Annotated in this window: 57 protein-coding genes (1 of these 57 running past the window's edge); 19 read left to right on the top strand and 38 right to left on the bottom strand. The window is 61.9% G+C overall.

Annotated elements, in window-relative coordinates:
* Positions 1-28: 28 nt before the first annotated feature.
* A complete protein-coding gene (locus RAK1035_RS20640; protein ID WP_008281428.1) occupies positions 29-160 on the bottom strand; it encodes a hypothetical protein in 132 nt (43 codons plus the stop codon).
* A gap of 547 nt (positions 161-707) precedes the next feature.
* Here RAK1035_RS20640 and RAK1035_RS06980 point away from each other — a divergent pair.
* On the top strand, positions 708-1,448 hold the full coding sequence (locus RAK1035_RS06980) for an AbiU2 domain-containing protein (protein WP_008281427.1): 741 nt from the start codon (positions 708-710) through the stop codon (positions 1,446-1,448).
* Here RAK1035_RS06980 and parE read toward each other — a convergent pair whose 3' ends face one another.
* From parE to RAK1035_RS06955, 5 genes are all read right to left on the bottom strand, one after another.
* Positions 1,449-3,404 carry a DNA topoisomerase IV subunit B gene (gene parE / locus RAK1035_RS06975; protein WP_008281426.1) on the bottom strand — a complete coding sequence of 652 codons (1,956 nt, stop codon included), beginning with the start codon at positions 3,402-3,404 and terminating at the stop codon, positions 1,449-1,451. It abuts the gene before it with no gap.
* A 75-nt stretch (positions 3,405-3,479) separates the two neighbouring features.
* Positions 3,480-3,860, bottom strand: a complete 381-nt coding sequence (locus RAK1035_RS06970; RefSeq protein ID WP_008281425.1) for a type II toxin-antitoxin system death-on-curing family toxin — start codon at positions 3,858-3,860, stop codon at positions 3,480-3,482.
* Positions 3,857-4,105: a hypothetical protein gene (locus RAK1035_RS06965; protein ID WP_008281424.1), complete on the bottom strand. Its 249-nt coding sequence runs from the start codon at positions 4,103-4,105 to the stop codon at positions 3,857-3,859. The genes RAK1035_RS06970 and RAK1035_RS06965 overlap by 4 nt, the downstream gene beginning before the upstream one ends.
* Positions 4,106-4,151: 46 nt before the next feature.
* Entirely contained in the window at positions 4,152-5,084 is a 933-nt protein-coding gene (locus RAK1035_RS06960) for a glucokinase (RefSeq protein WP_008281423.1), read from the bottom strand.
* Positions 5,077-5,847 (bottom strand): aldolase/citrate lyase family protein, encoded by a 771-nt coding sequence (locus tag RAK1035_RS06955; protein ID WP_008281422.1) that lies wholly within the window; start codon positions 5,845-5,847, stop codon positions 5,077-5,079. Before RAK1035_RS06955 ends, RAK1035_RS06960 begins: the two co-directional genes overlap by 8 nt.
* Positions 5,848-5,954: 107 nt before the next feature.
* Between RAK1035_RS06955 and RAK1035_RS06950 the strand changes: the two genes are divergently transcribed.
* On the top strand, positions 5,955-6,854 hold the full coding sequence (locus RAK1035_RS06950) for a DMT family transporter (protein ID WP_008281421.1): 900 nt from the start codon (positions 5,955-5,957) through the stop codon (positions 6,852-6,854).
* A gap of 3 nt (positions 6,855-6,857) precedes the next feature.
* Here the strand turns inward: RAK1035_RS06950 and RAK1035_RS06945 are convergent, their stop codons facing one another.
* The 3 genes from RAK1035_RS06945 to RAK1035_RS06935 form a co-directional block, all read right to left on the bottom strand.
* Positions 6,858-7,568 (bottom strand): GNAT family N-acetyltransferase, encoded by a 711-nt coding sequence (locus RAK1035_RS06945; protein ID WP_151978025.1) that lies wholly within the window; start codon positions 7,566-7,568, stop codon positions 6,858-6,860.
* 153 nt (positions 7,569-7,721) lie between these two features.
* Positions 7,722-7,973, bottom strand: coding sequence for a hypothetical protein (locus tag RAK1035_RS06940; protein ID WP_008281419.1), 252 nt, complete (start codon positions 7,971-7,973; stop codon positions 7,722-7,724).
* Positions 7,974-8,242: 269 nt separating this feature from the next.
* Positions 8,243-9,238 (bottom strand): asparaginase, encoded by a 996-nt coding sequence (locus RAK1035_RS06935; RefSeq protein WP_008281418.1) that lies wholly within the window; start codon positions 9,236-9,238, stop codon positions 8,243-8,245.
* 214 nt (positions 9,239-9,452) lie between these two features.
* On the opposite strand from RAK1035_RS06935, the gene RAK1035_RS06930 reads away from it, so the two are divergent.
* The gene (locus RAK1035_RS06930; RefSeq protein ID WP_008281417.1) at positions 9,453-9,956 is read left to right on the top strand and encodes a hypothetical protein; all 504 of its coding nucleotides are present in this window, start codon (positions 9,453-9,455) and stop codon (positions 9,954-9,956) included.
* Positions 9,957-10,036: 80 nt separating this feature from the next.
* Here RAK1035_RS06930 and RAK1035_RS06925 read toward each other — a convergent pair whose 3' ends face one another.
* From RAK1035_RS06925 to RAK1035_RS06860, 14 genes are all read right to left on the bottom strand, one after another.
* Positions 10,037-10,333 carry an SCP2 sterol-binding domain-containing protein gene (locus RAK1035_RS06925; protein ID WP_008281416.1) on the bottom strand — a complete coding sequence of 99 codons (297 nt, stop codon included), beginning with the start codon at positions 10,331-10,333 and terminating at the stop codon, positions 10,037-10,039.
* 84 nt (positions 10,334-10,417) lie between these two features.
* Positions 10,418-10,861 (bottom strand): molybdenum cofactor biosynthesis protein MoaE, encoded by a 444-nt coding sequence (locus RAK1035_RS06920; protein ID WP_008281415.1) that lies wholly within the window; start codon positions 10,859-10,861, stop codon positions 10,418-10,420.
* Positions 10,862-10,864: 3 nt separating this feature from the next.
* Complete coding sequence (gene moaD, locus RAK1035_RS06915) at positions 10,865-11,113, bottom strand: molybdopterin converting factor subunit 1 (protein ID WP_008281414.1); 249 nt, start codon at positions 11,111-11,113, stop codon at positions 10,865-10,867.
* Positions 11,110-11,775 carry a CDP-diacylglycerol--glycerol-3-phosphate 3-phosphatidyltransferase gene (pgsA, locus tag RAK1035_RS06910; protein ID WP_008281413.1) on the bottom strand — a complete coding sequence of 222 codons (666 nt, stop codon included), beginning with the start codon at positions 11,773-11,775 and terminating at the stop codon, positions 11,110-11,112. Before pgsA ends, moaD begins: the two co-directional genes overlap by 4 nt.
* Positions 11,776-11,824: 49 nt before the next feature.
* Entirely contained in the window at positions 11,825-12,586 is a 762-nt protein-coding gene (locus RAK1035_RS06905; protein ID WP_008281412.1) for an enoyl-CoA hydratase/isomerase family protein, read from the bottom strand.
* Positions 12,583-13,887 (bottom strand): phenylacetate--CoA ligase family protein, encoded by a 1,305-nt coding sequence (locus tag RAK1035_RS06900; RefSeq protein ID WP_008281411.1) that lies wholly within the window; start codon positions 13,885-13,887, stop codon positions 12,583-12,585. The genes RAK1035_RS06905 and RAK1035_RS06900 overlap by 4 nt, the downstream gene beginning before the upstream one ends.
* The gene (locus RAK1035_RS06895; protein ID WP_008281410.1) at positions 13,884-14,540 is read right to left on the bottom strand and encodes a TetR/AcrR family transcriptional regulator; all 657 of its coding nucleotides are present in this window, start codon (positions 14,538-14,540) and stop codon (positions 13,884-13,886) included. The genes RAK1035_RS06900 and RAK1035_RS06895 overlap by 4 nt, the downstream gene beginning before the upstream one ends.
* A gap of 75 nt (positions 14,541-14,615) precedes the next feature.
* A complete protein-coding gene (gene uvrC / locus RAK1035_RS06890) occupies positions 14,616-16,484 on the bottom strand; it encodes an excinuclease ABC subunit UvrC (protein ID WP_008281409.1) in 1,869 nt (622 codons plus the stop codon).
* 296 nt (positions 16,485-16,780) lie between these two features.
* Positions 16,781-17,560, bottom strand: coding sequence for an SDR family oxidoreductase (locus tag RAK1035_RS06885; protein ID WP_008281408.1), 780 nt, complete (start codon positions 17,558-17,560; stop codon positions 16,781-16,783).
* Between the two features lie 13 nt (positions 17,561-17,573).
* A complete protein-coding gene (locus RAK1035_RS06880; RefSeq protein WP_008281407.1) occupies positions 17,574-18,539 on the bottom strand; it encodes a calcium/sodium antiporter in 966 nt (321 codons plus the stop codon).
* On the bottom strand, positions 18,536-18,727 hold the full coding sequence (locus tag RAK1035_RS20490) for a hypothetical protein (RefSeq protein ID WP_008281406.1): 192 nt from the start codon (positions 18,725-18,727) through the stop codon (positions 18,536-18,538). The genes RAK1035_RS06880 and RAK1035_RS20490 overlap by 4 nt, the downstream gene beginning before the upstream one ends.
* Entirely contained in the window at positions 18,708-19,505 is a 798-nt protein-coding gene (locus tag RAK1035_RS06870) for a S49 family peptidase (RefSeq protein ID WP_037297873.1), read from the bottom strand. Before RAK1035_RS06870 ends, RAK1035_RS20490 begins: the two co-directional genes overlap by 20 nt.
* A gap of 109 nt (positions 19,506-19,614) precedes the next feature.
* Positions 19,615-20,376: an ABC transporter permease gene (locus RAK1035_RS06865; RefSeq protein ID WP_008281404.1), complete on the bottom strand. Its 762-nt coding sequence runs from the start codon at positions 20,374-20,376 to the stop codon at positions 19,615-19,617.
* The gene (locus RAK1035_RS06860; RefSeq protein WP_008281403.1) at positions 20,373-21,302 is read right to left on the bottom strand and encodes an ABC transporter ATP-binding protein; all 930 of its coding nucleotides are present in this window, start codon (positions 21,300-21,302) and stop codon (positions 20,373-20,375) included. Before RAK1035_RS06860 ends, RAK1035_RS06865 begins: the two co-directional genes overlap by 4 nt.
* 200 nt (positions 21,303-21,502) lie before the next feature.
* Between RAK1035_RS06860 and RAK1035_RS06855 the strand changes: the two genes are divergently transcribed.
* Positions 21,503-22,219, top strand: a complete 717-nt coding sequence (locus RAK1035_RS06855) for an SGNH/GDSL hydrolase family protein (protein ID WP_008281402.1) — start codon at positions 21,503-21,505, stop codon at positions 22,217-22,219.
* A gap of 6 nt (positions 22,220-22,225) precedes the next feature.
* On the opposite strand, the gene RAK1035_RS06850 is transcribed toward RAK1035_RS06855, so the two are convergent.
* Positions 22,226-22,729 carry a CoxG family protein gene (locus RAK1035_RS06850; protein WP_008281401.1) on the bottom strand — a complete coding sequence of 168 codons (504 nt, stop codon included), beginning with the start codon at positions 22,727-22,729 and terminating at the stop codon, positions 22,226-22,228.
* Positions 22,730-22,876: 147 nt separating this feature from the next.
* Here RAK1035_RS06850 and RAK1035_RS06845 point away from each other — a divergent pair, with 147 nt between their 5' ends.
* Genes RAK1035_RS06845 through RAK1035_RS06825 form a run of 5 tightly spaced genes read left to right on the top strand, consistent with a single transcriptional unit; the run spans position 22,877 to position 27,272 of the window.
* Complete coding sequence (locus RAK1035_RS06845) at positions 22,877-23,962, top strand: CaiB/BaiF CoA transferase family protein (RefSeq protein ID WP_008281400.1); 1,086 nt, start codon at positions 22,877-22,879, stop codon at positions 23,960-23,962.
* A 22-nt stretch (positions 23,963-23,984) separates the two neighbouring features.
* Entirely contained in the window at positions 23,985-24,437 is a 453-nt protein-coding gene (locus RAK1035_RS06840; RefSeq protein ID WP_008281399.1) for a YaiI/YqxD family protein, read from the top strand.
* 10 nt (positions 24,438-24,447) lie between these two features.
* A complete protein-coding gene (locus RAK1035_RS06835) occupies positions 24,448-25,419 on the top strand; it encodes a DMT family transporter (RefSeq protein ID WP_008281398.1) in 972 nt (323 codons plus the stop codon).
* Positions 25,420-25,434: 15 nt separating this feature from the next.
* Positions 25,435-26,352, top strand: a complete 918-nt coding sequence (locus tag RAK1035_RS06830) for an ornithine cyclodeaminase family protein (RefSeq protein WP_008281397.1) — start codon at positions 25,435-25,437, stop codon at positions 26,350-26,352.
* The gene (locus RAK1035_RS06825) at positions 26,349-27,272 is read left to right on the top strand and encodes an alpha/beta fold hydrolase (protein ID WP_008281396.1); all 924 of its coding nucleotides are present in this window, start codon (positions 26,349-26,351) and stop codon (positions 27,270-27,272) included. Before RAK1035_RS06830 ends, RAK1035_RS06825 begins: the two co-directional genes overlap by 4 nt.
* On the opposite strand, the gene RAK1035_RS06820 is transcribed toward RAK1035_RS06825, so the two are convergent.
* Both RAK1035_RS06820 and RAK1035_RS06815 read right to left on the bottom strand, forming a co-directional pair.
* Positions 27,269-28,501 carry an MFS transporter gene (locus tag RAK1035_RS06820; protein ID WP_008281395.1) on the bottom strand — a complete coding sequence of 411 codons (1,233 nt, stop codon included), beginning with the start codon at positions 28,499-28,501 and terminating at the stop codon, positions 27,269-27,271. The genes RAK1035_RS06825 and RAK1035_RS06820 overlap by 4 nt on opposite strands.
* 87 nt (positions 28,502-28,588) lie before the next feature.
* On the bottom strand, positions 28,589-29,377 hold the full coding sequence (locus RAK1035_RS06815; RefSeq protein WP_008281394.1) for an alpha/beta hydrolase: 789 nt from the start codon (positions 29,375-29,377) through the stop codon (positions 28,589-28,591).
* 89 nt (positions 29,378-29,466) lie between these two features.
* Between RAK1035_RS06815 and RAK1035_RS06810 the strand changes: the two genes are divergently transcribed.
* Positions 29,467-30,939: an NAD-dependent succinate-semialdehyde dehydrogenase gene (locus RAK1035_RS06810; RefSeq protein ID WP_008281393.1), complete on the top strand. Its 1,473-nt coding sequence runs from the start codon at positions 29,467-29,469 to the stop codon at positions 30,937-30,939.
* 73 nt (positions 30,940-31,012) lie between these two features.
* Positions 31,013-32,254, top strand: coding sequence for an META domain-containing protein (locus RAK1035_RS06805; RefSeq protein WP_008281392.1), 1,242 nt, complete (start codon positions 31,013-31,015; stop codon positions 32,252-32,254).
* Between the two features lie 52 nt (positions 32,255-32,306).
* On the opposite strand, the gene RAK1035_RS06800 is transcribed toward RAK1035_RS06805, so the two are convergent.
* The 6 genes from RAK1035_RS06800 to RAK1035_RS06775 form a co-directional block, all read right to left on the bottom strand.
* Positions 32,307-32,774, bottom strand: a complete 468-nt coding sequence (locus RAK1035_RS06800; RefSeq protein ID WP_008281391.1) for an Hsp20 family protein — start codon at positions 32,772-32,774, stop codon at positions 32,307-32,309.
* A 138-nt stretch (positions 32,775-32,912) separates the two neighbouring features.
* Entirely contained in the window at positions 32,913-33,734 is an 822-nt protein-coding gene (locus RAK1035_RS06795; RefSeq protein WP_008281390.1) for a trypsin-like serine peptidase, read from the bottom strand.
* Positions 33,731-34,534, bottom strand: coding sequence for a trypsin-like serine peptidase (locus RAK1035_RS06790; RefSeq protein WP_008281389.1), 804 nt, complete (start codon positions 34,532-34,534; stop codon positions 33,731-33,733). Before RAK1035_RS06790 ends, RAK1035_RS06795 begins: the two co-directional genes overlap by 4 nt.
* 65 nt (positions 34,535-34,599) lie before the next feature.
* Positions 34,600-35,922 (bottom strand): glycolate oxidase subunit GlcF, encoded by a 1,323-nt coding sequence (gene glcF / locus RAK1035_RS06785; protein WP_008281388.1) that lies wholly within the window; start codon positions 35,920-35,922, stop codon positions 34,600-34,602.
* Between the two features lie 21 nt (positions 35,923-35,943).
* Positions 35,944-37,089: a glycolate oxidase subunit GlcE gene (gene glcE, locus RAK1035_RS06780; protein ID WP_008281387.1), complete on the bottom strand. Its 1,146-nt coding sequence runs from the start codon at positions 37,087-37,089 to the stop codon at positions 35,944-35,946.
* Between the two features lie 60 nt (positions 37,090-37,149).
* The gene (locus RAK1035_RS06775) at positions 37,150-38,583 is read right to left on the bottom strand and encodes an FAD-linked oxidase C-terminal domain-containing protein (RefSeq protein ID WP_008281386.1); all 1,434 of its coding nucleotides are present in this window, start codon (positions 38,581-38,583) and stop codon (positions 37,150-37,152) included.
* A gap of 81 nt (positions 38,584-38,664) precedes the next feature.
* Between RAK1035_RS06775 and RAK1035_RS06770 the strand changes: the two genes are divergently transcribed.
* A complete protein-coding gene (locus tag RAK1035_RS06770) occupies positions 38,665-39,384 on the top strand; it encodes a DUF599 domain-containing protein (protein WP_008281385.1) in 720 nt (239 codons plus the stop codon).
* A 35-nt stretch (positions 39,385-39,419) separates the two neighbouring features.
* A complete protein-coding gene (locus RAK1035_RS06765; protein WP_008281384.1) occupies positions 39,420-39,773 on the top strand; it encodes a hypothetical protein in 354 nt (117 codons plus the stop codon).
* Positions 39,774-39,782: 9 nt separating this feature from the next.
* Here RAK1035_RS06765 and RAK1035_RS06760 read toward each other — a convergent pair whose 3' ends face one another.
* Genes RAK1035_RS06760 through RAK1035_RS06745 form a run of 4 tightly spaced genes read right to left on the bottom strand, consistent with a single transcriptional unit; the run spans position 39,783 to position 46,474 of the window.
* The gene (locus RAK1035_RS06760) at positions 39,783-41,831 is read right to left on the bottom strand and encodes a membrane protein (RefSeq protein WP_008281383.1); all 2,049 of its coding nucleotides are present in this window, start codon (positions 41,829-41,831) and stop codon (positions 39,783-39,785) included.
* Positions 41,828-44,584 carry a DUF4159 domain-containing protein gene (locus tag RAK1035_RS06755; RefSeq protein ID WP_198133590.1) on the bottom strand — a complete coding sequence of 919 codons (2,757 nt, stop codon included), beginning with the start codon at positions 44,582-44,584 and terminating at the stop codon, positions 41,828-41,830. Before RAK1035_RS06755 ends, RAK1035_RS06760 begins: the two co-directional genes overlap by 4 nt.
* Positions 44,581-45,465, bottom strand: a complete 885-nt coding sequence (locus RAK1035_RS06750) for a DUF58 domain-containing protein (protein ID WP_008281381.1) — start codon at positions 45,463-45,465, stop codon at positions 44,581-44,583. Before RAK1035_RS06750 ends, RAK1035_RS06755 begins: the two co-directional genes overlap by 4 nt.
* A 1-nt stretch (position 45,466) precedes the next feature.
* Complete coding sequence (locus RAK1035_RS06745; RefSeq protein ID WP_008281380.1) at positions 45,467-46,474, bottom strand: AAA family ATPase; 1,008 nt, start codon at positions 46,472-46,474, stop codon at positions 45,467-45,469.
* Between the two features lie 69 nt (positions 46,475-46,543).
* Here RAK1035_RS06745 and RAK1035_RS06740 point away from each other — a divergent pair, with 69 nt between their 5' ends.
* Positions 46,544-47,125, top strand: coding sequence for a DUF1285 domain-containing protein (locus tag RAK1035_RS06740; protein ID WP_008281379.1), 582 nt, complete (start codon positions 46,544-46,546; stop codon positions 47,123-47,125).
* Here the strand turns inward: RAK1035_RS06740 and RAK1035_RS06735 are convergent.
* Together RAK1035_RS06735 and RAK1035_RS06730 are read right to left on the bottom strand one after the other, a co-directional pair.
* Complete coding sequence (locus tag RAK1035_RS06735) at positions 47,122-48,756, bottom strand: membrane protein (RefSeq protein WP_008281378.1); 1,635 nt, start codon at positions 48,754-48,756, stop codon at positions 47,122-47,124. The genes RAK1035_RS06740 and RAK1035_RS06735 overlap by 4 nt on opposite strands.
* Entirely contained in the window at positions 48,753-49,448 is a 696-nt protein-coding gene (locus tag RAK1035_RS06730) for a thiamine diphosphokinase (protein WP_008281377.1), read from the bottom strand. Before RAK1035_RS06730 ends, RAK1035_RS06735 begins: the two co-directional genes overlap by 4 nt.
* 148 nt (positions 49,449-49,596) lie before the next feature.
* Here RAK1035_RS06730 and RAK1035_RS06725 point away from each other — a divergent pair, with 148 nt between their 5' ends.
* The 5 genes from RAK1035_RS06725 to RAK1035_RS06705 form a co-directional block, all read left to right on the top strand.
* Positions 49,597-51,609 carry a hypothetical protein gene (locus RAK1035_RS06725; RefSeq protein WP_254683691.1) on the top strand — a complete coding sequence of 671 codons (2,013 nt, stop codon included), beginning with the start codon at positions 49,597-49,599 and terminating at the stop codon, positions 51,607-51,609.
* 138 nt (positions 51,610-51,747) lie between these two features.
* Positions 51,748-53,118 carry a hypothetical protein gene (locus RAK1035_RS06720; RefSeq protein ID WP_008281375.1) on the top strand — a complete coding sequence of 457 codons (1,371 nt, stop codon included), beginning with the start codon at positions 51,748-51,750 and terminating at the stop codon, positions 53,116-53,118.
* Between the two features lie 94 nt (positions 53,119-53,212).
* Entirely contained in the window at positions 53,213-54,511 is a 1,299-nt protein-coding gene (locus RAK1035_RS06715) for an ABC transporter substrate-binding protein (RefSeq protein ID WP_008281374.1), read from the top strand.
* Between the two features lie 27 nt (positions 54,512-54,538).
* Entirely contained in the window at positions 54,539-55,150 is a 612-nt protein-coding gene (locus RAK1035_RS06710; protein ID WP_008281373.1) for a hypothetical protein, read from the top strand.
* Positions 55,151-55,174: 24 nt separating this feature from the next.
* Positions 55,175-55,528: the start of a branched-chain amino acid ABC transporter permease gene (locus RAK1035_RS06705; RefSeq protein ID WP_008281372.1), read on the top strand. It continues 573 nt past the right edge of the window; 354 of the gene's 927 nt are visible here — the first part of the coding sequence; its start codon is at positions 55,175-55,177; its stop codon lies off the right edge, out of view.

Below are 55,528 nucleotides of genomic sequence, written 5' to 3'. Positions count from 1 at the left end.
GCCGATTGCGCGGCTGTCGACCCAGCGTTTACTTGACCGCTTTGCCTGCGATCACGGTGGCGTTCTTGCCACTGTTGGAATTCGCGGTGGCAAGAACCTTGGGCTTTTCCTTCTTGGGTTTCTTGGCCTCACGGTTGCTCTGGCTTTTTCCTTTGGACATGGGATCGTCTCCTGACGGATCCCGGTCAGGCGGGGTGCCGGGCCGGGTCGTGCTCAGGGGATCAGGGGGCCTGACAGGGTCAGGGCGATGAGCCCTCGGGCGCAGCAGGCACGGCGCGGGGCCGGTGCTGCAAAGTGCAAGATAAGCGGGCAGAGGCGCGGCGACAAGGGGGGCTGGGGGCTATCCCCCTCCCCCGTCATCCCCGCGCAGGCGGACTCCTCGCCCCCTTTTCCCGTCATCCCCGCGAAAGCGGGGATCTCATGCGGCCTGTCGCGCCTTGTCCTCGGGAGAGACAGCCGCGCGGTCGACGGGCCGCGGTCTGGCGAGGCAACGGTTGTGGCTGCCACTTTATCCCTGCCAAATCGGTGTGACCCCAAGACGGCGCGCAACACCTCAAAATCGCCAGGCCGGGGGGCGGCCCGGCGATCGCGCGGCACCTTCGGTGCTATTCGCGCGGGGAAATTGCAATACAACATGGATAAAGCCACAATTGCTTTGGAGCAGGCTCGGGACGAATAGCTTTTCACTTCATGAAAGAAGATTAGGAATGACAGCCCAAAGTGCAAAGGAAGTTGAACAAGCGCGAATAGATTCTTTAGGCCCGGATTTTGGCCCTTTGTTCCGTCATATTGAAACTGATCTCTACAGTCTTAGGACACTGTGGAGGATTTATGTTTCGTTCTTTGGAACGTCAAAAGAGCGCGTAGAGCTTTTGAATAAGACCAGCGGTTTGACCGCTTTTGTGCTCGAAAAAACCCTATTTGAAAGCGCGCTTATGGCATTGTGTCGCATGACGGACCCACCTAACGCCCGAGGTGGAAAGAATACCAACACAACGATTAGGCGCTTTTCGAGTTTTCTAACGGATCACGCTGCAAAAGAATCCCTTGAAAACCTCATCACAGACGCTGTCGAAGCGGTACGATTTGCCCGGAGTTGGCGCGACAAGAAAATTGCTCACTCAGACTACGATGTAAGAGTAAAGCAGGCTACGTTAGACCATGCTTCCCAGCGCAAAGTATCGGATGCAATTGATGCCATTGCTGCAGTTGTGCGATGGGTAGGGCATGAATGCTTGAATACTGACCTTGTAACCCACCCAATACACAGGCGCTCAAATGACGAGGTTCAGTTCATTAAGCACATTTTTCTCGGTCAACTTAAAGAGAATGAGTTGGAAGAGCAGCATAGATTTCTAACCAAGTCGGGAGAGTATGAGAAAGCAAAACAACTTTCAACGCTACCAGATTGGGTAACCTATCGACCACCTGAACGGATGGACGGGTAATCAAACATCCAACTCCTCCACGAACCGCGCATTCTCGGAAATATACTGGAACCGCAGTTCCGGCTTTTTCCCCATCAGGCGTTCCACGAGGTCGCCGGTCTGGCCCGGTTCGTCCTCGTCAATGGTCACGCGGATGAGTTTGCGCGAGCCGGGGTCCATCGTCGTCTCTTTGAGATCCTTGGCGTCCATCTCGCCCAGACCCTTGAAGCGGCTGACGTCGATCTTGCCTTTCCCGCCCAGCCCCTTTTCCAGCCACAGATCGCGCTCGGCTTCATCGAGGCAATAGACCCGTTTTGACCCTTGGGTCAGCCGGTAGAGCGGCGGGCAGGCCAGATAGAGGTGGCCCGCGTCGATCATCGGGCGCATTTGCGTGAAAAAGAACGTCATCAACAGCGCCGCGATATGCGCGCCATCGACATCAGCGTCGGTCATGATGATGATCTTGTCATAGCGCAGATCATCAAGATTGAACTTGCTGCCAAGGCTCACGCCCAAGGCCTGCGTCAGGTCGCTGATCTCTTGATTGCTGCCCAATTTGGACGAGGCCGCGCCCAGCACGTTCAGGATTTTGCCACGCAGCGGCAAAAGAGCTTGGGTCTTGCGATCCCGCGCCATCTTGGCCGAGCCCCCCGCGCTATCACCCTCGACGATGAACAGCTCCGTGCCGTCGCGGGTGCTGGAAGAGCAATCCACCAGCTTTCCGGGCAGGCGCAGCTTTTTGGTTGCGGTCTTGCGTTGGGTTTCCTTTTCCTGACGACGGCGCAGCCGTTCCTCGGCGCGCAGCACCAGAAAATCAAGAATAGCGCCTGCCGATTTGGTATCGGCCGCCAGCCAGTTGTCGAAATGGTCGCGCACAGCCCCCTCGACCATGCGCGCGGCATCGGTGGTGGCAAGACGGTCCTTGGTCTGGCCCACGAATTCCGGCTCTCGGATAAAGCAGGACACGAGCGCACAACCACCCGCGAGCAGGTCTTCGCGCGTGATCTGCGCGGCCTTGCGGTTATTGGACAACTCGCCATAGGCCTTGATCCCCTTGAGGATCGCCGCCCAGAACCCGGCCTCATGCGTGCCACCCTCGGGCGTGGGCACTGTGTTGCAATAGGATTGAATGAACCCGTCGCGCGCAGGCGTCCAGTTGATCGCCCATTCCACCTTGCCCGGAACGTTGTATTTGTCGCGGAAATCGACGGTGCCGGCAAAGGGACGCTCGGCATAGGTGGTGGCACCGCCCAAGGCCTCACCCAGATAATCGGCAAGGCCACCGGGGAATTTGAACGTGGCCTCTTGCGGGGTGTCGCCATCGCTGATCTCGGTTTTCCAGCGGATTTCGACACCGGAAAAGAGATAGGCCTTGGAGCGCGCCATCTTGAAGAGCCGCGCCGGTTTGAGCGTGAGAGAGCCGAAGATCTCTGGATCGGGATGGAACGTCACCGAAGTGCCGCGTCGGTTGGGGGCAGCACCAATCTTGGCCAGGGGCGCTTGTGGAGTGCCGCGCGAGAACTCCATCATGTAAAGCTCGCGGTTGCGCGCAACCTCGACCCGCAGATGATCCGACAGCGCATTGACCACCGACGAGCCAACGCCGTGCAGGCCACCGGACGTCTGATAGCTATCGCCTGAAAATTTACCGCCCGCGTTCAGCGTGCAAAAGATGATCTCGAGCGCCGATTTCTTGGGGTCCTTGGGGTGTGGATCAACCGGAATGCCGCGCCCGTTGTCGCGCACGCTGACATGCCCGTTGGCGTGTAATTCCACCTCGATCCATGTGGCGTGGCCTGCCACCGCCTCATCCATCGAGTTGTCGATGATCTCGGCCACCATGTGATGCAGGGCGCGATCGTCCTTGCCGCCGATATACATGCCGGGACGCAGGCGGACATGCTCCATATCCTCGAGCACCTGAATGGAGGAGGCGTCATAATCGGATTTCGGGGTGGGCGAGAGAAGATCGTTCATGCCACTGCTCTTTTATGTTTTTTGGGTTGGGCGACAGTATGGCAGAGCGGGCGCGGCGGGGGAAGTGGCTGCGGCCTATGCGCCAGCCTGCGCGCGCAACCAATCGGCCATTTCCCCGGCATCATCCAGGCGCTGCGCAAGACGGATGATCCGCTGGCCGACGTCTTCGGTGTCATGTGTCATTGTCACGCCATTCAGGCGGAGACAAACGATCATCACCCGATAAGCTGTGCGTTTGTTGGCATCGTTGAAGCAATGTCCCTGCGCAATTGCCTCTGCATAGGCAGCGGCAAGATCGAACACATCCTCTATCATACCATAAGCCAGCCGGTTACCGACGCGCGCCAAGGCCCCTGACAGCGATTTATCCAACGCCCTGCCGGGTAATTCGCCGGGATTCAAAACAAGATCATGGAGTGTCTCGACCTGCTCCACACTCAAGAGCAAGAAGCTCATTTGTCTTTGAGGTAGTCGAGCACGGGCTGTGCCTGTGCGTGCGTTGCCTCAACTGCGGCCATCACCTCGTCCATCGTCGCATAACGCGGCTCTTGTTGCAGCGTGGCCTCTTCGGGCACCAGATACCCGATGCATTTGGAGTTCTTCATGATTGCCACCGGCTTGCCACCTGCCGCGTCGAGCACCTTTTGCGGTTCGCGCAATTCGGTGATGGTGCAGATCTGATTGGTATGCAGGCGCTTCATGGGGTGATCCTTTGAATGTATATTCAAATATACACTCAAACGCCCATTATTTCAACCTCTGCCGCAAGTAGCGCGCGCAGCCAATGAGTGCGGCGGTATCCTCGGTGATCAGATGGATCGGCATGGCTTCCATAATGGGCCGATACGGGCCCTTGGCGACAAACACCTGACGAAACTCTGGCCTATTGAGCAGCGGCGCCATAGCGCGGGCCAGTCCGCCGATCAGGAACACGCCTCCTGTCGCCATATGGGTGAGTGCCAGATTGCCCATGACAGCGCCCAGAATTTCCAGAAACAAAGCGAGTGTCTCAGCGCATGCTCCCTGACCCTGTGATGCGCCGGTCAGGATGTCCGGGGCGGTAAGGGTCACGCCACTGCGCAGACGGTGCAGGCGCACAAGCCCAGAGCCAGACAAGAGCGCCTCATAGGGTTTATGCGCCACTTCTGCGCCCAAGGCCGCGATCACCGCGTTGGCCGCATCGCCCAGATGCGGCAAACCGGAATGGCCGGCCTCGGCGGGCGGCACCAAAAGGTCGGCACCAACCCGGTGCACCACCGCGATATTGCTGCCTGTGCCCAGGCCCAGCACCATGCGCGGGCCGTTAGGATCAGGATGCCCTGCAAACACAGGCATGATCCATGCGGGGTCAAGATCATCAAGCGCATAGCCCTGCGCCTGAAGGTCATTGATCAGATGCACCTCGGTTGCGCCTGTGGCATGGGCCATCTCGGCCCCGTCGATGAACCAATCGAGATTGGTCAGTTGCGCCGTGCCCGCCCGCACCGGCCCCGCCACACCGGCACAGATTGCGCGCGGGTGCGTGCCGTGCTCTGCAAGATACGTCGCCAAGATCGGCAAGAGCCCGGCAAACGCTGCGTTTTCAAAGCGCTGCACGCTGCCCGGTTTGAGCGCCGAGCCTGCTGTCAGCGCCACCCTTGTATGGCTTGCCCCGACATCGGCGACGAGGCTCTCACGCATCGCGCCAGCGCGCCACGGTCGCCCGTGCCGCCTGTGCCAGCATCACCACGTCGATGCCCACCGCCAGAAACTGCGCGCCCCAATCGGCATAGCGCTGCGCCGTGGCGTGATCGAGCGCGAGGATGCCTGCGGCCTTGGGTGAGGCGGCGATCCGGGCAAGTGCCCCGCGAATGACCTCTTGTACCTCAGGCGCGTGGCTATCGCCCACATACCCCATATCGACCGCCAGATCGGAGGGGCCGATAAAGACGCCGTCCACGCCCTCGACCGCCAGAATTTCCCCGAGCGCGTCTATACCGGCCATACTCTCGACCTGCACGATCAGACATATCTGGGCGTTGGCTGTGGGGATGTAATCCTTGATCCGAGAGAAATCTGACGCCCGCGCCAGCGCCGCGCCCGATCCGCGAATACCGTCTGGCGGATAGCGGGTGGCGCGCACAAGGTCGCGGGCCTGATCCGCGCTCTCGACCATGGGAATGATCAGGCTCTGCGCGCCTGCGTCAAGCACCTGCTTGATTGCCCATGCTTCACCCATCGGCAGTCGAACCACCGGCAGGCTTTGCCGCCCCGCCAGCATCGCCAGTTGCGCCGAGATAGAGCGTAAATCGTTGGGCGCATGTTCCCCGTCGATCACCAGCCAATCAAACCCGGCACTCGCCAGAACCTCTGTCGCGTAAGGATCGGCAAAACCAGCCCAGCATCCAATCAGACGCTCACCGCGCAACAGGGCGGATTTGAAACGGTTTTCGGGGGCGGGCATGGCGGCACTCCTCTGGCTGTCCGGCGCAGCATAGACCGCGCCCGCGCGCTTTGGCGAGAGCCAAGACGGGGTTTACTTTGCCCGACATTCCCCCCAGAGATTGCCCAATGAATACGCATCTCAAAGGTCTGATCATCACCGCGCTCGGCGTGCTGTTCGTCGTGCCGGATTCGCTCTTTGTGCGGCTGATCGACGGCGACGCCGCCAGCATCGCCTTTTGGCGTGGCATCACGGCGGGGTCCGTCATCCTGACGGGCGTGCTGCTGTTTCAAGGGTTTCGGGGCATCCGCGAGGTTGCGAAAACCGGCAAGCATGGTTTGCTCTATACCTTTCTGATTGCCATTACCGCCCCCGGCTTTGTCTTTGCCGTAAGCCTGACCAGCGTCGCCAATGTGGTCTTTATCCTTGCCTCCATGCCGGTCTTTGCTGCGATTTTCAGCCGGATTTTTCTGGGCGAGTCCATCAGCAAACGCATGGTATTGACCATGGCAGGGGTGTTTGCGGGGCTTGGCGTGATCGCTTGGGGCTCGGGCGAGACGCATGGCGCGCATTGGCATGGCGATCTGATCGCGCTTGGCGTGTCGGCCAGCTTTGCCGGGGCGATGACCACGGCGCGGCAGTTGCGCGCGGTGTCGATGATCCCGGCTATTCCGCTGGCCTTTCTCGGGGCGTCGCTCGCGATCTGGCCTGCGGCACAGCCCATGACCGTCTGGCACGCCAACTGGCCCCTTATTCTGGCACATGGGGCGTTTATCAGCGTCTCAACCTGCCTGCTCACGCTGGGCCCGCGCTATCTGGCCTCGGCAGAGGTGGCGCTGCTCATCCTGCTCGAATCCGTCTTGGCACCGCTTCTCGTCTGGGCGGTGATCGGCGAAGACCCGGGGCCTTGGGCCATCCTCGGGGGTGTTGTGGTGATTGGCGCGCTCTTTGCGTCAAACCTCTGGGCGCTGGCGCATAACCGGCGCTTGCGCAACAGGCCACAGCCCCGCACCGGCCCGCCGGTCTGATCCTCAGGTGTCGCGATAGATCACGAAACACTGCCACCCGTCATCGCGGTGGCCCCGGTCGTGATAGCCGGCCGCGCGCAGACATTTTGCCGATGCCACATTCTCGGGATGAACAAAGGCAACCAGACGATAAAGCCAGGCATGATCCGCAAATGCACGCCGTGTGGCGCGGTGCACCAGATCCCGCCCAAGACCGCGGCCCCAATAGTCACGGCCCAGCCAATAGCTGATTTCGGCGGTATCGCTGCTGCTGGCATCCGCGCCAAAGGCAAGCCGCATCTGCCCGATGGGCTGCGCATCAAGTGTGACGGCCAGAACATCGTGATGATCGCTCAGACCTGAGATGTCGATCAGGTCGCGTGCCAGCGCCTGTGTCAGGGTGCCGGGCCATGCCTCATACATGTGCTGCCAGACTTCGGGGTCGGACAAAAGCCGCATATAGGCCGGCACATCCGAGGGCTGCCAGCGCCGGAAATTCAAAAGGCCCGGCGTTTTGACCTTCCATGACAAGGGAGTGGCAGGCGTAGACCGCAAGCACGTGCTGTCTATGTCGGCGATAACCCAGCCAATTTGCAGCGGATCATAGGCAAGGGCGATGTCGCGCGCATCACACCACGCTTTTTGCTCGGGTGTCAGAACGCCGTCCCATCGGCTTTGCATCGACGGTGCAGGGGCCTGCCCCGTCAGGAATGGTTTTCTGGTCCGATCAGTCACGTCGCGCCCCCCAAGCCTGCGGCGAAAAATGGTCGTTTGGCCCGATATGGGGGTGAGCAGGCGTTGTTCAAGAGATGGGCCGAAGGATCACGGATCGGGGCGGAGATCCTCCTCCGCCCCGACGCTGGTGATGGCACAGGTCTAAGACCCGGATCAGCCGTCCGATGCGGGCAGCACACCGGCTTCGACGGCGGCGGCCACTTCCTCGGCGCTCAGTGCACCATCGGAATTGGCATCTGCCGTGGTAAAGGTCTCGGCGGTGGCGTCGGGTATCACCTGCTGAAACTCGGACATGGTCACATAGCCATCGCCATCCGCATCCATCGCGGAAAACTCGCCCGCGAATGCCATCACAGGCAGGCTCAGCGCGAGTGCAAAAGTCGCGGCACCGAATTCCTTGGTCATTTGGGTCGTCCTTTCTCTGGTTGAGGGGCGCAGAGGCGCTCCCATGGACAGAGCATGCGCAGGCTTGATCCACCTGTCGCGGGGGGCGCTGATTTCGCGCCAAAAAGCGCGGAAACCGGCCAGATGCCGGGGGTCCGATACGCGGACCTACGCCGGTGTCAGCCAGCGGGCGAGAGGCCGCGCATCGCCAGGGGTGAATTGAGCAGCCCGGCGCCGATATGGGCCGGGTTCAGGCATGAGAGGAGCGCCGCCGATACGCCCGAGTCGCGTCAGGCGAGGGCTGCCGCCGGGCGGATCATGCCCGTTTCGATGCCGCGCCAATTGACGATGGGCGCGTTGCGATATTTGCGCGCCGCAGGATGCTCTGGGTCGAGCACACCGAGACGCACGAGGATTGAGGCAATCGCGCATTCCGCACCGCGCGTACCCCCATCAACGATCTTGAGCGCGACACCCAGCTTGCGCCGGGGCAGAATCGCAATGAAAAACGCCTCCGCCCCTGTCTTGAGCGCCACAGGCTCGGAACAGGCGCGCATGAGTTCGGTGCAGGCCCGCCCCTCACCCGCCACCAGTTCAGGATGCGCAACCATGGCCTGCCAAAGCCGAACGGCGGCGCGCTCGGCCACATCGCCGCTGTCTGACGCGCCCGCAAACCACGCCATCGCGCGGGCCATGCCATGCAGCGAACTGGCGTGATTGGGGGCGGAACACCCATCAATGCCGAAATAGGGCGACGTTTCCCCCGTGGCCTCTTCGAACGCCTCGAGCACGGCCCTTTGCACCGGGTGACTGGGATCAATATAGTCGGCAGAGCCGCCCAGATGCCGGTTGAGCGTGAGAAAGCCCGCATGTTTTCCGGAACAGTTGTTATGCACCTGACAGGGCGAGGTGCCGGAACACAGCAGTGATTTATGCGCCGCCTTGTCCTGCGGGTCATGGGCACCGCAGCGCAGGTCATCATCACTCAGGCCCAGATCAGATAGCCAGCGATTGACGCGCTCGGTATGGATCGCCGCGCCATTATGAGAGGCGCAAGAGAGCGCCAGTTGCTCGGATGTCAGCCCATGCGCATCCGCCGCCCCGCTGGTGATCAGCGGCAAAGCTTGGAGCATCTTGCACGACGAACGCGGTAGGATCGTCTCGGACGGGTTGCCCCAAGCCTCGACAATCGCGCCCCCAGCGTCGCAAATCACCGCATGCCCCAGGTGCACGCTCTCAGGCGAGGGGCCGCGCCAGATTTCGGTGAAGGGGACAGCGTTGGTCATCGGTATACTCCGGCAGATCGGGGGACAGGCGGGATATGCGGAAATCCGCCAATTGCGTCTTTCACTTCTCGCGTGTTTCAGGCTAATATTGCAATGTCGAGACAGAACTGGTCGCATATAAAAATATTCCCGTAAAGGGTAGCTGGCGACCGAAGGATTTGAGGCTTAGGACAGCTTGGAGGCTGGACATATGATATCAAGATTTGCAGGCGGTATGGCCATCGCGGTGGCGATGCTGATCACACCCGCAGCACAGGCGCAAAGCACGAGCACCAATCAGGTGGCCACCAGCACGGCGTGGAGCGTGTTCGAGGACAGTGATCCGCGCGAATGCTGGGCGGTCTCTGCGCCCACGGAATCTGTCAACACCAAGGATGGGCGCGTGGTGGCAGTGCGGCGCGGCGATGTGCTGTTGATGACGTTCTTCCGCCCGGGTGCAGGCGTGCAGGGCCAGATCACCTTTACCGGTGGCTATCCGTTTGCCGGGGGGTCGACCGTAAACCTCAATATCGGCGGCACGCAATTCGAGCTGTTCACCGAAGGCGAATGGGCTTGGCCCGCAAGCACCGAGGATGACGCCCAAGTTCTCGCAGCGATGAAACGCGGCGCGGATGCGGTTCTGACCGCCCGCTCAGGGCGTGGCACAGTGACCAAGGATACGTTCTCTCTGCTGGGATATACTGCGGCAGTGGAAGAGGCCGAAAAACGCTGCAAGTAACCGCGTGCGTGTGCCTGTGGCGCTATGAATTCAATGCGGCGGGCCAGATCGGCACCGCCGCTTTTCGTGACAGCGTCGCGCTATCCCTGAGCCGTCAGGATCGCACTGACTTTGAGCGCGCGTTGCACATTGCCCTCAACCTTCAGCTTGCCTGACATATAAGCCATGACCGGGTTTTGTGCGCCGGACAGGATGTTGCGAAACACCTCGTCGCTGGCGCTTAGAACCACATCCGCCGCTTCATCCCCGGCGCGCGCGCCTGCCTCGCTGAGCATGACGCTGCCGTGGCCTGTAATCACAAGCTTGGCGAGGCCTCTGATATGGCCCTTGGCGCGGGGCGTGAGCGTGGTGATATAGTCGTCGATGATGGCACTCATGGGATGGTCTCTGTCGGGAATTGGGTTCGCGATAGATCACCCCGGAACAGGTCCGGGCGCAAGCAAAACCGCGCGTCACATGATTTACCAGCGCGTCAGCGCATCCTCGTCTGCATCTTTGGCGGCAACCCAATCGGCCCCTGCCTCGGTCACTTCCTTCTTCCAGAAGGGCGCCCGCGACTTTAGAAAATCCATCAGGAATTCCGCCGCGTGAAAGGCATCGGCGCGGTGCCGGGCGGCGGTGGCGACCATCATGATCACCGCATCCGCCTGCAGGGTGCCATAGCGGTGGATGACCAGAACATCCCCAAGACTCCAGCGTTCGCGCGCCTCTTCCGCGATCTTTTCCAGCGCCTTTTGCGTCATGCCGGGATAATGTTCGATCTGCATCGCCCGAAGGGACGCACCATCGAGATCGCGCACAATCCCGGTAAAGGTCACAACCGCGCCCATCCCGGACTGTCGCGCAACAAAGGCATTGGCCTCGGCACCAAGGTCAAACGCGGCCTCTTGTACCCGGATATCCATGGCTCAGCCCCCGGTCATCGGCGGAAAGAATGCCACCTCTCGGGCACCGGCCAGCGGCGCATCGAAATCGCTCAACTCTTGATCCACCGCCACGCGCAGCGCGCTCAGATCAGCAAACGCAGCCTCATACCGCTCTTCGCGCGCGCGCAGTTGGTTCACCAAGTCCATGACCGTGGCGGGTGTGGTATCAATCCGCTCCTTTGGAAGGCCGATCCGTTCCCGCACCCAAGCGAAATAGAGCACATCCATCATCTCTCATCCTTCAGATAGGGGATCGACTTGTTGAAATAGTCGAACCCCGTCAGCAGGGTTAACGCCGCCGCCAGCCACAAAAGCCAGATGCCCACGTGGCCGGCCCAAACCATGCCGGTGTATTTCCACGTCAACCCGTGCAAATCATCCTCGCGCCCCTCGAGGATGGACAAAACCAGATGATCATCCATGCCGAACACCGACATACCAAAATAGTGCTCGAACACACCTTGGGCAAACAGCACGGCAATCGCCACCATCTGCGCGGTGGTTTTCCACTTGGCCAATTGCGTGACCTTGAGGGTGCCTGCGGTGTCGCCCAGAAATTCGCGCAAGCCCGAGACAAACACCTCTCGAAACAGAATGACCGTGGCGGGCAGCACCAACCAGGGCGACATGCTTGAATAGCCGACGATCACCATCAGGGCGATGACCACCATCGCCTTATCGGCAATCGGGTCCAGCATCGTGCCCAGCTTGGTCACTTGCTTCCAGCTGCGCGCCAGATACCCATCGAACCAATCGGTGATCGCAGCGCTGACGAACAGAATCAGCGCGAACCAATCGGCATAAGGTCTTGTAAAATATAAGAACATGACCGCTACTGCCGGGGCTGCCAGCAGGCGGAGCGTGGTCAGGATATTGGGCAAGGTCCACGTCATGGCCTCTGTTCTATCCTGTCACAGGCGCGAGGGAAAGCGCCCTTGATTGCTAGAAATCACGCAGCCTCCGAGTGGTTTCCGGATCCATGAACCCAGCAATCGTGGCCTCGGTCTCGTGGTCCATGGCGCGGCGCAGGTCAGTCATCGCAGTGGCGTTCAGAACCCGCTTCATCGCACGCACAGCCAAGGGGGGCAGATCGGCCAACCGGCGGGCAGTTGCCTTGGCTTCGTCCATCAGTTCTGCGTCGGGCACGCATTTCCACGCCAGCCCCATCGCGTGCAGGTCCGCCGCCCCGTAACGGTCGCCAAAAAACAGCATCTCGCGCGCTTTGTTGAGCCCCACAAGCGCAGGCAACAGGCTACTGACCCCGCCGGTGACAAAGAGGTTCAGTGACACCTCTGGAAAGAACCCCCGCGCCGATGTGGCCCAAATCGGGAAGTCGCAATTGATCGCCCACTCAAAGCCGCCGCCCACCGCCCATCCATTGATTGCGCCCACCACGGGTTTGTGTCCCAGAACGATGGCATCGGTCGCACGCTGGATCGCCTTCACCAGATCACGCGCCTCTTCCTCGGAGGTGGGATGCACATGCTCGCGCCGGTCGTCGCCTGCGCAAAACGCCTTGCCCGCCCCAGTAAAAATGATCGCGCGGGTTTGTGCATCTGCATTCGCCCGCTCGAACGCCCGCGCCACATCATCGATCAGGGCGCGGTTCATGGCATTCAGACTGCCGGGCCGGTTCAGCGTGATACAGCGCACGCCCTCGTCCACGATCTCGCTCAAGACGGTTTCATAGGTCACATCGGTCATTGGTTGCCTCTCAGCACACGCTTTGTCTTGCCCTCGGTCAGGGGAAAGGTGCCATGCGGCACCACTGTCACCCGCGCCGTGGCGCCCAGCTTGGTCTTGATCGCGGTGGCAACCTCTTCGGCCAGCCCATCTGTCACAGGCTGCCCCTTGGCCCGTTCCACCGTGACCGGCAGGGCATCATAAGGCGGCGGGCTATCGAGAATGATCCGGTAGTCGCCAGAGAGCGCCGCAAACTCGTTGATGACTGCCGCAACCATCGTCGGAAAGAGATTGAGGCCGCGCACCACCACCATATCATCCGACCGCCCCACCACGCGAAAGCGGAACCCGCTGCGCCCGCAGGTGCAGGGATCGGTTGCATCCACGGTGATGATGTCGCCGCTGCGAAACCGCACGAGCGGCTGACAATCGCGCGCCAGATGGGTCAGCACCAATTCCCCGGTCTGCCCCGCCTCAAGCGGCAGCGACGCTCCCGTCTCAGGGTCTATCAGCTCGGGATAGAGCACATCGGCCGCCATGTAATGCAGGCGCGTGTCGTGTTCGCATTGCGCCGCGAAATTGCAGAACACATCCGAGACGCCGTAATTGGCATTGCGCGGCTCCATGCCCCAGACATCCCGCAGGCGTGCGCGAAACGCCGGATCATCCAGCCCCGCCTCGCCGCCAAAGAGTCCCAGACGCAGGCCCAGATCGCGCGGTTTCAATCCCGGAAACTTGTCTGCAATCACCCGTTCCAGCACTGACGGATAAGAGGGTGTGCAGGAAATCGCGGTGATCCCCACCTCCTGAATGGTGCGTACCAATAATTCTGTGGACCCAACGCCAAAGGGCACCACCATCGCGCCCGTCGCCTGCAAGGTCATGTGATCGGTCAGCCCGCCCATCCACATCTGATAGTTCAGGCAATGCACCACGGTATCGTCGGGCGTCAGGCCAGAGGCGGATTGACAGCGCCCGCCCACCGCCTCTGTCACCGCGCAATCGCGGGCTGAGAGGGCCAAATTCATCGCCTGCCCAGTGGTGCCAGAGGTGCGGTGCAACCGCACCGCCTCGCGCCGGGAGGCGGCCATATAGGTGCCGAACGGCTGATGTTCCGCCTGCGAAATCCGCAATTGCGCCTTATCCGACAGGGGCAATTCAGCCAGATCGCGCAGGTCAGCAGGGGGTGTGCGCCCCTGCCAAAGGTCACGGTAAAACTCCGACTGTGCCGCGACATAGGCGCTTTGAACCGCCCAAGCGGCGGCCTGATGCGCGCGCAGCCGGTCAGGGCTGGCAAATTCGGCTTGGTCAAGCAGGCTCATGGCTGCAATCCTCGTTCCCAGATGGTTGTGAGCGTGGCAATCACCGCCGCCCGGTCGGCAGACACATCGACCAGCCCCGCCTCGCCCGAGAGATAGAGGCTGGAAAAATACTGATCCGTCATGCCACCCAAGGCATAGGCCCGGCGGGTCAACTCGGCCTCGCTCAGTGTACCCCGCCCCTCGCGGGCGAGCCTGCGGCGGGTGGCGGCCACAACGGTGTCGATCCATTCCCGATTGAGCCGGTGAAACGCGGCACGCGCCGCTGGAAAGGCATCAAGATGATGGATGAGGCATTTCATCAGCCCGCGATTGGCCTCGAAAAGGCGGGCATAGGCCTCGGTCGCGGGGCGCATGCTGCGCTCGGGGCTGCTCTGGCTGGCGCGGATCATGCCCGCTTGCAGAAAGGCGGCAAAGCCTTGCAGCAGATCGTCGAGCAGATGCGCCTGATCGGGAAAGTAGAGGTAAAAGGTGCCATTGGCGACGCCCGCCTCTTTGCAGATGGCCCCGATGGTCAGATCCTGAAGCGCCGCACGTTCCAAAAGAGAGCATGCTGCGATACGCAGCGCCTGCGCAGTGCGGATACCCTTTGCCTCGCCCTCAACCTGCACAGCGAGAAACGCGGGATAGCTGGTGTGATCGGCGGGCACGGGCATGGGCGACTCAGAAATGAAACTGAATTCATGTTCAGTTTTTGAGCATGCTTTGTCAAGCTGACTGATGCACAGCGTTCAGCCGCGTTCGTGGAAAAAATCATAGAGCTTCTGAGCCATCGCGTCTGAGACCCCTTCGACCGCACGCAGATCGGCCAGATTGGCACGGCTCACGGCCTTGGCGCTGCCGAAATGGGCCAAAAGGGCGCGTTTGCGCGCAGCCCCGATGCCCGGCACCTCATCCAGTGGCGTGGCCCCCACCGCCTTGGCGCGTTTGGCGCGATGCGTGCCGATGGCAAAACGATGCGCCTCGTCGCGCAGACGCTGCACGAAATAGAGCACCGGATCGTTATGGCGCAGCGCCATGGGATGTTTGCCCACGCGGTGAAACTCTTCCTTGCCGGCATCCCTGTCCACGCCTTTGGCGACCCCGACCATCGGAATATCCTCAACCCCCATCTCGCGCATGATACTGGCCACGGCGCTGACTTGCCCCGCCCCACCGTCGATCAACAACAGGTCCGGCCAATGCCCTTGGCTGCGATCAGGGTCTTCTTTCAACAACCGCTTGAAGCGGCGGGTCAGCACCTCTTTCATCATCCCGAAGTCGTCGCCCGGCGTGATGTCATCGCCCCGGATATTGAACTTGCGATAGTGGTTTTTCATCATGCCCTCAGGGCCTGCGACAATCATCGCGCCCACGGCATCGGTGCCCTGAATATGGCTGTTGTCATAAACCTCGATCCGCTGCGGCGGGCCGGGCAGATCAAACGCCTCGGCCAAGCCGCGCAGCAATTTGCCCGTTGTGGCTGTCTCGGCCATTTTACGTGCAAGGCTTTCGCGGGCATTGCGCATCGCGGCGTCGACCAACTCGGCCTTTTCCCCCCGCAGGGGCACGTTCAGCGTCACCTTGCGCCCCAGCTTGTCGCTTAGCGCCTGCTGCATCAGATCGGCATTCTCGATCGGATGCGACAAGAGCAAGGCGCGCGGTGGTTCCTTGCTGTCATAGAACTGACCGATAAAGGCCTCGAGCGCCTCGGCCTCTTCAACATCCACACCGACACGGGGATAGAAATCCTGATTGCCCCAGTTCTGCCCGCCGCGAATAAAGAACACCTGCACGCAGGCTTGGCCCTGTTCCAGATGCAACGCGATCACATCGGCCTCGTCCACGGTGCGGGGGTTGATACCTTGGGCGGTCTGCACCTGCGTCATCGCCTTGATACGATCCCGCAGGGCAGCAGCACGCTCGTATTCCATCGCCTCGGCGGCCTCGGCCATCTGCACGGCCAGCTTTTCCTGAATCTCGGTCGAGCGGCCCGACAGATAACGCTCGGCATCGCTAACCTGCGTTGCATACTCTGCCCGATCAATCTTGCCCACACAGGGCGCGGTGCAGCGCTTGATCTGATATTGCAAGCAGGGGCGCGTCCGGCTCTCGAACATGGCATCCGTGCAATTGCGCAACTGAAACACGCGCTGCAACTGCGCCAGCGTTCGGTTGACAGCACCGGCACTGGCGAAAGGTCCGTAATAAGCCCCCTTTTCACGCTTGGCACCGCGATGTTTCTTGATCATCGGAAACTCATGCCCGGTGACTAGGATGTTGGGAAAGCTCTTGTCGTCGCGCAACAGCACGTTGTAGCGCGGCTTCAACTGTTTGATGAGGTTCTGCTCCAAAAGCAGCGCCTCGGTCTCGGTCGCGGTCGTGAGAAACATCATCGACGCGGTTTCTGAAATCATCCGCGCGATGCGCCCGGTATGGCCGGTGGGGCGGGCATAGTTCGCCACACGCGCGCGCAAATTGCGCGCTTTGCCCACATAAAGCACCCGCGCCTGCGCATCGAGCATCCGGTAGACCCCCGGCGACGCGTCTAGCGTGCGCAGATAGTCCCGGATGACATCATGGCCGGGTTTGGGTGGGGATTCGGGGGCGTTTTCGGTCATCGGCTCTCAGATATGATTCCCCCCGAGTGCTGCAATGATCCGACCCGGAGAGCAAGAGGGAAGCTGTCCACGGTTTCTGTGGATAACTCTGCGGATAGGTTTCCGGGAAGTGGAAATTTTCCTTGGATTCGGCTGGGTTCGTTAAGATGCCTAATTTTTAGGCAGTTTATCAACACATTGATATCTATCAACAAAAATATATGCCCTTGGCAAAATGTTGAAAACACTAACGATTTTGTAACGCTTGCGTGACGAACCCACGGCCAGTGCAAAACTTTTTTCGTCGGACGCGCGTTTTACTCCACACCCAGAACATCAGGGGTCTGCCAACCCAGGTGCTGGCCCCCATCCACACAGAGCAATTGGCCCGTCACACCCGGTGCATTCAGGAAGTAGACAAGCGCCGCTGTGATATCCTGCGGATTGGCGCCACGTTGCAAAATGGTCGCTTGGCGCTGGTTCTGGAAATGGCTGTCGCTCTGGCGATGCCCTTGCAATGTCGGCCCCGGTCCGATGGCATTGACGCGCACCCGTGGGGCCAGCGCCTGTGCCGCAGTCCGGGTCAGCGCCCAGAGACCCATCTTGGCAATCGTGTATGTCATGAACTCGGGCGTCAACTTGTGCACGCGCTGGTCAATCATATTGATCACCAGCCCCTGCGCCACCGGCTCGTCATAGTCGTCCATGGTCGGTGCGGGCACCTGCGCCGCCATCTGCTGCGTCAGCACGAAAGGCGCGCGCAGATTGCTTTCCATGTGGCGATCCCAGCTCAGGCGCGTGGCGGTCTGGATGTTGTCATAGTCAAAGATCGAGGCGTTGTTGATAAGCGTGGTCAGCGGCCCGCCCAGTGCTTGGGCAGCACGCGCCACCAGCGGTGTCACCTGCGCCTCGTCCAGCAGGTCCGCCTCTAGCGTCACCGCCTCTCGCCCCAACGCCCGAATTTCATCGGCCACGGATTCTGCTGCCTCGCGCGAGGTGGCGTAATGAACGGCCACATCATGCCCTTGCCGCGCCAGCTCCAACGCCATTGCCCGGCCCAGCCGTTTACCCGCGCCTGTCACCAAAGCCCGCGTCATGCCCTGCTACTCCTCAGATCAATATCACCGAGACATAGACCACATAAGCAGAGGTCAAGGCGATGCCCCACACACGCGTGATGTCGATCTTGAAGAACACGAAAGGAATGATCAGCAAGGACGTGCCCAGCATCACCCAGAGATCGAAATTGAGGAACTGAGGATCAACAGGAATTTCACCAACCAGCGCCGCAACACCGATGATGCCAAGCAGGTTGAACATGTTGGACCCGATGACATTGCCCAGCGCCACATCGGCCTGTTTGCGCAATGCCGCCATCACCGTGGTCGCGAGTTCCGGCAATGAGGTGCCGACCGCAACCAGCGTAAGGCCGATCACCGCCTCGCTGACGCCGTAGCGCTGCGCGAGAATTGAGGCATTGTCCACAAGGATATCCGCACCAAGCGGCAGCCCCACAAGGCCCAGCACAAGGAAAGTGATGATCTGCCACCACGGCATATTGGGGTCTGCGCCTTCCACATCCTCGATGCCATCCGCCTCGGACAGGGCCGTGATGGCCGCCTCGCGACGATGCGCCATCGTGTCGCGAAACGCATCCGCCAGCATAAGCGCCAAAGCCGCAAGCAGGATCAGACCCGAGATCCAGTCAAACGTGCCGCGAAAGGCCAACAGAATGAACAGGACCGAAGCGGCGAGCATCTGGAGATACGATTTGGAGCACCTGCAACTGCTGGTATGCAGTACCGCGAGAATAGCCGGAATACCCAACACCAAAAGGATGTTGGCGGTATTCGAGCCCACCACATTGCCCAGTGCCAGCCCCGGCTTGTCATCCAAAATCGCGTTGACCGAGATCAGCAGTTCCGGCGCAGAGGTGCCAAAGGCCACCACCGTGAGGCTGACGATCAGCGCCGGGATCCCCACACGCAAACTTAGGTTCACAGCCCCTTTGACCAAGGCATCCCCAGCCAGAAGCAGGATCACCAGCCCCAGCGCCGACAAGAGCCATGGCATCATTTCAATTTACCCTTTTCGCAGGAACAGGGCCCCTTGCCGATGCGGTAGCGCCCGCATTTCTGGCATTTGGCCTGACTGAGCCGCTTTTGCCCCGGAAAACGGAGACGGCCAAACATGGCGAGGACCCCCATCGCCACAAGAAAGAATATGACGACCTTGACCAACAAATCAGAGGCCGAACCGGGCAAGGCTGGCCCGTTCTTCGACGACGCTCAGCGCGTCTTCGGCGATAGCCGCCCCAAATCGCGGAAATATCCCGCGTTTGCGGCCATAGCGGGCAAGCTGCACCTTGTCGCCGTAAAGTTCCTTGAGCTTCGGCAGCAGATGCGCAATGCCATCCGCCAGCCCCAATTCGACGCTGAGCGACCCCAGCCAGAATTCACCGGTGAACAAATCCGGATCGTCGCGCAACCGCGCACCGCGCCGGGATTTCACATGGGTGATGAAGGCGGCATGAATGTCTTCCAGAATGCTCTTGAGGCGGGTCACATCCTCGGGCTTTTCGGGCATGAACGGGTCAAGCGTGCTCTTGGACTTGCCTGCCGTGTAAATGCGTCGCTCAATCCCCTGCCGCGCCAGAAACTCGTTTGCGCCAAAGCCCGCCGAGATCACCCCAATAGAGCCCAGCACCGAAGAGGCATCGACCCAGATGTCATCCGCCGCAACCGCCAGCCAATAGCCACCCGAGGCCGCCACATCCTCGACAAAGGCATGCACGGGGATTTTCTTTTCCTCCGCCAGCCGGCGGATACGGGCCGCGATAAGCGAGGATTGCACCGGCGATCCACCGGGAGAATTGATGACCAGCGCCACCGCCACCGGCTTGCCGCGCGCAAATGCTTTTTCGATCACCGGCCCGATGGCTTCGTCACTCAGGGCCGCGCGCGGACCCCCGCCGATCATCCCCGCAAGGCGGATGACCGCGACGGTGGGCCTGCGGTTGAGGAAGGGGATCATATGTCTCATGTCGCCCGATGTAGAGTGCGAGGGCATGACAAACAAGGCAGCCCGTGCATCTGATCGCCCTTCCCCGGCATTTCCCCTGTTCTCGCGCGAAAAAGATCACGCGACAGGGTCATGATTTGATGCGGTATCCGGTCTTGAAGATCATCCAAACCGCCGCAAGGCAGAGGCCAAAGAACACAGCGACCGCCAAAAGACTGTATCCGATCCCCACATCCGCCACCCCGAAAAACGCCCAGCGAAACCCTGAGATGAGGTAAACAACCGGGTTGAACAGCGTCACCACCTGCCACGCGGGCGGCAACATCGAGATGGAATAGAACGCCCCCCCAAGAAACACGAGCGGCGTGATCACCAACAGCGGGATCAATTGCAATTGCTGAAAATTCTCGGCCCAAATGCCGATGATGAAGCCAAAAAGGGCAAAGGACACACAGATCATCACCAAAAACAGCACCATGATCCAAGGATGCTGAATATCGAGATCAACAAACAGGCTGGCCGTGATCAGGATCACCGAGCCGATCATCAACGCCTTGGTCGCCGCCGCGCCAACGTAACCCAGCACGATTTCTAGGAAATTGACCGGAGCCGAGAGCAATTCAAAGATCGTGCCGATGAATTTCGGGAAATAGATCCCGAAAGAGGCGTTGGAAATTGCCTGCGTCATCACGCTGAGCATGATCAGGCCGGGCACGATAAAGGCGGCATAGCTCACACCCTCCACCTCTTGGATCCGCCCACCAATGGCGGCACCAAAGACCACAAAATAGAGCGTGGTCGAAATGACCGGCGACAGCAGACTCTCCAGGATGGTGCGGAAAAACCGCTTCATCTCGTAGATGTAAATGGCGCGAATAGCGTGCAGGTTCATGCTGCGTCCTCCCGCACAAGGCCCACGAAAATCTCTTCGAGACTGCTCTGGCGTGTTTCGATGTCTCGAACCGACAGCCCCTCGGCAGCCAAGGCCTGCAAAAGCCGGGTGATGCCGGTGCCCTCGCCGCGTGTGTCATAATGATAGATCAGCGCCTGACCGTCCGGGGCCTGTTCCAGATCATAGCCAGAGAGAGCCTCTGGCACTTGCTCAAGCGGCGACACCAGATCAATCCGCAAGGATTTGCGCCCCATCCGACGCATCAGCGCGGCCTTGTCCTCGATCAACAGGATTTCTCCCTTGTTGATGACCGCGATCCGGTCGGCCATGGCCTCGGCCTCTTCCAGATAATGCGTGGTCAGGATGATGGTCACGCCGCTTTCTTTCAACCCGCGCACCACCTCCCACATATCCCGGCGCAACTCCACATCGACGCCCGCCGTCGGCTCGTCGAGAAACAGAACACGCGGCTCGTGACAGAGCGCCTTGGCGATCAGAACCCGGCGCTTCATCCCACCCGAAAGCTCGCGAATCCGGTTGTTGCGCTTATCCCAAAGCGAGAGTTGCCGCAAAATACGCTCTATCAGCGCCTCATCCGGCGACCGCCCGAATAGCCCCCTTGAAAAGCGCACGGTGTTGATGACCTTTTCGAAAGGTTCCAACGCAATTTCCTGTGGCACAAGGCCGATCATCGCCCGCGCGGCACGATAGCCGGTCACAATGTCATGCCCCCCGACCGAAGCCCGCCCACCCGTCGGCGTGGTAATGCCGCAGAGTGTCGAAATCAGCGTCGTTTTACCTGCCCCATTGGGACCAAGCAGCGCAAGGATTTCGCCCTCTTCTATGCTGAGTGTCACCGCGTTGAGCGCGACAAAGCCGCCCTTATAGGTCTTGCTTAGACCCTCGACCGTTACGATAGCTGTCATAGATATTCCCCTTTGTGCGGAACCTAATCCATCGACACCCGAACGCAACGCGCATCCCGGCATAGGTCCCTGTGCGTCGATGCGCGGTGTCGCCGATCAAAGAACAGTCTGTTTTTGTGAGTTTGTTCATAGTTTGCCTGCATGATGCTAGAGTACCGACCACACGGGGTGGCGGGCCTGACGACGGCAAGGGGAACGGGATGATCAAGCATATATTCAGGCTTGTTCTGCTGGCGTGTACGCTGATGACGGGGGTCAGCCAAGCGCAGGCAGAACCGCGCATTCTGGTCATGGGTGATTCGCTTTTGGCGATGCACAAGCTGACCGGGCGCTCTGTTTCCTCGTCGGTGGAGCGGGAATTGGGCGTGCGCGTCACCGATATGTCGGTTGCCGGAGCACGGTTTCTTTACCGCCTGCCGATCACCGGCGCACTTGGCCTGAACATAACCAAGCAATATCGGCAGGGCGATTGGGATTGGGCCGTGCTGAATGGCGGCGGCAATGATCTCTGGCTTGGCTGCGGCTGCATGCGCTGTGGGGGCAAGCTCGATCGCCTGATTTCCCGGGATGGGCGACGCGGCGCGATCCCCGGCTTTGTCTCGCGCCTCCGTCAAAGCGGGGCGCAGGTGATCTATGTCGGCTATCTGCGCACGCCGGGCATCACATCACCCGTGGAACATTGCACCGATGAAGGGGCCGAGATGGATCGTCGCGTGGCGCTCTTGGCGGGGCTTGACCGGGGTGTGCATTTCCTGCCCCTTGCAGACATGGTGCCGCATGGCGACCGATCCTATCACGGGATCGACCTCATTCACCCCTCGTTCAAGGCCAGCCGCATGATCGGCCAACGTATTGCGGATGTCATCGCCGGAAATGATCCCGGCACCGTATCCCGCAATCGACTTCTGACAGAGTGATGCACCCTAGCTGATCAACCGTTTAAGCCAGCCTTTCTTTTCCGCCTCGGGTTCCGGATCGTCCTCTGACGGACCTTCCAGCACTTCTTCGAGGCGGGTAAAGAACTGATCCGCCATCTTTTTGGCAAAACCGTCCACCAACCGGCTTCCCAGCTGCGCCAGCTTGCCGCCGACGCTCGCCTCGACATCATAGCTCAGCCGCGTGCCGGTTTCACTGTCTTCCAGCCGCACATTGGCCCCGCCCTTGGCATAGCCTGCGGCCCCGCCTTTGCCCTCGCCGGTCAGGGTCAGACTTTCCAACTCCACGATGTTCGACACTTTGACCATGCCCTTGAACGTCGCCTTCACCGGCCCGACCTTTTGCACAACGGTCGCCTCGAACCCCTCTTCGGGCGTGCCCGTCACCTCCTGCGCGCCGGGCACACATTCCTTGAGCACCTCGGGGCTAAGCAGGGCCGCCCAGACCGTCGCCCGATCCGCCTTGATGTCGCGCGCGTCACTCATCTGCATCTGCTCGGTCCCTCCCGTTCCATCACACCCCTACCCTAGCGCAGCCCCAATGCCGCGCCAAGAGAGCAGAAAGTCGGAGCGGCGCGTGGCATCTGGCCTTCGCGCGCGCCTGCCCTTACCCTGCGCCCAAACAAGATTGGGGCAAAGATGCTGTCAGGTCTGCGCGTGGTGGAATTCGAAGGGCTGGGGCCAGCGCCCTTTGCCGCGATGATGCTGGCCGAAATGGGCGCAGAGGTGATCGTGATCCACCGCCCCAGTGCCGGCAATCCCGTGGCGGGCGCTCAGAACTTGCTCGACCGCGGCAAGCGGTCCATCGTGCTGGATCTTAAAACCACAGCGGATATCGCCATTGCCCGCGCCCTGATTGAACGCGCGGATGCGCTGATCGAGGGATTTCGCCCCGGCGTGATGGAGCGGCTGGGTCTGGGGCCAGAGACGATGCAGGCCGCCAACCCGCGCCTTGTCTATGGGCGCATGACCGGCTGGGGGCAGGACGGGCCGCGCGCCTATGAGGCGGGGCATGATCTCAACTATATCGCCACTTCCGGCGCGCTCTGGTATGCGGGCGCGCCCGGCACGCCGCCGCAGACGCCCGCTACCCTTGTAGGCGATGTGGGCGGCGGCGCGCTTTATCTTTTGGCCGGGATGCTGGCAGGTCTGATCCGCGCCGCGCGCACCGGACAGGGCACCGTGGTGGATGCGGCCATTGTCGATGGCTCGGCGCATATGATGGCGCTTTTGATGTCGATGATGCCCACCGGTAACCTCAGCATGACGCGCGGTCAAAGCCTGCTTGATGGCCCACATTGGAGCCGCGTCTACGCCTGCGCTTGCGGCGGCTGGCTCACGGTGCAATGCCTTGAGCCACAGTTCTACGCCGCGTTCCTGTCCCGCCTTGGCCTGTCGGACGATCCTCATCTTGCGGCGCAGCACGACCGCGCGCAATGGCCCGAACAGGGGGCCAGATTGGCTGCCCTCTTTGCCGCGCAGCCGCTGGCACATTGGGCCGAGGTATTTGCCGGGTCGGATGCCTGCGTCGCGCCGGTTTTGCGCCCCGATCAGGCCGCACAAGATCCGCATATGGCAGCGCGTGGCGTCTGGCAGGAGGATGGTGGCGGCCTTAGCCCCACCCCCGCCCCCCGGTTTGACGGTCAACGCCACAGCGTCGCCCCACCACCCACACGCGGAGAGCACAGCGCCGAAATTCGCGCTTGGCTTGATGCGCCCCTCTGACCCTAGGCAAAAGGACCGCCCTATGCCCATTTACGTCGATGCTGATGCCTGCCCAGTCAAGGACGAGGTCGAGCGTGTCGGCACGCGGCACGGGCTGCGGATCTTTGTGGTCTCGAACGGCGGCCTGCGCCCATCGCGCAATCCGCTTGTCGAGATGGTGATTGTGCCCGACGGCCCCGACGTGGCCGATATGTGGATCGCCGAGCGCGCAGGGCCGGGCGATGTGGTCATCACCGGGGATATCCCCTTGGCCGCGAAATGCGTGGCAGCGGGCGCGCTGGTGCTCAAACACAACGGCGAGGCGCTGACGGGGGCCAACATCGGCAACGTGCTCGCCACGCGCGACCTCATGGCCGACCTGCGCGCCGCAGACCCCTTTCGCCAAGGCGGCGGCAAAGGGTTTACAAAGGCCGACCGCTCGCGTTTTCTGGACGCTCTGGAACGGGCGGTGCGGGCTGCGGCCCGTAACATCTAAAGGACGTCCCATGACCACCGCCGCAACCATTCAGCGTTCCAACCTGATCGGCGCTGGCTATGCGCTGGCGGCGGTGCTGTGTTTTTCGCTCAACGATGTGGGGATCAAGTTTCTCTCGGATAGCTATGCCCTGCATCAGGTGGTGTTTATCCGGGCACTGGTGGGCATGGCGGCGTTTGTGGCTTTTGTCATGCCTTTTGCGGGCGGTCTGGCCCTTATCCGCACGCGCCGCCCGAAAATGCACCTTTTGCGCGGGCTCTGCGTGGTCAGCGCCAATACCTGTCTCTTTCTGGGTCTGGCGGCAATGCCGATTGCCGATGCCGTGGCGGTGTTCTTTGTCTCGCCGCTGGTGATCACCGTGTTCTCGGTGCTGTTCCTGCGCGAGAGCGTCGGCACCCGGCGATGGGCGGCCATTGCCGTGGGGTTTCTGGGCGTTTTGGTGATCGTCAAGCCGGGCACAGCGGCGTTTCAACTGGCCTCGCTCTTGCCCATTGCGGCGGCGTTTCTCTACGCCGTCATGCATATCCTCGCGCGCAAGATCGGCGGCACCGAGAGCGCGCCAACCATGGCCTTTTACATCCAGCTTACCTTTATCATCGCCAGCACGATCATCGGCCTCAGCTTTGGCGATGGGCGCTTTGCCGGGATGGGGCATCCCTCGCTTGAATTCCTGTTCCGCGCTTGGGTTTGGCCCGCGCCGGGGGATTGGCCGATCCTGATCATGCTGGGCATATCCGGCATGTTGGGGGGCCTCTTCATCTCTCAGGCCTACCGGCTGTCCGAGGCCGCCTTTGCCGCGCCCTTTGAATATGTCGCCATGCCGATGGCGATCATGTGGGGGGTGACGGTGTTTGGCACCTGGCCCGATGCGACCGCTTGGATCGGAATTGCCCTGATTGTGGGCTCTGGGCTCTATCTCTTGTGGCGCGAGTCGGTCAAGGATGCGACGCTGGCCGCCAAAGCCCCGACCTATCGCCGCTAAACACAGGAGAGACGCATGAGCCTGACGATCATTCCTTTTGCCCAAGGCGAGGCGCATCTGGACTGGCTCGGTCTCTGTGCTGCGTTCGAGGCGGGGCACCGCCTGCCCAAGGCCGAGATTGCCGATACGCTGCTCTACCGGGGCCGCGATACGCTTCTCAACCGCGCGGCATGGATTGACGGCATGGGGCTCGCGGTGAAATCCGCCACGATCTTTCCGGGCAATCCAGAGCGGGGCGAGCCCATGATCAACGGGGCGGTCAATCTTTATTCCGATAGCGATGGCACGCTCGAGGCGCTGGTTGATTTCCACCTTGTGACCAAGTGGAAGACCGCCGGTGACAGCCTCTATGCTGCCACCCGGCTGGCGCGGCCCGATAGCGAAACCATCCTGATTGTCGGCGCGGGCACCGTGGGCCGCTCGCTTTGGCAGGCCTATCGCGCGGTCTTTCCGCAGGCGCGGTTCAGCATCTGGAACCGCACCTGCGCCAATGCCGAGGCGATGGCGGCAGAGTGTGAGGGGATGAGCGTAGCCGAGGATCTGGAAACAGCGGTGCGCGCGGCGGATATCGTCACCTCTGCCACCATGTCCAGCGATCCGCTGATCAAGGGGGGCTGGCTGCGCCCCGGTCAGCACATTGACCTGATCGGGGCCTATCGCCCCGATATGCGCGAAGCGGATGATGCCGCCATCGCCCGGGCGCGGGTGTTTGTCGATAGTTTCGACACCACAGTGGATCATATCGGCGAGATCAAGACGCCACTGGACACCGGGGCAATCACCCGGGATCACCTGATTGCAGATTTCTACCAGCCTGAACGCTTCCGGCGACAATCGCCCAAAGACATCACCCTGTTCAAAAATGGTGGCGGCGCGCATCTCGACCTGATGACAAGCCGCTATATTCTCGACGCCTGGAGGGCGGCGGCATGATCTGGCTTGGCTTTTTGATCCTTTTGGGGCTGCTCATCGCCGCCCCGTTTCTGCGCGAAGCGATGAAGCCTGTGATGAATGACAGGCTCCGCAAACATGCCCCCGGCGACTTTGCCCATCTCTCACGTGGGATCACGCATTATCGCTGGCTGGGGGCCACGCGCGGGCCGGTGGCGGTTTGTGTGCATGGTCTGACCACGCCCTCTTTTGTCTGGCAGGGCATCGCGGCGGGATTAGGCAAACTTGGCTACCGCGTGCTGGTCTATGACCTTTATGGGCGCGGCTATAGCGATAGGCCAGATGGCCCGCAGGACAGCGCCTTTTTCATCAACCAGCTTGAGGAATTGCTCGAGGATCAGGGCATTACAGGCGATTTTACGCTTCTAGGCTATTCCATGGGCGGCGCGATTGCCACGGCCTTTGCCGCCCTGCATCCCGAGCGCCTGCGCGCGCTCATTTTGATTGCACCTGCGGGCTTTGGGCATGATCTGGGACCGCTGGCAGAACGGGTGGCGCGCGGCGGCTGGTTTGCGCAATGGCTGATGCTTGCCGGATTTCCGCGCAGCTTTCGCAAAGGCTGCGAAGCAGAGCGGCATCTGCCCTCCAGCGTGCCGGGCATCGTCGATCTACAACAGGCCCAACTGCGCACTCGCGGCTTTGTGCCTGCGGTCGCCCGTTCCATCAGTGGGATGGTCTCAGAGGATCTGACCGAAGAGCATGCGGATATCGCCGAAAGCCGCCTGCCCGTGCTGGCGATCTGGGGGCGCGAAGATACCGTTATCCCGCTGCGCAGCATGGCGCGACTGGCCGAGGTCAACCGAAACGCCCGCCAAGAGGTGATCGAGGGCGCGGGCCATGGCCTGACCTATACCCACAGCGACGCGGTGTTGACCGCGCTGCGTGATCTGATGCGCGATTAGGCGGCCTGCAACCGCCGCTCCTTGATCGGCAGGTGGACGATGGCCGAGAAGGCGCCGACACCCACACCAATCCACCAGACCATCGTATAATTCCCGTAAAGATCATACATCTTGCCACCCAACCAGACGCCCATAAAGCTGCCAAGCTGGTGGGAAAAGAACACGATCCCATAGAGTGTGCCCATGTAGCGCAACCCGTAAAGATGCGCGACGAGACCGGATGTCAGCGGCACGGTCGCCAACCACAGCGCCCCCATCGAGACCGAAAAAAGCAATACCGTCGCAGGCGTAATTGGCGTCATGATGAACGCCGCAGCAATCAGCGTCCGGCCCAGATAGATACCCGCCAGCAGGTTCTTCTTGGAATAGCGCTTGCCCAGCCATCCTGCCGTCAGCGTGCCCGCGATATTGGCCAGACCGATGATCGAAATCGCCACAGCGCCCAGCGCCGAGGTGGTGGTGATGCCAATATTATGCAGCGCCCCACCGGGAAGGATAGGGCCACACATCTCGGTGACAAAGGCCGGGAAATGCGCGGTGACAAAGGCCAGTTGATAACCGCAACTGAAAAAACCGAGGAAGATCAGCGTATAGGACGGATCGCGAAAGGCGCGGCGCAGGATCGTGCCCATCGACTCCTCGATCACCGTGCGGTCCACCGGGGCGGGGGCGCGCATCAGCGGCAGCATGGCCAGCACGGCGATGATCACTGCGGCAAAGATCAGGAACACGCTCTGCCATGTCATCAGCGAGAGCATGAATTCTGCCAGAGGCGCGCCAAACACCTGCCCCGCCGATCCCGCAGCAGTGGCAATGGCGAGGCTCATCGAGCGGTTCTCGTCCGAACTTGCCCGCCCGACCACGGCAAGGATCACGCCAAATCCGGTGCCCGCGATGCCAAAACCCACGAGAATCTCATAGAGTTGATGCGCCTCTGGCGTGACAGCAAAGGACGACAGCACCAAACCCGCCGCATAGGTCAGCGCGCCCAGAATGATCGCCTTTTGGTCGCCGATCTTTTCAGCCAGCGCGCCAAAAATCGGCTGGCCAAAGCCCCACGCAAGATTCTGGATCGCGATGGCCAGCGAAAACTCGGCGCGGGGCCAATTGAACTCGGTCGCAATCGGAATCTGAAACACGCCAAACGAGGCGCGGATCGCAAAGGAAATCAGAATAATGGTGCAACCCGCCACAAGAACGGGGGTAATCAGGGGGGCGGATTTCGGCATTGGATCCTCGCGCGCTATCCCGGCACTCTAGGCTAATCGTAAGAGGCGTCAATTCAGGCTTTGTGATGGGCCGCATCACGTTTTGCATCACCCGAGGAGTTGTGACACCATGCGGCTATTCGCATCGGTCAAGGCCTCGATCACGTCGAAGTGGTGCCGCCCGGCAGCAATCTCATGGCCCGCATTCCACGCCTCTGCCAGCCATCGCGCCTGATCCAGAAACACGGGCCGCTCATCAGAGCCAACCCAGACCGTGACTGGCACAGACAAGGGCCGCATAAGCGCCGGGCTCTCGGCCTCTGCCGTCGCCCGGTCCAGCCGGAAGTGTTCATTCATCGAGGTTTCCAGCAAGGGGCGCAGATCTGAGACCGGCGAAATGGGCATGACATGGCTGAGCCGTGCGGCCACATCACCGGGCAAGACCCCCGGCACCGCCATCCGCGCCACCAAATGCCCGCCCGCAGAATGCCCAACCAGCGCCAGCGGCCCCTCATGGCGTGCGGCCAGAACGCAGAGCGCGCGGGCAATCTGTCGGGTGATGTCGGCAATCCGCATCTCGGGGCAGAGATCATAAGAGGGCATGGCCACCGCCCAACCGCGTGCGAGCGGCCCTGCCGCCAGATGCGACCAGAGCGACCGATCAAACCGCAGCCAATAGCCGCCATGCACAAAGACGCATAGCCCCCGTGCCGCTCCTTTGGGGTGGAACAGGTCAAACGCCTGCCGCGCACCTTCGCCATAGGCCAGTCCAAGCTCTGCGCGCCGTTCCGCGCTCAACTTGGCACGAAACGCCTCGGCGGCCACGGTCCAGCGTGCCGGATATTGTGCCCCACCCGGAATATAGGGCACATTTGCATAGGCATCGTCCAGTTCCACGGCGTATTCCTCCCTATCTGGCCCTAGACATTCCTAGCCCAAGCTGGTCTGTCATGGCGAGATAAAAGCCATGCCAAGAGGGAAACGCAATGACCAAGACCGACCTGAAATCCATGCTCAAGGACCCCAGCCTGCTGTGCGAGCGGGCCTATATCAATGGCGAGTGGGTGGATGGCGATAATGGCACCTTCGAGGTTACGAACCCCGCGCGCGGGGACGTCATCGCGCATGTGGCCGATCTTAGCCGTGCGCAGGTGGCCCGTGCCATTGCCGCCGCCGAGACCGCGCAAAAGGAATGGGCGAAATGGACCGGCAAAGAACGCGCCGCCGTCCTGCGCCGTTTCTTTGATCTGATGATGGAAAACCAGCACGATCTGGGCGTGATCCTGACAGCCGAACAGGGCAAACCCCTGACCGAAGCCAAAGGCGAAGTGGGCTATGGGGCCTCCTTCATCGAATTCTTTGGCGAAGAGGCCAAGCGCATCTACGGCGAGACCATTCCCGGCCATCAGCGCGACAAGCGCATCACCGTCATCAAGCAGCCCATCGGCGTCGTCGCCTCGATCACACCGTGGAATTTTCCCAATGCGATGATAACCCGCAAGGCTGCTCCGGCACTTGCGGCGGGGTGTTCTTTTGTCGGGCGTCCGGCGGCGGAAACCCCGCTTTCGGCCACCGCGATGGGCCTTTTGGCCGAGCGTGCGGGCCTTCCGGCGGGCGTGTTCAACATCGTCACCTCCTCGCGCGCCTCTGAGATTGGCAAGGAATTCTGCGAGAACCCGGCCGTGCGCAAGATCACCTTTACCGGCTCGACCGAAGTGGGGCGCATCCTGTTGCGCCAAGCCGCTGATCAGGTGATGAAATGCTCGATGGAATTGGGCGGCAACGCGCCCTTCATCGTGTTCGACGATGCCGATCTTGATGCGGCGGTCGAGGGCGCGATCCTGTGCAAATTCCGCAACAACGGTCAGACCTGCGTCTGTGCCAACCGTATCTATGTGCAGGCCGGGGTCTATGACGCCTTTGCCGCCAAGCTCAAGGCTGCGGTGGAAAAGCTCAAGATGGGCGACGGGATGGACGACGGTGTGGCCCTAGGCCCGCTTATCAACGCCGATGCGATCGTCAAGGTGCAAGAGCATGTGGCCGACGCCAAGGCAAAAGGCGCATCGGTCATTTTGGGAGGCGGCGAGCCGGTGCAAGGCGCGGGCTTTTTCCTGCCCCCGACCATCGTCACCGGCTGCACACAGGATATGGCCTTTGCCACCGACGAGACATTCGGCCCGCTGGCCCCCCTCTTCAAGTTCGAGAGCGTGGATGACGTCATCGCCATGGCCAATGACACGATCTTTGGTCTCGCCTCTTATTTCTACGCCAAGGACCTCAGCCGCGTCTACAAAGTGGCCGAGGCGCTGGAATACGGGATCGTCGGTGTCAACACCGGCATCATCTCGACCGAGGTTGCGCCCTTTGGGGGGGTCAAGCAATCCGGGCTTGGCCGAGAAGGCAGCCATCATGGGATCGAGGACTTCCTCGAAATGAAATACATTTGCATGAGCATCTGACCAAAGCGGCACTCGACCAAAGTCAGGTCCCTCGCTAGGATGTGACCAAGTCTTGAAGCAAAGGAGGCCGGCAATGCCCCGCTCTTTCCTTTTGGCCGGCCTGATGGCTGTAGTCTGCGCATCCACGGTGCAGGCGCAGAACGACGAAGCCCGCCTTATCTCCGGCGCAGTCGGCTATCTGCAACGGATAGCCCTGCCCCCCGATGCCCGCGCCGTGGTCGTGGCCGAGGGGCGGTTTGGGGCCATGCTGGGCGAGGTGACGCTGGACGCGGATGGCAAACAGGTGCCGCTGCCCTTCGAGATGACGGTGCCTGCCAACCTGTCCGGGCGGCTGAGTGCGGTGATCCGGGTTAACAACCAACCCCGCTGGCTTTTGAGGGATCTGCCCTTTGCTGATGGAACGGAGCCGGTTGATCTCGGTGAGCTGATACTAGAGCCGGTGACGGCGCTCGCCTTTGCGGTTGATTTCATCTGTGGCGATACCACGGTCTCTTTCGGAATCCTGGGCGAAGAAACGGTGCTGCGCGCCGAAGGGCGCGATATTCCGATGAAACAGGTCATCTCTGCCTCAGGTGCCCGGTTCGAAGGTATCAAAGAGCCAGAAACAGAGTTTTGGAACAAGGGCGATATGGCCATGCTCCGGCTGGAAGGGCGTGATCTGCCTGAATGCCAAGAGGTGCCGCCGCCACAACAACAAAGCTATCGTGCCGGCGGAAATGAACCGGGGTGGTCTGTTGTGCTAACCGCAGAAAACGCAGAGATTACCGCCGATTACGGCGAGATCACCCATAGCCTGCCGCGCCCGGATGTGCAGGTTTTGCCCGGCGCTTACGTGTTTGACATGCCCGAGATTGCGGCGCAACTGACCATCCGCGAAGGCATCTGCCGCGACGATGCCACCGGCATGCCCCACCCCGATGCGGCACAGTTAACCCTTGGCGAGCGAGAGTTTCGTGGATGTGGGGGCGCGCCCGAGGACCTTCTGACAGGGCCCTCTTGGCAGGTGACGGTGCTGGGTGAGACCCCGTTGATCGAGCCGGAACGCCTGACCCTCAACTTCATCACACCTGGGCGCGTCGCGGGCAGCTCGGGCTGTAACCGTCTGGTGGGCGGCTATACATTGACGGGCGAGGGGCTACAGTTTGGTGCCATGGGGAGCACGATGATGGCCTGCCCCGAACCTCTGATGGAGCAAGAACGCCGCATGCTCGATGCGCTGGAACAGGTGACGCGGTTCGATATCGCCGAGGATGGCGCGCTGCGCCTGATCGGCGGCGCAACGGATGGCGTGCTGATCGAGGCGCGGCGGCCCTGAGCAGCAACGCCCGGCCAGACTGCTCTGACCGGGCGCAGGCATAGCTTCAGGTTCAGTTCACCTTGTCGACATCGACCACATCCTTGGTCACGACATCACCGCTGGCAATCGCAATCCGGCGCGGTTTCAGCGCCTCAGGCACCTCGCGGCGCAGGTCGATATGCAGCATCCCATCGGCGTGGGTGGCGCCGATCACCCGCACATGATCCGCGAGTTGGAACCGGCGTTCAAACGCCCGCGTCGCAATACCACGATGCAGATAGGTGCGGCCCTCTTCTTCATCGCTCTTGCGCGCCGAGACGACAAGTGAGCCTTCCTTGACCTCAACACCCAGATCATCGGCGGCAAAGCCCGCGACGGCAATCGAGATGCGATAGGCATCATCAGCGGTCTTTTCGATGTTATAGGGCGGATAGGTCGGCTGGGCCACGTCACTGGACATCACACGATCCAATAGGTCGGCGATCTGGTCGAAACCGACAGTGGCGCGATAGAGCGGGGCTAGATCAAAATTACGCATGGGTCATCCTCCATTGAGCGATACCAAGTTGGCGCCTTCCCCTTTGGGAACAGGCAATCTGTCCGGCCCATCCTGCGGCACCGGAACGCTCTTGATTTGGGAAGTGCTACGGCGGCTGTCAAGACCCCGCTACGGCCCTCAGGGCCGCGCGAATTTCGCCCCGGACGCCGCCGCATCCCCGCCTACCGTCACACGCCGAAACCCCGGATTCGCCGCGATGGGGCGCGAGGCCGCCGCACGCAGATCCTGTTTCAACTGCGCCACAATCTCGGGCAGGTCCATACCATAGGCGCGGCTTTCGCCCCCGTCCCAATTGCCACCGCTGACCAACGACAGGATACGCGCCCGCCCACCATCCCGCGCAAAAACCGGCGCACCAGATGAACCATTGATCACCGCGCAGTCAAACCCCATCACCCCCTCGGACCGCCACAAAAGACCGCATTCGCGCTGCCATGACGGGGCCTTGTCGCGGTCGCGGCCATAAGAGACAACGCTCACGCGCTGACCGGGTGCGAGGGTGTCCGCAAGGTGAAAGGGCGCAGCTAGGGCTGCGGGAATGGGCGCAGATAACTGCAAGAGTGCGACATCGCGCCGAACGTTCTCGGCCTGCATACCCGCCGCTGGATCATATCCCGGGGCAACCACATAGCGGGCCACGCCAGACTCCGCGATCACAACACCATCGCGCAGACCAGCGCGAAACTGAATGACGTCAGCGCCGATAGCACGCTGGGCGCGATCATGGACACAATGCGCTGCCGTCAGCACTTGGTCAGGGGCGATCAGAACGCCTGTGCAATAACCATCACGCCCAAGATCGACACGCCCCACCGCCTCCCAGCCGAACAGGTCATCGCGGTCCGTCAACCGAATAAGGCCACTCGTCTGCGCCATCGCACCCGAAGGGCACAGCATCAGGGCAACCAGCGCCGCAAGGCACGTGCGCCAGCCTGTCATGGCTTGGCGAATTTCGCGCCAGTATCGCGGCGAATACCCGAGGTGAACATCTTGGGCGCGGCCTCCTGAAACACGCCAGCGCCACCATCAAGGGCGTCTTGCAGCACCCGAAGCGGATCGGTCAACTGCGTGCCAAGCGACACCTTGCGCCCCTCTACCTCGGCCATGGCTGAGACAACCGAAACAATGCGCGGCACACCGCCCTCAAAGCTAAAGATCGGCGCGCCGCTCGATCCGAAATCGACATCGCATGACATCACAAGAACACCATCCTGACGCGCCAGAACTTCGCAGATGTTTTGCAGGGATGGGGCCTCTGATCGGTCGCGGGCATAGCTGACCACGCCAATTTTCTGCCCCTTGCGCGGGCGCTCATCCGTCTCGAACGGGGTGACGCGCGTGTTGTTGATCGGGTGATGCAATTCGAGCAGCGCCACGTCATTGCGCACGCGCTCTGCAGTCACATCAGCAGCCGGTGCATAATCGGGATGCGTCACCGCGCGCCGAACAGAGCGATAGGCCGCCGCGCGCCCATTGCGCCACCCGGCCATGAATTCGATCCGTGCGGGATCAATCCGCGCACCAGTTTCCTTGTCAAACAGGCAATGCGCCGCCGTCAGCACCAGATCGGGTGCCACCAGTGCCCCGGTGCAAAATCCGCGCCCGGCTAATTCCAGCCGCCCCACGGCCTCCCAGTCCCGGGCCTCGTCGCCGACATCCAGACGTTGCAGGCGGCTATCCTGCGATAGCGCCGCACCCGCCGCACAGACCGACAAAAGAAAGGTGATGATACGCAGCATAAGGTCTTTGTCCCGCTCAATTCCCTTGCCGAATAGCACGGGTTTTGGGCCAGATTATGACCGGATCAGCGCAGGATCGGAACCCCGGTCATGCCTTGGGCCGCGCGGCTCATGGCGGGCGGCTTTGGTCCCCCCGTGGCCCAATCCAGCAACTCGACCGTGTGGACCACCGGAATACCCGTCCCTGAACCGATTTGCATCATGCAACCGATGTTGCCTGCCGCGATTACGTCCGGGTTCTTGGCCTCCAGCGTGCGCACCTTGCGCGCCTTGAGTTGCTTGGAAATCTCGGGCTGCATCAGGTTATAAGTTCCCGCCGACCCACAGCAAAGATGACTGTCTGCCGGTTCCACAACCGCGAACCCGGCCCGCTTGAGCAGATCCTTGGGATAGGTCTTGATCTTTTGGCCATGTTGCAGCGAACAGGCGGCGTGATAGGCGATGACCATCTCCTTATCCGCGCCTTGCGGTAGATCGAGCTTCATCAGGATTTCGCTCACATCCATGGCAATCGCGCTCACGCGCGCGGCGTCTGCTGCCAGCGCCTCATGCCGGAACATATGGCCGTAATCCTTGACCGTGGTGCCGCAACCGCTGGTGTTGATGACGATGGCGTCAAGGCCAGCCCCATCCATCTCACGCGCCCAAGCCTTGATGTTCTTGGCTGCCGTCGCGTGGCTCTCGTCGGTTTTTCCCATATGATGCGTCAGCGCCCCACAACAGCCGGCGCCCTCAGCCACCACCACCTCGCATCCCAGCCGCGTGAGCAACCGGATCGTGGCATCGTTGATATCGGTGTTGAGCGCCTTTTGCGCACAGCCCGTCATCAACGCCACCCGCTTTTTGCGCGTGCCTTGCGCGGCAAAGGTTTGCGGATCGTCATTGCGGCTTACGGGCGGCACCTGCTTTGGGGCCATTTCCAGCATCGCGCGCAGCCGCGCATCAGGCATCAGCCGCGCAAACGGCCGCCCGATCTTGGCCCCCAACAGCGCCACCCGAAATCGCATCGGATAGGGCAGGATACGCGCCAAAATCCAGCGCAGCGCACGATCCCCCAAGGGCCGCTTATAGCGCTCTTCGATATATTCGCGCGCCTGATCCACCAGATGCATGTAATGCACGCCAGAGGGGCAGGTGGTCATGCAGGCCAGACAGGACAGGCAGCGATCAATATGCTTGACCGTCTTGGCATCCGGCACGCGGTCATTTTCCAGCATGTCCTTGATAAGGTAAATGCGCCCTCTCGGGCTGTCCAACTCATCGCCCAGAACCTGATAGGTCGGGCACGTGGCGGTGCAAAACCCGCAATGCACGCAAGAGCGCAAAATCTCATTGGCGCGGGCAATCTTGGGATTTTCAAGCTGTTCGGCGGTGAATTCAGTTTTCATCTATCTCTACTTTCCCGCCACTCAGACGGCTGCACCCGTGGCCATCAGCCCCGGATTTAGAATCTGTCTTGGATCGAATTTCTGCCGCAGCCCGGCCTGCAAGGCCGCCACCGGGCCGGGCAACGGGTGAAACGCGCCTTGGCTTCTGTCGCCACGGATCAGCGTGGCATGGCCGCCGCGCGCGGCCACCGCGCTGCGGATTTTCGCGGCACTCAACCCCGATCCTTGGGCAGCCAACAGCCAGATCAACCCGCCGCCCCAATCATAAAACGCCTCGCCGCCGCTCAGATCCGCAACGATCCCCGGCGCATCGGTGGGCTTCACCGACAACCGCCAGACATCGCCCGCCCGCCCCTGAAACGGGCCGACATCGCGGATATGTGCCCATGCCGCGGCGGTCTTTTCGGGATCTGCCTCAAAGCTGCACGTGCCGAACTCAGCCAAAAGCCGCGTCAGCGCCTCAGCGCGATAGGCCACCGAATTCTCGAACCCTTCCAGCCGGATCATGGTCAGGGGCCCCCCCTCTGGACTGGCTTGCAGATGCACGGCCCCTGTCACCTCATAGGGTGACGCCAGCGCCCGGCAGAGCGCGGTCACAGCAACGGCATCGCTTAGCCCCTCAATCCGCAGCATCCCCATGCTGCGCGGGCGCGGCAAGACCTTGAGCGCGACCTCGGTCAGCACACCCAGCGTGCCGTAACTGCCCGCCATCAGCTTAACCAGATCATAGCCGGTGACGTTTTTCATCACGCGGCCCCCATTCTTGACGATCTGCCCGCGCCCATCGACAAACCGCACGCCAAGCAGGAAATCGCGGCAGGCCCCGGCCTGAATACGGCGCGGTCCGCTGACATTGGCGGCGACGACACCGCCGATTGTGGGTGTTCCTTGGGTGTCCAACAATCCCCGGTGATCCATCGGCTCAAACGCCAGGCGCTGTCCCTCGGCGTCCAATGCGGCCTCGATGTCAGCAAGCGGCGTGCCCGCCTGCGCCACCAGCGTCAGCGCGCCGGGTTCATAGAGCGTGATCCCGCTCAGGCCGGCGGTGCTCAGCCGTGCGCCATTGGACATCGCGCCAATCGGTCGGGTGCCACCGCCCTCGATGCGCAATGGGCCTTCTGCACCCCGGATGATCTCGGCCAGGTCCGCTTCGGTCTTGGGTGTCATGCTGCTTCTTCTTGGAAAAATACTCTGGGGGTCCGGGGGCAATGCCCCCGGTCGGATCGCTCAGGCCACGCGCCGCGCGTCAGAGGACGCCAGCGGAAAGACCTTGGCCGGGTTCAGCAGCCATTTGGGATCAAACACATCTTTTACGGCCATCTGCGCTTCCAGATCCTCTGGCGCATATTGATGGGTCATGAGGTCGCGTTTTTCGATACCCACCCCATGCTCGCCGGTCAGGCACCCGCCCACTTCAACACAAAGCTTGAGGATTTCGGCCCCAAGGTCTTCGCACAGTTCCAGATCACCCGGTTTATTGGCATCAAACAGGATCAGCGGATGCATGTTTCCATCGCCTGCGTGAAACACATTTGCGACACCCAGCCCGAATTGTTCCGACAATTCGCCAATGCGTTTTAGAACATGCGGCAATTGGCTGACCGGGATGGTGCCATCCAGACACATGTAATCGTTGATCTGCCCCATCGCGCCAAAGGCCGATTTACGGCCCAGCCAGATCGCGGCACTTTCTTCGGGGGACCGGCTCTGCCGGAATTCCACCGGGTTGTGCCGCCGGGCAATCCCCTCGATCAGGCCCAGTTGCTCGTCAATCTCGGCATCCGATCCCTCAACCTCGACGATCAGCAGCGCCTCGCACATCGGATAGCCCGCCTTGGCGAAATCCTCGGTCGCCTCGATGCAGGGGCGGTCCATGAATTCAATGGCCACCGGCAGCACGCCAGCCTTGATGATGTCACTCACACAGGCCCCTGCGACCTCATTGGAATCGAATCCGATCAGCACGGGGCGCGCGCCTTCTGGCTTGCGCAGGATGCGCAGCGTCGCTTCGGTCACAACGCCCAGTTGCCCCTCAGACCCGCAAACGATCCCCAAGAGGTCCAGCCCCTCGGCTTCCAGATGTGCGCCGCCCAGTTCCAGCACGGTGCCATCCATCAGCACCATGGTCACACCCATCAGGTTGTTGGTCGTGACACCATATTTCAGGCAATGCGCCCCGCCCGAATTCATCGCGATATTGCCCGCGATGGCGCAGGCCAATTGGCTTGAGGGGTCGGGGGCATAGAAAAACCCGTGTTCCTCAACCGCGCCGGTGACGCTCAGATTGGTACGCCCTGTCTGCACCCGGATAAAACGATTGTCATAGTCCGTCTCAAGCACCGCATTCAGCCGCGCCACACCCAGAATGACACTGTCCGCCGTGGGCAACGCCCCACCCGCAAGAGACGTGCCAGAGCCGCGCGGCACCACCGGCACCCCCATGTCGTGACAGATGCGCAGCGCCTCCGAGACCTCTTTGGTCGATCCCGGCAGGATTGCCACCAAGGGCGCACATTTATAAGCTGTCAGCGCATCGCATTCATAGGCGCGCGTCTCGGCGGGGTCGGAAATCACCGCATCTTCTGGTAGAACTTCGCGCAGACGTTCGACCAATTCAGCCTTGCGCGCCAGAATCTCTGGCCGGGGGATGGGCATTTCCATGATAGCTCCTCCTGATTGGTAATAAAATATAACCAATTTTTGCATCTGGCAAGTCAAACCTCATAGCGATAGCTTGCGCGCATGATTTGGATGGATCAACTAGCACATTTCAGCACGCTTGACGCCCTTGCCTTGGGCGGATTGGCGCTGAGCTGGCTCTGCCTTGGCCTCTTGATCGAAAACCCACCCCAGGCGCGGCCCTCGGTGACAAAACTGATGGCGCAGTATCGGCGCGAATGGATGGTGCAAATGGTTGCCCGTGACGCCCGCATCTTCGATGCGCAGCTCTTGGGCAGCCTGCGGCAGGGTACTGCGTTTTTCGCCTCGGCCACGCTCATCGCTATCGGCGGGGCGCTCGCCATGCTGGGCGATCTGGAACGGGTAATGGGCATTGCCGATGATCTGACCCCGTCCACTGTGCCGGTGATTGTCTGGGAGGTGAAGATCCTTGTGATCCTCGTGTTTCTCACCAATGCCTTTCTCAAATTCGTCTGGTCCAATCGGCTTTTTGGCTATTGCGCTGTGATCATGGCCGCCGTGCCCAATGACCCAAGCGATCCCGCCGCCTTGCCGCGTGCCCGCAAAGCGGCCGAGATCAATATCACCGCCGCGCGGGGATTTAATCGGGGCCTGCGGGCGATCTACTTTGCGCTCTCGGCGGCGGCATGGCTCTTGGGGCCGGCGGCGCTGATCGGGGCCACGATCATCACCTGCCTCATGCTCTTGCGCCGGGAATTCGCGTCACAGTCGCGCGCGGTGCTGCTTCTGCCGGACGGTCCAGACCAACACACAGAGACTTGAGTGTTTTTTGCGCAGGAATGCGCTAGACTTGCAGGATGAGATGTTTGTGCCTTGTCCTCGGCTTTGTCGCCAGCTCCGCCGCAGCGGATCACCCCGATATTCTTGGCGTGCAACTGAAACAGGTTGGAACAGCCTGGAATATTGCGGTCACGGTCCTGCACCCTGACACCGGCTGGGACCACTATGTTGATGGATGGGAGGTTCTGGATGCGACGGGCAATCGGCTGGGCTATCGTCTGCTGCATCACCCACATGTCGAAGAACAACCCTTTACGCGCTCGCTGAATGGTCTGCCCCTTCCTGAGGGCACACAAGAGGTGTTCGTGCGGGCGCATTGCTCGGTCGATGGCTGGAGCAGCGCGCCCTTCCGGGTCGAACTGCGGCGCTAAGCGCGGCCCCTATCGCCGCCCCTCGCGCAGCCATCCCCCAAGGATCAACCCTGACACCAACAGCAGCACCAACCAAGGCGGCATGATCGCCATCTGGCGCAGGCTCTGGGTCTCATAGGCGCCGCGCGGTGTGATCCCGATCCAGCCACGCCCGGCGGCGGGACGCCCTTCGCGTACGGCACGGATCGCGGGCACGCCGTCTTCCAGCGCCCATACTCCGCCATTGGTCGCGTCGATCTCGGGTTGCAGCACCTCGGCACTGGCAATCGTGCGCTCAAATTCAACCGGCGCTGCTGGTCCCAGACCGATGACCGCGCTCTGATCTCCGTTTTCCAAACGATAGAGACCAATTTCCGGCCCATCGAACAATGTCTCAAACCGCCCCGGTGATACCTCTTCCAACGGGCGTTCCACCACCTCGCCAGACGGTGTGGTGATCGTCACGGGGCCAACATCCTCGGTTAACGAGCGTCGGATGACGCGCATCTGCTGGCCCGTCGCCTCGGCCCAAAGCGCCTCTTCCTCTAACTCCGGCTCTTTCATCATCCAATGCGCCAGACGCCGCAACAGTTCGAGCTGCGGACCACCGCCCTCAAACCCGCGCCCCCAGAGCCAGGCGTGATCTGAGGCCAAGAGCGCCACGCGCCCCTCGCCCACACGGTCAAGCAACAGCAAGGGCCGGTCATCCGCCCCGGACATGACCACATCGCCCGCCGTTTGCGTGACCTCAACCTGTCGCAACCAACGGCCCCAATCCCCGGCAAATTCCCGGTCAAGCCCCGCGGTCACCGGATGCCGCTCGCCCAGATCCGTGACCTTGGGCAAATAGCCATCCTCGACCACACGCGCGGTCGGGCGGGCGGGGATGATCGCCTCGAACGGACCACGGTAAATGCTCTCGGCCCCGGCAAAATCCGGACCTGCGGCAAACAGCACCGCCCCGCCATTCTCGACATATTGCCGGATATTCTCGAGATAAACATTCGGCAGAATGCCCCGCCGCCGGTAGCGGTCAAAGATGATCAGGTCGAAATCATCCACCTTTTCCAGAAACAGCTCGCGCGTCGGAAAGGCGATCAGCGACAATTCCCGCACCGGCACACCGTCTTGCTTTTCCGGCGGGCGCAGAATGGTGAAATGTACCAGATCAACCGCGCTGTCGGATTTGAGCAGGTTGCGCCATGTCCGCGTGCCGGGATGCGGCTGACCCGACACCAGCAAAACACTCAGCCGGTCGCGCACACCGTTGATCTGCACCAGCGCCGTGTTGTTGCGATCCGTCAATTCGCCCGGCGCGGCGGGGGTGGTGAATTGCAGGACATTGCGCCCGCCATGCGGCAGCATCAGCGGTAGGGTAATTTCCTCGCCCAAGGGCACCTCAAAGCGGCGTGGCTCAGCCCCATCCACCGAAATATCAAGCGGCACAGACATAACGCCCGTAGGGGCTGCGCCCTCATCGGTTACGGTCAGGGTCATTTGCACCTCTTCGCCCAGAATGGCAAAGGCCGGGGCGTTGTCGATCCGCAAACGCCGGTCCCAATCCCCCTCGCGGCCTGTGTGCAACAGATGCAGCGGGGCGGGAATGTCTGGTGCCCGCTCGACATCATGGATCCGCCCATCCGACAGAAGAATGACGCCCGCAATACGGCCCAGCGGCTCTTCGGCCATCGCCTGTGCCAGCGCCGTCATGGCCTGCGTGCCCCCATTCTCGGGTGCATCCGGCACCTGCACGCGGCGCACCTCGGTATTGCCGCGCGCTTCCAACCGTGCTGTCAGAGTGTCGGCGGCCTCGGCCGTGCGCGTGGCGCGATCCGTCAGGTCTTGGCTGGCACTTTGATCCTCGACAATCAGAACAATGTCACTGAGGGCGGTGCGTTCCTCCTGCTGATAGGCTGGCCCCATCAGCGCGGCAAGGATCACCAGCCCGGCCAGCGCCCGGAACGGCCATCCCGCCAACCCGCGCCAAAGCGCCAAAGCCAAGCCCGACGCCACCAGCGCCGCCAGAACCGCGATCAGCCAGATCGGCAAAAGGGGGTCAAATATCACGCTGCCGGTCATTGGCCCAACCTGTCCAGAAGTGCGGGCACATGCACCTGATCGGATTTATAATTGCCGGTCAGCACATGCATCACCAGATTGACGCCAAAACGATAGGCCAGTTCCCTTTGCCTCTCACCGGCATAGCCACGACCGACCGGAAATAGCGGATCGCCCCGATCGTTCACCGCCCAGGCCGAAGCCCAGTCATTGCCCCCGATCACCACCGGCGTCACCCCGTCGTTGAGATTGCGAAACGGCATGCCCTCGATCTGTTCAGCATCGGGCGGGGCCGCCTCGACCCAAACCGCCCGACCGGAATGTCGCCCCGGAAAATCGGTCAGCAGGTAGAAGGTCCGCGTCAGAACGTGATCCTCGGGCAAGGGTTCGAGCGGCGGAATATCCAGCGGGGCCGCAATCCGTTGCAATCTTGCGCCGTTGGGCGTGGCCGCGCCAAACCCGGCGACATCGGCATCGCGCGTGTCAAAAAGGATAAGACCGCCATTGCGCAAATAATCGTTGAGCTTGACATAGGCCTCTGCCGAGGGGGTCGGCTGATCGGCGCTGATTGGCCAATAGAGGATCGGATAGAACGTGAGATCGTCACGTTCCAGATCGACGGCCAGCGGTTCTGCCGGCTCGACCGAGGTGCGAAAATTGAGCACTTGCCCCAACCCGCGCAGACCCGCGCGCGACGTATCATCGAGCCGCGTATCGCCAGTGATCACATAGGCCAAGGCCAATTCCTCGGTCGCCAGCAACGCGCGCGCGTCATCCTGCGCCCGCGCCTCGGGCACCGCCCCAAGGCTAAGCGCGAGGGCGAGCACCGCTGCGACCCGCGCAGGCCAAAGCCGCCCGGACAGCGCCAAGGATGCCAGAATATCAGCGGTCAGCAGCATCAAGGCTGCCGCCAGCAACCAACCGCCAAGCGGCGTCTCAGGCGCACGCTCCAACCCCTCGACCGCGACACGCGCGGGCCATGCCACCGGGCTGAGTTGGGTTTCGCCATCAATCACGTTGCGCGCCACACTGCGCTCCGGGCCCTCATACAGACCGGGCCAGAGATCGGGACCAAGCGAGCCGGACAAAAGCCGCTCGCCCGCCACACCGGGGCGCGTGTCCGCCTCATTCAGCCGACCGAACCCGTCCAGCACCTGCAGCGGCTGCCATGTCGTACCGGCCATTTCCGCCGCATCGGGCGGTGCCATCGCGGATGAAACGGCCAGACGTTCCAGCATCTGCACGAACAGCCCCGAAAGCGGCAGGCTCGACCATTCGGCATTGGCCGTGACATGGAACAGCACCACCTGCCCCGCCCCGATCCGCTTGCGCGTGACAAGCGGTGTGCCATCACTGAGTTGCGCAATCACCCGATCCGCCAAGGTGGGATCAGGCTGCGCCATCACCTGCGCGCTGACTGTCACATCACCCGGAATGGCCAGCCCCTGAAACGGGCTGCCTTCAATGAAGGGGGCCAGCGTCTTGGGCTCGCCCCAGCTCATCGCGCCGCCTACTGTGCGCCCACCCGCGCGCAGGCGCACCGGCATCAGCGGATCTTCGTCGCTGCGCGACACATCGCTTGCCGCAACGCGCGGCCCGGCAAAGCGCAAAAGCAGGCCGCCCTTGTCCGCCCAGTCCAGCAAGGCTGCCTGTTCCGCGCCCGACAGCACCGCAACATCCGCCAGCACGATCACATCGGGATTGGCGGGCAACACATCCATCAGCCCCCCTTCCAAGAGGTCAGCGGTAGGGCTTAACGCCTGTTCAAGGTAATGCAGCGGCGACAAGAGTTCGAGCCCTTCGCGATCCTCGCGCCCCGCGATCAGCGCCACTTCGCGCCGCTTCAGCCCATCATCGGTCAGGGTCACCGCCCCCGCCTGTGCTTCTCCGGCGATCTCGAACCGCGTGACGCGGGCGCGAAGTTCGGGCGGCAGCGCCAGCGCGCCTGTCGCCGCAATCGCCCCCTCGTCAAACGTCATCGGCAAAGTGGCCAAAACACGCGAGACACCGGCAGGGTCCAGCCCGTGGGCATTGACCGCGATCTCGCGCAATGGCCCCGGCACGGCGCGCAACGCGCGCAATTGGATCTGCCCGTCTTCCAGTGTCGGCGGGGTCAGCGCCAACACGGCGCGTGGGCTTTCGTGGACGGTGACCGGGCCACGCGCCTCAAGCGCTTCAAGCACCGGCATGCGCCCCTCGCGGTCCAACCCGTCCGAAAACCAGCGCGTCTCGAACTCTGCCTCGCCCAACAGATCGACGGCCCGCGCCATCGCCTCTGACGTGACAGCCCAAGGGGCGGGGATAAGCCCCGGCACCCGCGCACGCAGACTGTCCGCCGCCTGAAACACCGGCGCTTGTGGATCGCTGAGTTGCATCAAAGCCGCGGGTCGCCCATCGCGCCCAGCCTCTGCCAGCATCGCGTCGATTACCGCCGTTTGCGCTGCCCAGTCCCGCGCACTGGCCCAACTGCCATCCATCAGGATCAAAAGTGGGCCAGACGCGCGCGCCTCGCCCTCGTCGCGCGGATTGAGCACTGGCCCCGCCAGCCCCACGATCACCGCCGCCACCGCCAGCATCCTCAGCAGCAAGAGCCACCACGGCGTGCGGTCGCTGACGCTGTCCTCGTCCTTGAGACCCAAAAGCAACGCCACTCCGGGAAAGCGCCGCCGGATCGGTGCGGGCGGCACGGCGCGCAGGATGATCCAAAGGATCGGCAAAGCCACCAGCGCCCACAAGAGCCAAGGAACCGCAAAGCCAATTGGGCCCAAGATCATGCGCCCGCCCCCCCGGCCATCGCGCCATGCAGCCACAAGAGCGCCGATTGCGCGCTTTCGCCGGTGTGGTGACAGCCATAGCGCCAGCCCGTCGCATGACAAAGCGCGGCAAGCGCATCTTTACGCTCGGCCAAACGCTCCAGATACCGCGCCCGCAGATCGCCTGCCTTCAACGTCTCATGGGCAAGGGTGCCGCCCATGCTCTCAAAAATGGTGCGCCCGGTATAGGGAAACGCCTCTTCTGCGGGGTCCAGCACCTGATAGAGCAGGCCGCGCACCCCCCGATCCGCTGCCCCTGTCAGCGCCTCGCGCAACGGGTCCAGATCACCCATGAAATCAGAAATCAGCAGCGCCCGGCCATGCGGAATGAGGCCAGACATATCAGGGCTGGCATAATCCGCCCCACTCTCCTGCAAGAGCGCCTCAGCCAGTCGCGCAACCTGCACCTCACCGCGCCGGGGCGGCAAGGCGCTCCCCGTAAGGCCCACCCGTTCCCCCCCGCGCACCAGCAGGATCGCCACCGCCAGCGCCAACAGGCGCGCACGATCGGCCTTGTCGGGTAGGTTCTTGTCGCTGGCAAAGCGCATGGAGGCGGCAGGATCAACCCAGAGCATCACGCTCTGCGCGATCTGCCATTCCCGCTGCCGCACGAACTGCACATCAGAGCGCGCAGAACGACGCCAGTCGATCATACGGCGGCTATCGCCGGGCTGCACCGGGCGGTATTGCCAGAAATCATCGCCCGCACCCGCGCGCCGCCGCCCATGCTCGCCCAAGAGCACCGTGCGCGCCAAAAATTCCGCCTGCGCCAAGAGCGGCGGAAACCGGGCGGCTTCAGCCTCGGCGCGGGGGCGCAGGGGGGCGGGGGCGAGATCGGCCATCTCAGGCGGCGGCCTGCACGCGGGTCACATCCTCGACCGTGCGGGCAATCAGCGCAGGCAGGCTCTCGCCCCGCGCGCGCGCCGCGAAATTCAGCGCCATCCGGTGCCCCAGAACCGGCTGCGCCATGGCGGCCACGTCGCTGGCATCAGGCGCAAGCCGCCCTTGCAGCATCGCCCGCGCCCGCACGGTCAGCATCAGTGCCTGCGCCGCGCGCGGCCCCGGCCCCCAAGCCACGCTCGCGCGCACCCCATCGGCGGCGCTGGCATCCTCGGGGCGGCAGGCGCGCACCAGATCGAGAATCGCCTCCATCACCTTTTCGCCCACTGGCATCCGGCGCAGCATCTGTTGCGCGGCAATCAATTCGGACGGGGTAAAGACCCCATGTGCCGCCTCTTCCGTAGCGCCCGTGGTCGCCAAGAGGATCGCGCGTTCGGTGTCGCGGTCCGGATAGGGCACTTCGATCTGAACAAGAAAACGGTCCAACTGCGCCTCGGGCAGAGGATAGGTGCCTTCTTGTTCAATCGGGTTCTGTGTCGCCAGCACATGGAACGGCGTACCCAGCGGGCGGCTGACACCGGCCACCGTCACGGTGCGTTCTTGCATCGCCTGCAACAGCGCAGACTGGGTGCGCGGGCTGGCGCGGTTGATTTCATCCGCCATCAAAAGCTGACAGAACACCGGCCCCTCGATGAACTTGAACGCGCGCTTGCCATCCTCGGCGGTTTCCAGAACTTCGCTACCCAGAATGTCGGCAGGCATCAGGTCTGGCGTGAACTGCACCCGGTTGGTGTGCAGGCCCATGACCGTGCCCAATGTCTCGACCAGTCGCGTCTTGCCCAGACCGGGCAGCCCGATCAAGAGACCGTGACCACCACACAGCAGCGCCGACAGGGACAGGTCGACAACCTGCTCCTGTCCGATGAACCGCCGGGTGATCGACGCCCGCGCTTGGGCCAATTTGCCCTCCAGCGCCTCCAGACCGGCCAAGAGATCAGTGTCATCGGTCATGGCAAAACTCCCGTCAGACCTATATCATTCTGTATGAGTGTATAGCTTGGGACAGAAATGGCAAAAGCAATGAGCAAAGATTCCGTCACAAGCCCGTCAGCCGAAGGCATCGCCGCCTCTGCGCGGGCGGTGCGGGCCAAGGGCAAAGGGCTGCCGCCGGTGCATTTGTGGAATCCGCCGTTTTGCGGCGATCTAGACATGCGGATTGCGCGCGATGGCACGTGGTTCTACCTTGGCACGCCCATCGGGCGGCCCGAACTGGTGCGGCTTTTCTCCACCATCCTGCGCCGCGATGGCGATGATTACTTTTTGGTCACTCCGGTTGAAAAGGTCGGAATCACCGTCGATGACGCACCCTTTGTCGCAGTGGATTTCGAAGCCGAGGGCACGGGGGCCGCGCAAACCCTGCGGTTTGAAACCAATGTCGGCGACCACGTGACCGCCGGCCCCGATACCCCCATCCGCGTCACCCGCGACCCCGAAACCGGCGAACCGTCACCTTATGTGCTGGTGCGCGCCAATCTTGAGGCGCTGATCGACCGCAAAAGCTTTTACCGCCTTGTCGAGATCGGCGACCGGCACGACGGCTGGTTCGGGCTTTGGTCCGGCGGCGAGTTCTTTCCGGTCATCCCAGAGGCGGAATTGCCCTAATCCTTACTGCGCAACGGTGAGCGCTGAATGACGAACACCGTCAAGAGCGGCAGGCCGACCGTGATGAGCGTTACGGTGATCAAGAGCATCCCCAAGGCGCTGTAATCCGCCGGTGTAGTGATCTGCCCGGTTGCCGCATCCCGCACCTCGCGCGTCACGATGAAAACCTCGTTGAGATATTTGGTCAGCAGCGAACTCGCCGACAGCGCCAGATTCGTAAAGGATGCCATCACGGCAAAGAATGTCGCCTTGAGATTATCCGGCGCATTGCGCGCGATCCAGGCCAGCATCGGGATCATGGCAACCTGCCCCAGAGGCGATTCAATGGCTGTATCTAGAATGGCGATGAACCGGGCATCGACGATGCCGCCTGTCATGGCCGCCGTGATCTCCTGCACCCCATAATAAAGCCCGATGTTGGGCAAGGACAGAATGCCCCCCGCCAGTGTGAGCAGCACCACGATATAGACGATGCTGCGATGCGCCATCAGCGGGCGCAGGATCACCATGCCCACCAACGTCAAAACAGAGGTGATGAGGGACAGCACCGACAGGAACTGTTGATCGAACGCCAAAAGGTCGATCGAGAACCACGTATAGCCATCGCCCGGACGCGGCGTGGCGCGGAACATGAAGATGATGATCGCCGTGCCCACCAATGTGCGCGCCTGCGCCACCGGCAGAACCGCCACAAGCTGCCGCATCAGCAAAAGCACAATCGCCATGGACCCCGCAAAGATGATCTCTTGCCCAAAGGGGATGTCGCTCAGGCCGATGGTCAGCGACAGCGCCACAAATCCCGCCCCGCCAATGAAATACCATGGGTTCGCCTGCGTCTTTTCGCCGGGACGCTCAAAGAGGGTATCGGCCTCCGCCTCGCTCAGCCCGGTTTGGCGCAGGCCACGGCGCAGGCGATGTTTCTGCCATGCCGCCAACAGCACACCCGACACAGACACCAACGGAATAGACAGGGCTGATAGATAAATGAGCGCATAGGTGGCGCGTTTGGCCTCTGGCCCCAGATCCTCGATTCCGGCGAACATGTAGATATTGAGCGCGGCCACTGCGAGTGTGCCGGAAATCAGCGCAAACCGCCCCAGCGTCTGCATCGTGGTATGCAGCGCCCGCGACCTGTCCAGATCAATCGCTTGGCCCTCTGCATCAAATCGCGGCACCGCCTCGACCGACATCGCATCAGCCACCGCGTCCTGAATGACCAACCCACATGGGGCGAGAAGGTACGAGGTCACATACCACGCCCCCATCGGCATGATCGCCACCATCGCCTCGGTCCGGGTCAGCAGTAGATACATGATCAGCACCGACAGCCCGATCAGCCCCGCACCAAGATAGATCAACAGCCATTTCCACCGCCAGATGATATCCACCAGATGCCCAAGCGGCATCTTGAGCGCCCAGGGCAACCCCGCCCAGAATGCAAGACCCGCCAGATAGGCTGCCGAAAGGTCGAGGTATTCTTTCACAAAGAATGTGCCGACGATCATCGTCAGCCCGGAAAACCCAGCCGCGAAATAGACCATCAAAGGTGGCAGAAACGTCCAGCGCATCTGCCGCCCAAGATCAAACACGACGGCATCGGCCCATGTCATCAGGCGCTGTGTCAGGGTCATGCGCGGTCGCCCTCTTTGCCGGGGCTTGGCCAATAGGCCTGCGTGGCACGCAACGCCCCCACCGTCATATCGAGCATTTCAAGCGGCAGGATTACCAGCAGCTTGGGGGCGGTCACCGCAAGATGCACCGGCCCAAGCGCCGCATTTGATGTGGCGATACGCCCGTCCGGCGCAAGGTTGAGCCCGCCAATCGGCCATTTCAGCCCCTGCGACACCCCTTCAACCGCGCCCATCGGGAAAAGCGAGACGCGCACCCCCTCTGGCAGCGGCAGGTTCAGCGAGGGCGGACAAAGAAACATCAGATCCCGCTCCCCCAAAAGTATACAGCGCTGCCAGGGATGGCGCGCCAGCGCGGTGCAGGCCGCCAGTTGGTGATCCATCCGGTCGCCACAAAATCCCAGTCCAAGGATAAGCGGTGCCGCAATCGCCCTCAGGCATTTCTCGAAATCCGTCGTATCCTGATCGGGGTCCGGAAACTGCGCCGCTTCTGGGATCGCGGCACGCGCCGATTGCGAAATACTGTCGAAATCACCAATCACAGCGTGCGGTGTGATCCCATGCTGCAGCGCACTATCCGCCCCGCTATCCGCCGCAATCACAACCCGGGCAAGCCGGAGCACTTGGTTAACCTGACCTTCGGGCAGAGAGGCCCCGCCGATCAGGATTACAGGTTCTGTTTCGCGAACAATCATCAACTTTACCTGTTATCGTTGCGTTAACGTACCTGATGTCACATTCTGAACACGAAATGATACGGTAAAAATCTAAGAATCGGGCCGCTTTGGTCTATGGCGTCATGGTAAACCCTGTCTTTGCAGGCAAGCAAAGCGAGCGCATATTATGGTTGGTTCAAACAAGATACTTACGGTCTCCTACGGCACATTTTCGTGCACATTAGAAGGCTTTGACGATTCCTTTGATACAATGAAGGCGATTGCGGAGTATTTTCGCGATCTGGCAGCGGATGACCGGTATTTCGGAGCAGAGCCGCCAACCCCTGATGCCGAGATGCTGGCGCGAATCGCCGAGCGGGAAATCGCCCGGCGCGTCGAGGCGCATGAAGAGCGAGGCAAAATCGTTCTGCGCGCCGCGAGCGAGCAAGCGGTGGTGCGCGCGCCCTTGGTGGCCCCCACCCCAGAGGTTGCCGCCGAACCGGAACACCCCGAAACCACACCCGAGATGCCCCAAACCGCCCCTGTGCCGCCGGCCATGGCCGAGGCTGCGCCGGAGATGGTCGATACCGACGAGGCGGAAGAAGAGCTTGCAAGCCTGCCAGACACACCCACCGCTGTCGCCCAAGAACCCGTAGCATACGAGGCCCCCATTCAGCCCGAGGGGCTAGAGCAAGAGCCGCAGATCATCCATACGGCATCTGCCCCGGACAGCGAGAGCATCGCCGCCAAGTTGAGCCGTATCCGCTCGGTCGTGGCGCAAGACGCAGAGACCGCAGACTCTGAATACACCGAAGATGAACACGCGCAGGATTTCCTCGATACCGTTGCCGAGGATCTAAGCGCCGTCATGGCCGAGGATGATCGCAACGAAACCGTCACGGTCGAAGAGGCCGAAGACGAAGATCTGGATTTCGACGCCGTCCTATCCGCCGAGCCAGTGCCCACGCCCGAACCGCAAGAGGTACTGACCGAAGAGGAAACAGAGGCCGAAGTGGCCGAAGCCGACGACTTTGAGGATACTCTGGCCGCGCTGATGGCGGATGCCACACCGACCGAGACCCCAGAGACCAAGCCCGAAACGCCCCCCCTCGCCCGCGTGATCAAGGTCAAACGCACCGAGTTTGAGGCCGCCGTCGCCAAAGGTATCTTTGAAGAGGATGACGACGACGATTTCGACGACGACGAGGACAATCTCTTTGACGCCGAGACCAGCATTCTCAGCCCAGAGGAAGAGGCCGAGTTGCAGCGCGAACTCGCCGAAGTCGAGGCCGAATTGGCCCTCGAAAGTGCCACGACAGCCGACCCAGAACCAGAGGCAGACATCCCGACGCAGGGCGCTGAGGCAGACGAAATAGACGAAATCGAGGACATCGAGGACATCGCCGCCGAGGCCGAGCAGACCCCGCCGCTTGCCACTGACGAAGACGAAGACGAAGACGAAGACGAAGACGACCAGAACGAGGGCGCGATGACGCCTGCGCAAGAGCAGGGCATGCGGCGCTTTGAAGACGCATCCGGCTCCAACGACCTTACGCGCATCTTCGACAAGACCGACACCCAGCTTGAGGCACCCGCCTCCAGCCAGCGGCGCAACGCCATCCAGCATCTGCGCGCCGCCGTGGCCGCCACCCGCGCAGAGCAGAGCGCGGGATCAACGCTGCGCGAGAATGTCGATGATACCCCCTATCGCAGCGATTTGGCCAGTGTCGTGCGCCCGCGCCGTCCGCAGATCGCTTCCCCGACAGAGCGGTCTGCCCGCCCCGAAGAAAGCCGCCCCGCGCCGCTCAAGCTGGTGGCGGAACAGCGGATCGACACACCGCGCGCGCCCATTCGCCCGCGCCGCATCTCTGCCGCCGATCTCGAAGTGGAGAGCACGACATCCTCCAATGAGGGCAACTTCACCTCTTTCGCCGAAGAAGTGGGCGCAAACAGCTTGCCCGACCTGCTCGAAGCGGCGGCGGCCTATCTCTCGGATGTCGAAGGACGTCCGCAATTCTCGCGCCCGATGCTGATGGGGAAACTCAAAGAAGTCGAGCAAGAGCGCTTCTCGCGCGAGGATGGCTTGCGCTCCTTTGGGCAACTGTTGCGTCAGGGCAAGCTGCAAAAGCTGGCCGGTGGCCGATTTGCAGTGACGGACGTGACAGAATTTCGCGCGACAGGACACCGCCACGCGGGGTAGGCGCGACAGGTTTGTGTGGTGAACGGTACGCCCCCGCGCCTCTGGTGCGGGGGTTTTCGTTTGTCTGGAGCGATTTCCCCCTTTCCCGCAGGTTGGGGACAGGTCAGACTCGGCTGGGCGGGAAAACGGGGCAGGCATATGCGCGCGATCATGCTGAGCGGAGGACTTGCTAGCCTAACGGCGGGGGCCGTCTGGGCGCATGCGGGCGAACAGGGGTTTGTCCTACTGTTGCCTACAGATGTTTACATCGCTGCCGGGGGCCTTACCGTGGCGCTGACCGTGGCGCTCTTGGCCATTCTGCCGGGGGAATTTGCCGAACGGTTGTTCCGACCCATCGGGATTGCCCGCCTGCGCCCCTCTGTTTTTGCACGTTATTTCATCAGTCTTGCAGTGTCAGCCCTGCTGGGTTGGCTGGTCTGGCGGGGGTTGACCGGGCCGGGTGATCCGGGCGTCAATCCCTTGCCGCTGGCGATCTGGGTGGTGTTCTGGATTGTGCTGGTCACGGTTCAAGGGGTGGTTGGGGATGTCTGGCGTTGGCTTAATCCTTGGGTGGGGGTGGGTGTCTTGCTGCACCACCTCACCGGGATGCGCGCGCCCTTGCGCTATCCCCGCGCCTTGGGCCATTGGCCTGGCGTATTGGGTTTCCTTGCCTTTTCCGGGTTTCTTCTGGCCGATCCGGCCCCTGCCGATCCGGGGCGGCTGGCGGTGGTGGTGGGCTTTTACTGGTATGCCATGCTGGCCGGGCTGATGCTTTTCGGCCCTGCCTGGCTGGTGCGGGCCGAGGCACTCACAGTGTTGATGCGCGCCTATAGACGGATGAGTTTTCTGGGCTTTTCAAACGGTTGCATTTCCATTGGGCTCCCCGGCTGGAAGATTGCAAAAGGCCGCACCGTCAGCTTGGGGCTGGCTTGCTTCTGTCTGATCCTGCTTGGCTCTGGCAGTTTCGATGGGATCAATGAAACATTCCTCTGGCTGGGCATTCTGGGCCTGAACCCGTTAGAGTTTCCGGGCCGCTCTGCAGTCATCTCCCCCAACATCTTGGGGTTAATTTTAGCCAACACCGCACTTATTGTGGTCTTTGCCACCGCCCTTTGGCTGGGTGAGCGGCTGGCAGGGGGGCGACCGCGCGCCTTGCGCGGGCTCTTTTGCCTCTATGCGCCCACCCTGCTGCCGATCGCTCTGGCCTATCACATTGCCCATTACCTGACCGCGTTTCTGCTGGATGGACAGTATGTTCTGGCCGCCATTGCACGGGCGCTGGGCCTTTCAGACCTTACAATTTCCGCCGGATTCCTGAACACCCCCGGACCGGTCAAGCTGATCTGGATGACGCAGGCGGGCGCCGTGGTCGCAGGCCATGTGATCGCCATTCTGCTGGCACATGCGCTGGCAATGCGCGCAGGCGAAGGGCGGCGGCGCGCCGTGCTGGGACAGGTGCCGCTCGCCCTTTTCATGGTGGCCTATACTGTCTTTGGCCTCTGGCTATTGGCGACGCCGCGGGGGGCGTGACACGTTAACCGCTGGACAACCCCTAGGGGCTTGCGCAAGGTATGCAGGTGCGGCATTTGCCCTGTAAGGGCGATTGATCTTTGGAGGATGCGCGATGAACACCCCGAAACATGGCCAGCAAACCGGGCCGAAAACCGGCATCACGCGGCGCGGGGCCCTTGTCGGTGGCGTTGCGGCGGCAAGCCTGCCGCTCTGGGCGCGCTACAGCCATGCGCAGACCGCAGCCCCCATCAAAATCGGCTTTCAGGTGCATCGCACCGGCATCGGTGCCGCCTATGGCCGCTGGTATGACCGCACCACGCAGGCGGCGGTCAAGCTGATCAACGAGGGTGGCGGCATCAATGGCCGCATGGTCGAGATTGTCGCCGAGGATGACGGCACAGACCCCAAGCGCGGGGCAGAGGTGGTCGAGAAATTCGCCAATCAGCATGGCTGTGACATCGGGTTTGGCACGCTGTTCAGCCATGTCGTCATTGGCTCTGCGCCGCGTGCGGGCGAATTGAAGCTGCCGTATTTCGTGGTCTCCGAAGGGCATCACGTCGCCTCTGGGATGCTCAACCGCTACACGCTGCAACCGGGCATCACAGATGTCAAAAGCCAGGTTCAGGCGATGGCGCCCTATGTGGCGGCGAACCTTGGCAAAAAGGTCACGATGGTCTTCCCGGACTTCGCCTTTGGCCACGATCACCGCGATTTCTTTACCCAAGCGATCGAGGCTCAGGGCGGCGAGGTACTGGCGCATATCGCAATCCCGCCCTCGGAAACCTCATTCACCAAGTATTTCCCCAAGATCCCGCGCGATACCGAAGTTCTCTATCACGTCATGGTCGGGCCTGCCGTGCTGACCTTCGTCAAGGAGCTGGGCGAGTTCTTTGGTGGGCAGGGTCCGGCGCTCTTCGGCTTTATTGACAGTCTAGAGGCGGTGGCGATTGACAGCCCCGGTCTGGAATTCCTTGAAAACAGCTATTTCTGGGAAGGCATGTGCCGCGATCAGCAACCGGACGAAAGCGCGCATGAAACTGCCTATCGTGCGGCGGTGGGGGTCAACGAGCGGGGGTCGTCGATCAGCGACCCGCGGGACGTGTCGACCTATGCGCATATGTTTGGCTGCTGGGAAACGCTGCATGTCATCAAGGCCGGGATGGAGGCGGCGGGCTATACCGGGCCGCAGGACCGTGCCGCGTTGATCGAGGCGGTCGAGGCGATGACAACTCTGCCCGAGAGCCTTGCGCATCCGCAGGGCGACAAGATTTTCAACGGCAAGACGCATCAGGTCTTTGGCCATCAGAATATCAGCCGGGTTGAGGGCGGAAAACTGGTGCGCGTGCATCGCACCTCTATCGAGGATACGCTTTATCCCGATGAGGTGGATTACACGGCTCAGCCCTTCTAAGGCGAGTTTGGCAAGCGGGGCGATAGGGTGAAGCGGAGGCTTGTTCTGATAGGGCTGGCGGCGTCGGTTCTGGCGGGGTGCGGCGCGCCGCCCCCGCCCCCCGAGGCGCAAGAGGTGACGCGGCTTGCGGCGGCGATCCGTGGGCTTGGACCAGACGTAGACCCCGAAGAGGCCGCGCGCGCCGCGCGCATCGCCTATGAGCATACCCACCGCCTTGCGCTGGAATACGAGATCACCGATCCGCCCATTGTGCACAACACCAAGGTCAACATGGGGCTGAAACCGCGCGGCCTTTGCTGGCATTGGGCGCGCGATATGGAGGACCGCTTAAAGCTCGAGGAATTCCAGACGCTTGATCTGCACCGCGCGGTGGCCAATGCCGAGAATGCCTTTCGGTTGGAACACAGCACCGCGATTGTCAGCGCCAAAGGCGATGATTTTCGCAAGGGCATCGTGCTGGACCCGTGGCGTCGGGGCGGTCGGCTGACTTGGGCCCCCGTCACCGAGGACCGCGCCTATAAATGGGAGCCCCGCAACGAGGTGGTGGCCCGCGCGCTAGAGCGCAAGCATGGCCAGATCGTGACCCTGACCGATGATGACCGCATCCTGATGGGCGGGTTGGAGTTTGCCGCGCAATGACGTGGCACCGCACATGGCCCTAGGATGGAGTTAGGCCCCTATCTCGTTCTGGCCACGCTCGAGGGCGCGGTGACTGCGGCAGTGCTGGCACTGACGGCTGTGGGGCTCAGCCTTGTGTTTGGCGTGATGCGGGTGGTCAATATCGCGCATGGCGAGTTTTTCATGCTCGGCGCGGTGCTGGCGTGGTGGATCGCGCAGAGCGTGGTGGGGCATCCCGCCATCGGCTTTGCACTGGCGCTGGTGGCAGCGCCACTGATCGTGGGGGCGCTGGCGGTGGCCGCCGATATGACGATCCTCAAACGGCTGGAGTATGATCCAGAGCGCACCATCGTCGCCACAATCGGTCTTTTGTATATCATTCAGCAGGTCACGCTGATG

The organism is Roseovarius sp. AK1035, assembly GCF_003288315.1.
Classification (GTDB): domain Bacteria; phylum Pseudomonadota; class Alphaproteobacteria; order Rhodobacterales; family Rhodobacteraceae; genus Roseovarius; species Roseovarius mucosus_A.
Note: the sequence above shows the minus strand (reverse complement) of the source record. Positions and strands in the feature narration are given on the sequence as shown.

Bases quoted from the DNA above. Each gene is read 5' to 3' on its own strand.
- RAK1035_RS20640 (WP_008281428.1), bottom strand. From the start codon at position 160: ATGTCCAAAGGAAAAAGCCAGAGCAACCGTGAGGCCAAGAAACCCAAG.
- RAK1035_RS06980 (WP_008281427.1), top strand. From the start codon at position 708: ATGACAGCCCAAAGTGCAAAGGAAGTTGAACAAGCGCGAATAGATTCT.
- parE (WP_008281426.1), bottom strand. From the start codon at position 3,404: ATGAACGATCTTCTCTCGCCCACCCCGAAATCCGATTATGACGCCTCC.
- RAK1035_RS06970 (WP_008281425.1), bottom strand. From the start codon at position 3,860: ATGAGCTTCTTGCTCTTGAGTGTGGAGCAGGTCGAGACACTCCATGAT.
- RAK1035_RS06965 (WP_008281424.1), bottom strand. From the start codon at position 4,105: ATGAAGCGCCTGCATACCAATCAGATCTGCACCATCACCGAATTGCGC.
- RAK1035_RS06960 (WP_008281423.1), bottom strand. From the start codon at position 5,084: ATGCGTGAGAGCCTCGTCGCCGATGTCGGGGCAAGCCATACAAGGGTG.
- RAK1035_RS06955 (WP_008281422.1), bottom strand. From the start codon at position 5,847: ATGCCCGCCCCCGAAAACCGTTTCAAATCCGCCCTGTTGCGCGGTGAG.
- RAK1035_RS06950 (WP_008281421.1), top strand. From the start codon at position 5,955: ATGAATACGCATCTCAAAGGTCTGATCATCACCGCGCTCGGCGTGCTG.
- RAK1035_RS06940 (WP_008281419.1), bottom strand. From the start codon at position 7,973: ATGACCAAGGAATTCGGTGCCGCGACTTTTGCACTCGCGCTGAGCCTG.
- RAK1035_RS06935 (WP_008281418.1), bottom strand. From the start codon at position 9,238: ATGACCAACGCTGTCCCCTTCACCGAAATCTGGCGCGGCCCCTCGCCT.
- RAK1035_RS06930 (WP_008281417.1), top strand. From the start codon at position 9,453: ATGGCCATCGCGGTGGCGATGCTGATCACACCCGCAGCACAGGCGCAA.
- RAK1035_RS06925 (WP_008281416.1), bottom strand. From the start codon at position 10,333: ATGAGTGCCATCATCGACGACTATATCACCACGCTCACGCCCCGCGCC.
- RAK1035_RS06920 (WP_008281415.1), bottom strand. From the start codon at position 10,861: ATGGATATCCGGGTACAAGAGGCCGCGTTTGACCTTGGTGCCGAGGCC.
- moaD (WP_008281414.1), bottom strand. From the start codon at position 11,113: ATGATGGATGTGCTCTATTTCGCTTGGGTGCGGGAACGGATCGGCCTT.
- pgsA (WP_008281413.1), bottom strand. From the start codon at position 11,775: ATGACGTGGACCTTGCCCAATATCCTGACCACGCTCCGCCTGCTGGCA.
- RAK1035_RS06905 (WP_008281412.1), bottom strand. From the start codon at position 12,586: ATGACCGATGTGACCTATGAAACCGTCTTGAGCGAGATCGTGGACGAG.
- RAK1035_RS06900 (WP_008281411.1), bottom strand. From the start codon at position 13,887: ATGAGCCTGCTTGACCAAGCCGAATTTGCCAGCCCTGACCGGCTGCGC.
- RAK1035_RS06895 (WP_008281410.1), bottom strand. From the start codon at position 14,540: ATGCCCGTGCCCGCCGATCACACCAGCTATCCCGCGTTTCTCGCTGTG.
- uvrC (WP_008281409.1), bottom strand. From the start codon at position 16,484: ATGACCGAAAACGCCCCCGAATCCCCACCCAAACCCGGCCATGATGTC.
- RAK1035_RS06885 (WP_008281408.1), bottom strand. From the start codon at position 17,560: ATGACGCGGGCTTTGGTGACAGGCGCGGGTAAACGGCTGGGCCGGGCA.
- RAK1035_RS06880 (WP_008281407.1), bottom strand. From the start codon at position 18,539: ATGATGCCATGGCTCTTGTCGGCGCTGGGGCTGGTGATCCTGCTTCTG.
- RAK1035_RS06870 (WP_037297873.1), bottom strand. From the start codon at position 19,505: ATGAGACATATGATCCCCTTCCTCAACCGCAGGCCCACCGTCGCGGTC.
- RAK1035_RS06865 (WP_008281404.1), bottom strand. From the start codon at position 20,376: ATGAACCTGCACGCTATTCGCGCCATTTACATCTACGAGATGAAGCGG.
- RAK1035_RS06860 (WP_008281403.1), bottom strand. From the start codon at position 21,302: ATGACAGCTATCGTAACGGTCGAGGGTCTAAGCAAGACCTATAAGGGC.
- RAK1035_RS06855 (WP_008281402.1), top strand. From the start codon at position 21,503: ATGATCAAGCATATATTCAGGCTTGTTCTGCTGGCGTGTACGCTGATG.
- RAK1035_RS06850 (WP_008281401.1), bottom strand. From the start codon at position 22,729: ATGCAGATGAGTGACGCGCGCGACATCAAGGCGGATCGGGCGACGGTC.
- RAK1035_RS06845 (WP_008281400.1), top strand. From the start codon at position 22,877: ATGCTGTCAGGTCTGCGCGTGGTGGAATTCGAAGGGCTGGGGCCAGCG.
- RAK1035_RS06840 (WP_008281399.1), top strand. From the start codon at position 23,985: ATGCCCATTTACGTCGATGCTGATGCCTGCCCAGTCAAGGACGAGGTC.
- RAK1035_RS06835 (WP_008281398.1), top strand. From the start codon at position 24,448: ATGACCACCGCCGCAACCATTCAGCGTTCCAACCTGATCGGCGCTGGC.
- RAK1035_RS06830 (WP_008281397.1), top strand. From the start codon at position 25,435: ATGAGCCTGACGATCATTCCTTTTGCCCAAGGCGAGGCGCATCTGGAC.
- RAK1035_RS06825 (WP_008281396.1), top strand. From the start codon at position 26,349: ATGATCTGGCTTGGCTTTTTGATCCTTTTGGGGCTGCTCATCGCCGCC.
- RAK1035_RS06820 (WP_008281395.1), bottom strand. From the start codon at position 28,501: ATGCCGAAATCCGCCCCCCTGATTACCCCCGTTCTTGTGGCGGGTTGC.
- RAK1035_RS06810 (WP_008281393.1), top strand. From the start codon at position 29,467: ATGACCAAGACCGACCTGAAATCCATGCTCAAGGACCCCAGCCTGCTG.
- RAK1035_RS06805 (WP_008281392.1), top strand. From the start codon at position 31,013: ATGCCCCGCTCTTTCCTTTTGGCCGGCCTGATGGCTGTAGTCTGCGCA.
- RAK1035_RS06800 (WP_008281391.1), bottom strand. From the start codon at position 32,774: ATGCGTAATTTTGATCTAGCCCCGCTCTATCGCGCCACTGTCGGTTTC.
- RAK1035_RS06795 (WP_008281390.1), bottom strand. From the start codon at position 33,734: ATGACAGGCTGGCGCACGTGCCTTGCGGCGCTGGTTGCCCTGATGCTG.
- RAK1035_RS06790 (WP_008281389.1), bottom strand. From the start codon at position 34,534: ATGCTGCGTATCATCACCTTTCTTTTGTCGGTCTGTGCGGCGGGTGCG.
- glcF (WP_008281388.1), bottom strand. From the start codon at position 35,922: ATGAAAACTGAATTCACCGCCGAACAGCTTGAAAATCCCAAGATTGCC.
- glcE (WP_008281387.1), bottom strand. From the start codon at position 37,089: ATGACACCCAAGACCGAAGCGGACCTGGCCGAGATCATCCGGGGTGCA.
- RAK1035_RS06775 (WP_008281386.1), bottom strand. From the start codon at position 38,583: ATGGAAATGCCCATCCCCCGGCCAGAGATTCTGGCGCGCAAGGCTGAA.
- RAK1035_RS06770 (WP_008281385.1), top strand. From the start codon at position 38,665: ATGATTTGGATGGATCAACTAGCACATTTCAGCACGCTTGACGCCCTT.
- RAK1035_RS06765 (WP_008281384.1), top strand. From the start codon at position 39,420: ATGAGATGTTTGTGCCTTGTCCTCGGCTTTGTCGCCAGCTCCGCCGCA.
- RAK1035_RS06760 (WP_008281383.1), bottom strand. From the start codon at position 41,831: ATGACCGGCAGCGTGATATTTGACCCCCTTTTGCCGATCTGGCTGATC.
- RAK1035_RS06755 (WP_198133590.1), bottom strand. From the start codon at position 44,584: ATGATCTTGGGCCCAATTGGCTTTGCGGTTCCTTGGCTCTTGTGGGCG.
- RAK1035_RS06750 (WP_008281381.1), bottom strand. From the start codon at position 45,465: ATGGCCGATCTCGCCCCCGCCCCCCTGCGCCCCCGCGCCGAGGCTGAA.
- RAK1035_RS06745 (WP_008281380.1), bottom strand. From the start codon at position 46,474: ATGACCGATGACACTGATCTCTTGGCCGGTCTGGAGGCGCTGGAGGGC.
- RAK1035_RS06740 (WP_008281379.1), top strand. From the start codon at position 46,544: ATGAGCAAAGATTCCGTCACAAGCCCGTCAGCCGAAGGCATCGCCGCC.
- RAK1035_RS06735 (WP_008281378.1), bottom strand. From the start codon at position 48,756: ATGACCCTGACACAGCGCCTGATGACATGGGCCGATGCCGTCGTGTTT.
- RAK1035_RS06730 (WP_008281377.1), bottom strand. From the start codon at position 49,448: ATGATTGTTCGCGAAACAGAACCTGTAATCCTGATCGGCGGGGCCTCT.
- RAK1035_RS06725 (WP_254683691.1), top strand. From the start codon at position 49,597: ATGGTTGGTTCAAACAAGATACTTACGGTCTCCTACGGCACATTTTCG.
- RAK1035_RS06720 (WP_008281375.1), top strand. From the start codon at position 51,748: ATGCGCGCGATCATGCTGAGCGGAGGACTTGCTAGCCTAACGGCGGGG.
- RAK1035_RS06715 (WP_008281374.1), top strand. From the start codon at position 53,213: ATGAACACCCCGAAACATGGCCAGCAAACCGGGCCGAAAACCGGCATC.